Genomic DNA, 56,778 nt, shown 5'->3' on the forward strand with positions numbered 1-56,778 from the left:
CCGCCGACCCAACAACTTCACACACAAACACCCAAAGTACAACACCCACGTTGCACTTTGGGTGTTTTCACGTATACCCACATGATTGTTGTCGCCGACAACAGCAACATTGGTGCACACCCACCAGACCGCAATACAGAGTCAGAAACATTGCGTGCCTGACTATGCCACTGCATAGTTGGCGTACACCCATTAGTCCGCAATGCGGAGCACGGAGTCGATGCCAGCGGCGGCGCTCTTGGAAAAGTAGCCCAGCCGATACAAGGAAATAGTTGGTGTCTACCCACTTGTCCGCAATGCGGAGCGAAGCGACTTCACGCCACCGAAGACTCGACTAAAGCCACCAGCACACAGTCGTAAATGCAAAATGAAGCTTCACGGCCGCGGCGTTTTACACTCTGCCCAAGTCAGCGAAAGATATGACGTCGGGTTTTGCATACAGCACAGCCAGGAGAGGGACGTAACCGCAATGCGGAGAATGAATCCTTGATAGCCCATTACGGAGTCGAATGCTCGCCAAGTCCGCTCGGCTGAGGGGGATCAGCATAACTGTGTTGAGCATCCCTATAATGGCTTGGATACGAATTGGAGGGATTCCATGGCAGAGGCCGGCAACGGAGATAACCAGGGACGTCAACGTTCTTATGGTGGTGGCGGAGACCGTCGCGGTAGGAATAACCGCGGGCAGTCTCGTGGTCGTCGTGAATTTGGCGACGGAGAGCGCGGACGTCGCGAGGATCGCTACGGTGGAGCACGCGGCGACAATAAACGCGGCGGTCACGGTGGTGGCCGCGGCCGTGGCAAGCCCCACGGTAAGGGCGGCCACCCGGGCCACGGCGGGCAGGACAACCGTGTCCGCCACGATCGCTCGAACCCATATCGTGAGGGATACCGCGAGGAACGGATGGCGCAGAAGGAGCGCGAACCTGACTTGCCGTCGGGCCTGGATATTAACGACCTTGACCCGTCTGTGCTGCAGGACCTCAAGGTGCTTTCCAAGGACAATGCGGAACGCGTTGCACAGCACATGCTGATGGCTACTGATCTCCTGGAAGACGATCCGAAGCTCGCACTTGAGCACGCCCGCGCCGCGAAGAACCGTGCTGGTCGTGTCGGCGTTGTCCGTGAGACTGCTGGCGTAGTTGCATATCGCGCTGGTGAGTGGAAGGAAGCGCTTTCAGAACTTCGTGCGGCGCGGCGGATGTCTGGTGGCCCGGGGCTGCTAGCTGTGATGGCTGATGCGGAGCGTGGCTTGGGCCGACCTCAGAAGGCGCTTGAACTTGGTCGTAGCCCTGAAGCTAATGAATTGGACGAAGCGGGGAAGATCGAATTGGCGATTGTGCTTGCCGGCGCACGCCATGATCTCGGTCAGCACGATTCTGCACTTGCGACGCTGCAGCGCATGAATCCTTCTTTGGATTCGCAGGGATTTGAGCAAGTGCGTCTTTCCTACGCATATGCTGATGCCCTTCTTGCGACTGGCCAGCGTGGTGAGGCCAAGACGTGGTTTGAACACGCTGCGAAGATTGATACGGATGGTTTCACGGATGCGGCGGAGCGCGCCGCAGAATTGGACTAGACAATGGCGCTGAAGGATAACTACGACGCTCTCCTGCTTGACCTCGACGGCACTGTGTGGAATGGCGGAGTGGCGATTCCAAACGCTGTAGAGGCCATTACGGCGTCGGGGATTCCGGCTATGTATGTGACGAACAATGCGTCGCGTAGCGCAGCGGATGTGGCTGCGATGCTGGGCAAGATTGGCCTCGATACGAAGACCGAAGACGTGATCACTTCAGCACAGGCTGCGTTGTCGATGGCTGAGGCGCACCTCGCCCCCGGAGATCCTGTTCTTGTGGTTGGCGCGCCGTCGTTTAAGCAGCTTGTCGACGATGCGGGTTACGTCGTCGTCGATAGTGCAGATGCGAATCCGAAGGCGGTGCTGCACGGCCACAACCCGGGGACCGGTTGGGTGCAGTTGTCGGAAGCTGCGTTGGCAATTCAGCGGGGCGCAATCTATCTTGCGTCAAACCTGGATACGTCTTTGCCAATGGAACGTGGGTTGATGATCGGCAATGGTTCGATGGTTGCTGCGGTGACATCGGCGACAGGTGTGACTCCGGAAAGCGCGGGCAAGCCGGGGCCGACGATGTTCATTCAGGCCGCTGAACGCATGAATGCGAAGCGTCCGCTTGCCGTGGGAGACAGGCTAGATACTGATATTGCAGGTGGCGTTGCGGCGGGGATTCCGTCGCTGCACGTGCTTACCGGTGTTTCTGGCCCGTTGGCGCTCATGGAGGCGCCCAAGGAGCAGCGACCGACGTTTATCGCGGAGGATATGCGCGGACTCAACGAGGACCCAGAGGTTTTGCGTCCGGGACCGCAGGGCGGTTTCGCTGCACGTATCGACGGCAACGACATCATTTTGAGCTACGGCAAGGATGGTGCGACACCGATTCAGGCCCTGCGCACGGTTTTGGAGGTCGCGTGGCATATGGAGACTCCACCGGAGTTTGTGCGGCCCAACTCAGAGGCTGCTGAAGCTGCTACAGCTCAGTGGTGGTGACATGAAGCCACCCATGCCCAGGGATCCGCGGGCGCCGCATACGACGCCTGAGGAGGTCACGTCACAGTTTGAAGCGATTCTCGCGGAAGATACTGAATCGCTTGCCGATGAGGTTGACGCACTGACGCGCGCGCATGCGGTACTGGGGCATGCGTTGCAAGAAAGGAACAGCTAATGCCGCCCAAACGGAGGCGTTTGGATGCAGAGCTTGTGCGCCGCAAGATTGCACGTTCGCGCGAGCAGGCTCAAACGTGGATCAAGGAGGGCCGTGTCGAGGTCGGTGGGTTTGTGGCGTCGAAGCCGGCGACAGTGGTAGAGCCAGAGGCGTCGATACGCGTCAATGTCGAGGACATTGATGACTGGGCGTCTCGTGGCGCGCACAAGTTACTTGGCGCACTGGAAGCCTTCGGGTCACGTGGCCTGAGCGTCGAAGGGCGTAGGGCGCTGGATGCTGGCGCGTCGACAGGTGGGTTTACAGACGTGTTGCTCAGAAACGGCGCACGTGAGGTTGTTGCCGTGGACGTTGGCTACGGTCAGCTCGTGTGGCGCTTGCAGAACGATCCGCGGGTGCGGGTGCTCGATCGGACGAATATCCGAAACCTGACGCCGGACATGATGGGTGGACTCGCGGACCTGATGGTCGGCGACCTGTCTTTCATCTCGTTGAAGCTGGTGTTGCCGGCACTGGTGGAATGTCTTGAGGATGGCGCTGACTTGTTGCCGATGGTCAAGCCTCAATTTGAGGTTGGCAAGGACCGTTTAGGCTCTGGTGGCGTTGTCCGTTCACAGGAGTTGCGCGAAGAAGTCACTGTGGATGTCGCCCAGTTCGCACAGGGGCTGGGGCTCAGCGTGCGTGGGGTGGCTGCGTCGCCTCTGCCAGGGCCGAGCGGTAACGTGGAGTACTTCCTGTGGCTTGTAAAGGATGGAGGCGAGGCAATGCTTGACGACGATTCCCTCGCCGCCGCAGTCCAAAAGGCCGTGAAGGAGGGGCCGCAATGACGGCTGAGCGTGAGATCTTGTTGGTTCCGCACTTGTTCCGCGAGTCGAATATCGCGTCCGCAGCGAGGGCTGCGGAGATGCTCCAGGAAGCCGGCATTACGGTGCGGTTGCTTGAACAGGAACAGATGGATGCGATTGAGACGCATCCGGTGCTCAGTGGGCTGACACGTGCCGCTGCTGACGACAATGCGGCGCTTGGCTGCGAGCTGGTGCTGGTGCTCGGCGGAGATGGAACATTTCTGCGCGCCGCAGAGCATGCCCGGGCGCAGGATATTCCGGTGTTGGGAGTCAACCTCGGACATGTCGGGTTCCTCGCAGAAGGTGACGCGGAGAGTCTTGAGGAGTCGGTGAGGCAGGTCGTCGATAAGACGTACCGCGTTGTCGACAGAATGACCATCGACGTGGCAGTCATCGACCAAGAGGGGCAGGTCGTCGGGACGGATTGGGCGCTGAATGAATGCAGCGTGGAGAATCTGGACCGTACCCGGGTGCTTGATGCCACGTTGGAGGTTGATTTTCGGCCTGTGTCGTCGTTTGGCTGCGATGGCGTACTGGTGGCCACGCCGACCGGATCCACAGCCTATGCGTTTTCTGCTGGCGGTCCGGTGATGTGGCCAGAACTCGATGCGCTGCTGGTGGTGCCGAATAACGCACATGCGTTGTTTGCAAAGCCACTTGTTGTCTCGCCGCGCTCGACGGTTGCTGTGGAGTCAGAACACACGACGTCGAGTGCCATGGCGGTAATGGATGGGTTCCGTCGCATCCCGGTGCCTCCTGGTTCGAGGGTTGAAGTAAGTAGGGGGTCGCGTCCGGTGCGGTGGGTACGCTTGGACGACAAACCGTTCACCGACAGGCTGGTGGATAAGTTCCGGCTGCCGGTGTCCGGCTGGCGCGGCCCGCGGACGGGTCGTGGTGTACGCGGCGTTGATGCGTAGGGAGGCAGAGTGCTCGCAGAGATCGCGATTTCGAACTTGGGCGTGATCCGTCATGCCTCGGCGGAGCTTGCTCCTGGGTTGACGGTGCTCACCGGTGAAACCGGTGCAGGTAAGACCATGGTTGTCACCGGCTTGCGGCTGCTGACAGGAGGCCGCGCTGATGCCTCCCGAGTTCGAACCGGGGCGCAGGAAGCTGTGGTGGAAGGCGCGCTCAGCATCGCAGATCTGCCGGAATCGACATTGTCCGCCGTGCATGCGATTGCAGAGGGCGCTGGTGCAGGGCCTGATGAAAACGGCGAATACGTCGTCTCACGTGCTGTGAAAGCGACGGGGCGATCGAGCGCTCACCTAGGAGGCCGAAAGGTTCCGGCCGCGACACTGGGTGATCTTGCTGGGCATCTGCTCACGATTCATGGCCAGAACGACCAGTTGAGGCTTCTCGCGCCGGAACAGCAGCTGGCGGCGTTGGACCGGTTCGACCCGGCGATCGCTCAGAAGCTTTCCTCCTATCGCGATGTTTATGTCCAGTGGCGGGAGGCAGCGAAAGATCTGAAGGACCGCACCGAGAAACGCCTTGAGTTGGCACAGGAGATGGACCGGCTGCGGTTTGCAATCGAGGAAATCGACGCAGTTGCACCCGTAGACGGCGAAGATGCCGATCTCGTTGCAACCATTAACCGTCTTCAGGATGTTGATGCGCTGCGTGAGGCCGCCCAGACCGCGCTGGTGGCAATTGATGGTGCTGAAGCCGTCGGCGGCTACAGCGCAGAGGCGGAAGAAGCTGCATCAGACCTTGTTGGCAGGGCGCAGGCGGCGTTGGTAGGAGCTAGTGACGAGGAGTTACGGGAGCTTGGTGTGCGCCTCGGGGAGGTCGCCGGTGTGCTTGCGGATGTGTCTGCGGAACTCGGTAGTTTCACCGCAGATCTTCCGACCGACCCGGATGAGCTAGAGCGCCTTCTGCAGCGCCAACAGGAACTCAAGGGGCTCACACGAAAATATGCTCCGGACATCGCGGGTGTGTTGGCGTGGCGAGAGAAGGCCGGGAAACGGCTGAGCAAGATTGATACGTCAGAAGAAGCTATCGACGAGCTGAAGCGCCGCGTTGCTGATCTTGAAGCCGAACTAAAAAAGCGAGCGGCAGCGTTGACCAAGGCACGCAACAAGGCTGCCAAAAACCTCGGGGAGGCGGTGACGGAAGAGCTTCACGGGCTTGCCATGCCGAAGGCGCAGCTGCGCGTCGAGCTGGCGGAGGCCAAGTTTGGCCGCGATGGTGCGGACGCTGTGGAGATCACGCTCGCACCGAACAGCGCGTTGGAGCCAAAGCCGTTGGCCACGAGCGCATCTGGTGGTGAGCTCTCACGAGTCATGCTGGCACTTGAGGTGATCCTTTCGGAGTCGTCTGCGGGCGGCACGCTGGTCTTTGATGAGGTGGACGCTGGTGTCGGTGGACGTGCTGCGGTGGAGATTGGGCGCCGTTTGGCGAGGTTGGCGTTGAGGCATCAGGTCATCGTCGTTACGCACTTGCCCCAGGTTGCGGCGTATGCGAACACGCACCTGCATGTGTCAAAGGACGTGGGCGACGAGGCGGTGACGTCGGGTGTGGGCAATCTGACTGACGAGCAGCGGATTGAGGAGCTCGCGCGCATGATGGCGGGCCTTGATGATTCGGATACAGGGCGTGCCCACGCGGCAGAATTGTTCAAGCGTGCGCAGCGCGAAGTGGAGGAAATGCGGGCGTAGCCCGCGCGCCTCCACAGTTCTGGCAGGTCAACGTTGCACAATGGTCGCTATGACTGTTGGAACTGGGGAAGCGCCCGCGCAGGAATTGCGCGGTACGCTGCGCGACTGCACACCGCGGGGCAAAGGCCTTGCTCGCCTGCATGAGGGCGATATTGCGATTGTGGATGCGCCGGACATGCAGCGTCGTTTAGCAGAGCAGCTCATTGCCCGCCGTCCTGCTGCGGTGATCAATCTTGCGCCGTACAGCACTGGATCCTTACCGACGTTCGGTCCGCATTTGCTTCTCGACGCCAACGTTCCGATCTTCGAAGTGGCCGACGCCGCTGTTCGCGAGAAGATCCGCGACGGCAAGAAGGTCACGGTCACGCCAGAGGGGACGATCACCGTCGGAAGGAAAGACGTCGGTGTTGCACAGCGTGTCACACGTGAGCAGGTGGACAACTCCTTCGCTGAGGCACAGCAAGGTCTCGTGGAGAACATGGAAGCCTATTTCGGCAACACCATTGAGTTCATCCACTCGGAAGCGCCGTTGCTTATCGACGGTGTCGGCGCACCCGAACTTGGCGACGCAATGGCGGACCGCAAGGTCGTTGTTGTCTCTCCAGGAGATGACACGCGGCGCCGTCTGACAGGCATCCGCAACTTTATGCGGGAGTACACCCCGGTCATCATTGGTGTGGGAAGCGCCGCGAACACGCTGGCAGAGATGGGTTATGCCGCTGATTTCATTGTCGGTGACCCCGCGGATGTCGCGTCGGAGAACTTGCGTTCTGAAGCACGGGTGATTCTGCCGGCTGACCCAGACGGTTATGCGCCTGGCTTGGAGCGTATCCAAGATTTGGGTGTGGGTGCGATGACGTTCCCAACAGCGACTGATTCGCCGACAGACCTCGCGATCTTGCTTGCTGCGTTCCATGATGCGGAGACGATTGTCACCGTAGGCGAGCCGGTGGAGTTGGACGGGATGCTCACGGACCCGGCGAATGCCGATCCGGCTGCGTTGCTTGCTCGCTTGAAGGCCGGCCGCAAGGTTGTTGATTCTACGGTTATTGAGAATCTTTACGCAGTCGAATCCACCAGCGGTGTCGCATGGGCCTGGGCGTTACTCGGCCTGCTGGTCGCTGCTGCCGCCGTCATTCTCGTCGTTGGGCTTGGCGGAAATGGGACGTTCGCCGACAACCTGGTCAATACCTGGGACACAGTTGCCAACACGGTGCGCGGCTGGATTCCGGCAGGGGAAGGGGAGTAAACCGTGGGAAAGCAAAAAGGGACGGGTGGGCTTGTCACTGCTGGTCTGTGTTGGGGGTTAGCTCTCGGCGTGGTGTTGGGGGCCTCGGTACTCGCGCCGGCTATTCCTGGCGGCCCGGATCTGTTCAATGGTGCGTTTCTCAGCGACATCGACCGGAACGCGAATGGTGATGGAGCCGAGGAACCGACAAAGGAGAGCAGCGAAGCGCAGCAGCGGCTTGATGCTGCCGATGCTCTTCTGGGCAGTGAGTCGGTGTCCATCGTCTCTGGAGCGCTCAAAGAGGTGCCGGTCGCTATCGTGCGTACGCATACGGCCGCCGATATCGATGTTGATTCCGTGCGGTGGCTGCTCAACGCGGCGGGCGCTTCCGATGCTGGTGAGTTGAAACTGACAGAGAAGTTTACGTCGCAAAACTCTGCCGACGAGTTGTCCACGGTGATTGCGTCGACGTTGCCGTCCGGTGCGCAGTTGAGCGTGGAGAACCGTTCACCGGGCACCCATGCGGGTGAGTCGTTGGCGTCGATTATGTTGATCGACCCTGAGACGAAGGAAGCGCCAGCACAGGCTTCGGATCGCAAAATCGTAATTGACACGCTGCAACAATCCGGTTTCGTCGAGACGAAAGGTGAGATCGTGCCCGCGGAGGCTGTCGTGATTGTGGATGGCGCCTCCGGTGACGCCGGCGGAGACTTCGGTGCGAAGCTGGTGCAGGACCTTGCGGAAGCACTTGGCCATGCAGGCAAAACCGTGCTGACTAGTCAAGACATCGCGCCAAAGGAACTGCGCGGCGTGACAACGGTAGGCAACGTGAGCTACGAGTCCGGCAGGATTTCTTCAGTGCTGGCGGTGGCAGAGTGAGCCACGAATTTACCGTCGAGTCCTCCGAGGTACTGATCGACGCCCCAATCATCGCTGTGCGCCGCGACAGTGTGGTCATGCCGGGTGGCAAGCCAGCTAACCGTGAGATCGTCGAGCATTTCGGCGCAGTGGCAGTAGTTGCACTTGACGACGACGGGCGCGTCGCGCTCGTCGAGCAGTACCGGCACAGCGTAGGCAAGCGGCTGCTTGAACTGCCTGCGGGGCTTCTGGACATGTACGAAGAAGACGAGTTGGTATGCGCGAAGCGCGAACTGGTTGAGGAAGCCGGTCTCGAGGCTGAGCAGTGGGGCGTGCTGGTGGATTTGGTGACGTCTCCGGGATTTGCGGAAGAGGCGGTGCGGGTATTCGTCGCAAAGCAACTGCGCGAGGTGGAACGCCCGGACGCCGAGGACGAAGAAGCCGACATGGACTTTCGGTGGGTGCCACTGAGCGAGGCCGCACAAATGGTGCTTCGAGGCGAGATTGTGAACTCAATCGCCGTGGGCGGCATTTTGGCTGCTTGCCGCGTCGCAGAGGGTAAAGCGCAGCCACGTGATGTGTCGGAGCCATTCGAGTTGCGCCCGCAATCGCTGCCGAAGCGGCGAGCCGAGCGTGGCATCGTGCCGGATATGAAGCGCATCTAGATGGCGGTAAAAGCCGACGAACTAGCTGCGCGCTGGTTGCAGCATCTCGCTGTTGAGCGGGGAGTCTCCCCTCACACGTTGAGTAACTACACCCGCGACGTCAACCGGTACACACGATGGTTGGCAGCCGCTGGGAAAAGCGACTTGGCAACAGTCAGTGCCACCGATGTAGAGGCGTACGTTGCTGACTTGCGCCGCGGGGTGGACGGCGCACGCCCCCTCGCGGCATCTTCGGCTGCGCGTGCGCTGACTGTCGCCCGAGGCTTGCACCGCTTTGGCGTAGAAGAAGGCGTATTGCCGGCAGATACCGCTGCCGAAGTTTCCCCACCGTCAGCTGGCGAGAAGCTACCCGACACTTTGAGCATTGGGGAGGTGGCGACGCTTCTCGATGCCTGCCCGACCGAACAGCCCCTCGGCCTACGCGACAAGGCGCTGTTGGAAACGCTATACGCCACAGGTGCGCGAGTTTCTGAGGTGCTTGATCTGAGCGTCGATGATGCGACAGCCGCAATAGATACTGAAGGCATTCTGACCGTGACTGGCAAGGGAAGTAAGCAGCGCCTCGTCCCGCTCGGCCGGCATGCACAAGATGCGATCGAGGCGTACCTCGTGCGAGGCAGACCCGTATTCGCCACCGGGAAGTCACACGCGTTGTTCTTGAATAGGCGCGGTGGAGCCTTAACTCGCCAGAGCGCCTGGACTGTAATCAAGCAGGCTGCGGAGCGTGCGGGGATAGACAAAGAGATCTCCCCGCACACGCTCCGGCACTCGTTTGCCACGCATCTGCTGGAAGGTGGCGCAGATGTGCGCTCCGTGCAGGAATTGTTGGGGCACGCTTCAGTGACGACTACGCAGATTTACACACATGTCACAGCAGATAGCCTGCGCGAGGTTTGGCGTAGTTCGCATCCACGTGCGTAAGCTTTTGCGCTTATGAGTGAGTACACATTTGCACGAGCACGTCGCGCAACACTTGCGGTGCCGGCAGCCCTGCTGCTTGCCGTGGGGCTTGGCGGAGGTGTGGGAGCACACCCTGCCTCGGCGCAGATCCCGGGCGGGTTAAGCCCGGATGCAGTGGCGAACATGATTCCCTCGGAGATCACCGTGCCTGCGGGGCAGACGACGACGGTTGATGTGGGCGTGCCGGTGGATGTGAATTACTCCGCAGGCGGCTGGGTGGTCACATCCAATGGCACGTCGGTGTCGGTGACCGCTCCAGCGGAAGAGGGCGCGACCGCAGCAGTGCCTGCGAGCGCCGGCGGTTACACGGCGACAGTTAACCTCGTCGCTGTGGGCGGCGGACAGGCAACTGATGCAGACGAAATTGCGGGCGGTGGCGCTGGAGAAAACACCGAGCACCACGGTGGTGGAGGCCACGCCGAAGACAACGGTGGCGGTGGCGCAAACGGCGGTGGCGACGCAAACGGTGAAGCCTCGAACGGCGGATCCGGTGCGGGTGCAGGCAGTGGCAGCGGCGCCGTCAATCGCCCTGAGCGTAAGCCAGCGGAAAAGGCGGACACCGCGGATGCGAAGCGCCTCGATTTCGAGGGAGAGATTCACGGCAACGAGATCGTCGTCAAAGTGCCCCTGAGCAAGGCGCGCGATTTGATGAAATACGCCAACTACGACTCGTCGAATGCGAAACTGCGTTACCTCGATGTCAACGGCAACATCATCGAAGGGGTCAAGCGTGACGTGAACGTCGCGGGGCGCACGTTGACGCTGACGTACCCGGAAGGCGAGACGCCTGACAACCCGTTCATTATGGAGGTCGTGGAGAACGGCGCGGCGACGTTTGTCGCGGTGATTACGTCGACGAATGCTCCGGTTGAGCAGGCTGCCGAAACGGATGAAGAAAACCCGTATGCGGGAGCAGACAACAAAGGTCAAGGCGATAGCGTTGACTCGGGTTCGTCGGTAGGTGATCTTGTCCCGCTCATCATTGGTGGTGGTGCGCTTATCGCGGCACTTGCGCTGCTGATTATCTTCCTTCGGAAGCGAAGCCGTGGGCAGGTCTAATCACAGCGTTGTAAGATGACTGCAGTCAAGGGTTTAGACGTGATCGAGGGAAGGATCGGCCATGGCGGACGAGGCGCTGTTTGACGCGGCTGACCAGAAGACGTTTTTGACGGGTCGGCCGTGGCGTGAGTTTGCCAAGCCGAAGGAGCTTGAGCGGCACGGTCCCGCAACCATCATCTCGATGGTGAACCAAAAGGGCGGCGTGGGTAAGACCACGTCCACTATCAATCTCGGTGCATGCTTGGCAGAGCAAGGGCGCAAGGTGCTACTGGTAGACCTCGACCCGCAGGGTGCACTCTCCGCTGGCCTTGGTGTGTCCTATGAGGAGGATCAGGTCACGGTCTACGACTTGCTGTTTGACAACACTGCCAGCATTCACGCGGCGATCAAGCGCTCAAACGTGTCCGGGCTTGATCTGGTACCCGCGAATATTGACCTGTCTGCGGCTGAAATCCAACTGGTCAACGAAGTCGGCCGCGAGCACACGCTAGCTCGTGCGCTGCGCCCGGTGCGCGGGGAGTACGACTTCATCATCCTGGACTGTGGCCCGTCGCTCGGTTTGCTCACTGTGAATGCGTTGGCGTGCTCGCAGGGCGTGATCATCCCCATGGAGTGTGAGTACTTCTCGCTCCGAGGTCTCGCGCTGCTCACCGATACCGTGGAAAAGGTGCGCGACCGCATCAACTTCGACCTGGACATCGTGGGCATCCTTGTCACTATGTTTGATCGTCGCACGACCCACGCCCGTGAGGTCATGGATCGTGTAGTTGAGGTGTTCGGCGACCGCGTCTTCGACACCGTGATTACCCGTACCGTGCGTTTCCCGGAGACATCGGTCGCGGGTGAGCCGATTATTACGTGGGCTCCCAACTCGCAAGGTGCGGAACAGTACCGCAATCTGGCCCTTGAGGTGTTGGAGCGCACTAGCTAGTGGCCCAGGCACCTGAGCAGTACCCCCAGCCGGAGATCACGGGCTTTACCCTCGCGCTGAATAACTTCGAGGGGCCGTTTGATCTGCTGCTCAGCTTGATTCAGGCGAAGAAACTCGACGTGACCGAGGTTGCGCTCGCCGAGGTGACCGACGAGTTCATTGCGTATACCCGTGCGTTGGGGCAGACGGAGTCGCTTGACGAGGTCACTGAGTTCCTCGTGGTCGCGGCCACCTTGTTGGACATGAAGACTGCGCGGCTGTTGCCACGTGGTGATCATGACCTGGAGGAAGACTACGACCTTCTGGAGGCCCGGGACCTCCTGTTCGCACGTCTTCTGCAGTACCGCGCATATCAGCAGGTTGCTGACCAGTTTGCTATGTGGCAAGCATCTGCTAATCGACGACACCCGCGTGCCGTATCCATGGAGCCCCGGTTCGTGGACCTTTTGCCTCCGGTGGAACTCGGCCATACAGCGGCGAGTTTCGCGGAACTTGCGGCCAGTGTTTTCCGGCCTAAGCCGCCGGAGGAAGTACGCACTGACCACCTGCACGCCGTTGCTGTGTCCGTGCCTGAGCAGGCGGGCAAGATCCTGGATACACTCAAGCTCGCCGGCTCAGGTACCTGGATGACGTTCGCCGCACTGACACGCGATTGCACGAGGTCCATGGAGGTGGTCGGCCGGTTCCTCGCCCTGCTGGAGTTGTACAAGGCCCGCGCGGTGGAAACAGAGCAGCCCGAAGCGCTTGGCCAACTTGACGTGTCCTGGACCGGGCTTGAGGTCGATCCGGCGGTCGTTGCGGCGTCGAACTGGAACTAGGCGCCGATTCAGTACCGGCAGCTACACTTCGGCGGTATGGAAGACATGCCGATGGTTGCGCAGTTGCGTTCGCGGATTGAGTCGGTGCTGTTGGTCGTCGATACGCCGGTGTCCGTGGAGGACCTCGCGGGTGCGCTCGGAGCAACGACTGCGGAAGTGTCGGATCACCTTCGCGCGTGGTCGCGAGAACTCGACACCCGTGGCAGTGGTATTGATTTGCGTGAGACCGCAGAGGGCTGGCGGCTGTATACCCGGCCCGAAAATGCCGATGCGGTCGAGGCGTTCTTGCTCGACGGCACGCAGAAGAAACTCTCGCGCGCGGCAATGGAGACGCTCGCAGTGGTTGCTTACCGCCAGCCGGTGACGCGCTCGCAGGTTGCCGGAGTGCGCGGGGTCAATGTTGATGGCGTCATGCGCACCCTTGCGCTGCGCGGCTTGATTGCGGAGGTTGATCCTGAGCAAGAATCTGGCGCACACCGCTATGTGACGACGGAGCTGTTCCTCGAACTTCTGGGCATTGACTCGCTTGAGCGCCTTCCTGACCTTGCGCCACTGCTTCCGGACATCGATGCAATCGAAGATGCCTGGTAGGATCGGCCCAAAAACCGCATACGACTGAAAAGGAATTGAGGAAACATGACTCCTCCCGCTCGCCGAGACGGCACACCGGACAAGCCCGAGAAGGACGAAACGTTCTACATCTCGTACGCGAAGCCGGCAAAGAAGCAGAATGTCCGTTTGGACAAGCGACGCGCAAATGCCGCGAAGAATGAGCTCCACCCGCTGGATGACAACTGGTGGGACGACAACCCGCAGGATAAGACCCGCAAAACTGAGGGGATCCGTCTGCAGAAGGTGTTGGCGCAGGCAGGTGTGGCGTCTCGTCGTCACGCAGAGGCCATGATCGACCAGGGCCGCATTGAGGTCAACGGCAAGATCGTCAACGTGCAAGGCATGCGTGTTAACCCGAACGTGGACATCATTCGCGTGGACGGGGAGCGCATCAACGTCAACGAGGAGCACGAATACTTCGTGTTTAACAAGCCGCGTGGCGTGCACTCGACGATGAAGGATGAGCTTGACCGCACCTCGGTCGGCTCCTACCTTTCGGAGCGCACCGCCGCGGGTCAGCGTCTGTTCCACGTGGGACGCCTCGACGCCAACACGGAGGGCCTGTTGCTGTTGACCAACGACGGTGAACTGGCGAATCGTCTGATGCACCCGAAGTACGAGGTGTCGAAGACCTACATGGCCACTGTCCTGGGTGAGGCGAACAATGCGCTGGTCAAGCAGCTCAAGGAGGGCATTGAGCTTGACGACGGCCCCGCGAAGGCCGACTACGCTCAGATCGTGGATGTCCACAATGGGCAGTCGATCATCCGAGTGGAGCTCCACGAAGGCCGTAAGCACATTGTGCGCCGCATGCTGAAGGAAGCTGGCTTCCCGGTGCAACGACTGGTTCGCACCAAGTTCCACACGGTCCAGCTCGGCGAGATGAAGCCAGGCATGATGCGTGCGCTCAATTCCTCCGAGCTTGCGTCGCTGTACAAGGCGGTGGGGATGTAATGGCAGACCAGAAGATTTCCAACTTGGCTGACGGCGGGCTGATTCTCGCAGTGGACGGCCCGTCCGGCACCGGTAAATCTACGATGTGTCGCGCGTTAGCGAAGAAGCTCGACGCGAAGTATGTGGATACGGGTGCGATGTACCGCGTTGCCACCCTGGCCGTCTTGCGCGCTGGTGTCGACCCGGTTGATACGGATGCGGTGATCGAAGCGACCGCTGATCTGCCGCTTGAGGTATCCGACGATCCGGATTCCACCGCAGTGTTGTTTGCAGGTGAGGATGTTGCCCGCGAGATCCGAGGACCGGAAGTCACCCAGCACGTTTCTGCGGTCTCTGCGATCCCGCAGGTCCGCGTGAACCTTGTGGAACTGCAGCGCAAGTTGGCCCGCGAGGCCGGCCGCGCGATCGTGGAGGGCCGCGATATCGGCACTGTCGTGTTGCCGGATGCTCCGGCAAAGGTCTACATGACGGCAAGCGCTGAAGTACGTGCGAAGCGTCGCTTCGATCAGGATGTAGCCGCTGGCCGTGACGTGGACTTTGATGCAGTGTTGGCGGATGTGAAGCGGCGCGACGAGGCGGACTCGTCACGCAAGACCAGCCCGCTGCGTCCCGCTGACGACGCCGAGATCGTGGATACGTCTGAAATGACCCCGGATGAGGTGCTCGCTGCGCTGACTGCCGTGGTGGAAAGGAGCGCACGATGAGCGACAAGAGGAACATTGAAGACGGTCTCGAGCCGGAGACTCAATTCATCCAACCCGGCATCGATGCCTCTGGCTACGACGACCTTGAAGCCTATGAGGTCGATGCGGACGACGCTGAGTACTACGACGACCTCGAGGACTTCGATGAGTCGGAGTTCAGCGAGGCCGACTTCGGCGACGATACCGATGCTGGCGACGAGACCGACGACTACACCGACGAAGAATGGGCCGAAATCGAAGCCGAATACGGCATCATCCGCCCGGACGTGGTCAAGGAAGCGTTGCCGACGGTGTCTATCGTAGGCCGCCCGAATGTGGGTAAGTCTTCGCTGGTAAACCGGTTCTTGGGTCGTCGTGAAGCAGTTGTGGAGGACCATCCCGGCGTGACCCGCGACCGTGTGAGCTACATGGCGGAGTGGAACGGACGTCGTTTCTGGGTGCAGGACACCGGTGGCTGGGACCCGGACGCAAAGGGCATCCACGCCTCGATCGCGCGCCAGTCCGAGGCAGCCATGGAGACCTCGGACGTCATCGTCATGGTTGTCGACGCAAAGACCACCGTGACCGAGACAGACATGGTGATGGCCCGCAACCTGCAGCGCGCTGAGGTGCCTGTCATCCTCGTTGCAAACAAGTTTGAGTCCGACAGTCAGTGGGGCGAGGTCGCCGAGTTCTATTCGCTGGGTCTTGGCGATCCGTGGCCGGTCTCTGCGCTGCACGGCCGCGGCGGTGCCGACGTGCTCGATGAGATCCTGCGCAACTTCCCCGAGGTTCCGCGTGCTGCCGCGTCGGTCACTCAGGGCCCGCGACGTGTTGCACTTGTGGGCCGCCCGAACGTGGGCAAGTCCAGCCTGCTGAACAAGCTGACCAAGTCCAATCGCTCTGTCGTGGACAACGTCGCCGGCACCACCGTCGACCCGGTCGACGAGTTGGTGCAGTTGGACGAGGACCTTTGGACGTTCATCGATACCGCCGGCCTGCGGAAGAAAGTTAAGAACGCCCAGGGCCACGAGTACTACGCATCACTGCGCACTCGCGGCACGATCGAGGCCGCTGAAGTGTGTGTGGTGCTCATCGACGCCTCCCAGGAGATCTCCGAGCAGGACCAGCGCGTGATCTCGATGGTGCTCGAAGCCGGTAAGGCCATGGTGATCTGCTTTAACAAGTGGGATCTGATGGACGAGGATCGTCGTTACGAGTTCGACCGCGAATTCGACCTGACCATGGGCCAGTTGAAGTGGGTAACCAAGCTCAACATTTCCGCGGACACCGGTCGTGGTCTGCACCGCCTGGAGCCAGCGATGAAGGAAGCGCTGGAGAACTGGGACAAGCGCATCTCTACCGGCCAGCTCAACAACTGGCTGCGTGAGGCGATTGCCGCGAACCCGCCTCCGATGAAGAACAACCGTCTGCCCAAGCTGCTCTTTGCCACCATGGCGACGACGCGCCCGCCGACAATCATTCTGTTCACCACGGGCTTCCTCGATGGCGGTTACCGCCGCTACCTTGAGCGCAAGTTCCGCGAGCAGTTCGGCTACCACGGCACTCCGGTGCGCATCGCGGTGCGTGTGCGTGAGCGTCGCGGAAAGAAGTAGGCAGGACTATGGACTCGACGGTCTATTCCGCGCCCTCAGATCCGAAGGGGCCGTTGCCCCTGATTGTTGCGCTGCACGGTCGTGGCGATAATGGGCGGAACTTCCTCGGCGGTACCGGCCTCGTGCAGGCCAACGCAGTGGTCGTTGCGCCGACGGGTGCCGGTCTGGCGTGGGCTCCTGCGCCGTATGCGCTGAACACGATTGAGCAGGACAAGGCGCGTATCGACGACATCATCGCCCAAACCAGCGAACACTTCGACATCGACCCCGAACGCATTTACGCCGTTGGTTTCTCCAATGGTGGCGGTCTCGCGGTCTACTTGTCTACGCTCAGCGATACCTTCGCGGGTGTTGCCTCTGTGTCTGCGGCTGTGCGCTGCACCGAGGCGCAGATCGAGGCAGCCGAGCCGGTGGACTACCTCAACATCCACGGCACCCACGACGACGTAGTGCCATATAACGGCGAGGTCCGGCCGGGATACGGAAGCCCCGCTGAGGACGGCATTCTCGGCGCTCCCGAAGTGGTTGCCGCGTTTGAGCGTCGCAACAGCGACAAGGCTCGTACCCTGCACCACCGAGTGGAGGGCATGGGCCACGAGTGGCCTACCGGACCGTGGGCTGCGCATCGTGGCATCGACGTGACCGAGGAGATCTTCGACTTCTTCGGGATTGAGAAGCGGACCGATTTGTTTTAGCAGCCCGCTCTATCGCCGGTACACAAACGCGTCCGTGCGGTAGGGCAGCGGGATGATTTGTCCCTCATCGAACCCGAGGCGCTCGTAGAGGTACCACGTCAGATTCGCCTCCATCTTTGCTCGGGTGCGCTTGGAGGCTTTCAGCCAGTACGAGCGTGTTGCCATGAGCTCGAAGCAGTGCTCGACCGGGATCTGGTCCACCCACTCGGTGCGAACCTCGCGCTCGAGTTGCCACGGGGCGTGCACGGTGGGGTAGAAGCCTTCGCGCTGCACATCACCCGAGTGCATGATGCGGCTGAGCCGCAGCACCCAAGGGTGATGTACCGCGAGCGTATTCCAACACAGGACAAGGCAACCGCCATCGCGGATGACGCGGTCTGTCTCAGCGCTGGCCTCTGCCGGGTCTACCCAGTGCCAGGTCTGTGCGCACGCGATCGCATCGACGGCATTGTCCGCGAGCCCCGTCGCTTCCGCCGTCGCCCGCCACACGGGCACCTCCGGCAACTGGTGATGGAGTACGCGTGTCATGTCGGGGGAGGGGTCGCAGGCGTAGACGGTGCGGTGGTCGTCGATAAGCAACTGCGTTAATTTCCCAGTGCCGGCGCCGACGTCGCACACGACATCGGCGCCGTCGAACAACTCGGCAACCTCACGAGGATACGACGGACGCGCGTCGTGGTAGCGATCCGCATCGCGCACAAACGCACTCGCCGCGGTGTGTTGGTGAGCGCGGTCACGAAAGGTCGGCTGCGACTTCTTGCTCGGACCTGGCTGTGTTCCGCTTATTGGCATGATGCACTAATCTACCTGTCGTGTTTTATCCGGAGCAGCAGACGTAATGGGCAAAGTTTCAACCGTCACCGCGGCGGCGTTGTCCACAGTCCTGCTCGTACTCACCGGCTGCTCCGGAGGGGACGGAAGCGTCAAGGAACCCGGGGTAACAACCAAAGCACTGCCCGCTGCGGACGACGTGCGAGAGGTCGAACCGTGGGGTCCAGCCGGGGTTGATCATCGCAACATCACCGCGGGTGGGTTGAAGCGCGACTACATCGTTTCCATGCCCGCGGGTGCCCGTCAGCGCGACCGACTGCCCGTCATCTTCGTGTTCCACGGCTACAAGGAAGACGCCGAAAGGATACGGAAGAACTCAGGGCTCGATGCTGCCGACGCCATCGTGGCGTACCTCGACGGCAAAGACTCCGCCTGGGCGCCTGCACCATACGCCTCAACCTCCGGGCAGCAAGACCTGGCGTTCGTCGACGCCGTCCTGGCTGAGATTGAAGGTGAGTTTTCAGTTGACCGCTCCCGTATTTTTGCGGCGGGGTTCTCGAACGGTGGGGGCTTCGCCGCGTTTGTGGGTTGCCAACGACCACAGGCATTCACAGGCATTGCCACGGTTGCAGGCGCATATTATCAACGCGTTTCTGCAGGCTGTTCCCAGATCCCGATGATGCACGTCGATTTGCACGGCACGGGCGACAATGTCATTGCCTACAACGGCGGGCAACGCCACGCCACGGCATACAACTCGGTGGAGGAAATGCTTCACGAGTCCGCGTCGCGCAACCACTGCGACGCCCGCCACGAAGACATTGAGGTAGCCCCTGGCGTTATCCGCGAGGCGTGGACAGGTTGCGACGCCGAACTTGCCCACTACCGCATCGAAAATGGCCCCCACGTGTGGCCAGGCGGCGCCGGTGACTCATCTGGGACGGTGCCGAAAGGCTTCGCCACCGACGCCATGCTGAAGTTCTTCCGGCTCGGCCGGGCGACGCAGCAGTAGCGCACTGCTTGACGACGACCACCCGAACAGGCGCGGTTACGCACGTTTCAGCGCCACGCGTTGGGCAATTCCGGCACACTGGAACGCATGATTTATAGCTTCGAGGGCAAAACCCCCAAGATTCATCCATCGGCGTACATTTCTGACGAGGCGACGATTATCGGCGACGTAGAGATCGGTGAGGACGCCAACATCTGGCCCGGCGTGGTCATCCGTGGCGATGTGGGGGCAATCCGTATCGGTGCACGTGTGAACGTGCAGGACGGCTCAGTCGTGCACGTGGACACGGATGGGGAGACAGTGCTGGAAGAGGACGTGACGATTGGCCACCTTGCGATGATCCACGGTTGCCATATCGAGCCAGGCTGCCTGATCGGGATGAATGCGACGGTGCTGTCGCGGTCGTGCATCGGCAAGGGCAGCATCATTGCCGGCGGGGCAGTGGTACTGGAGGGGCAGCAGTTGCCGGAGTTCTCTCTTGCAGCAGGTGTGCCGGCAAAGGTCAAGCGCGCACTCGAGTCGGACACCTTTGAGGCGCGGTTGAGGCACGCGGCGTATTACGTGGAGCTGGGCCGGCGGGCAGCGACAGGTCTCATGGCGGTGGACCGGGCGTCGCTTGCGTAAAACTTCACACTAGAACTGCTGTGAAAGTCACATCAACGGGAGTAACGTGACTGGCATGACATTCAATAACGTAACAGTACTTGGTGCAGGTGTCCTGGGCGCGCAGATCGCTTTTTGCTCTGCGTTCGCGGGCAAGAAGGTACTGTCCTACGACATTAACGACGAAGCACTCGCGGCCGGCAAACAGCGTTTCGACGCCATCGGTGAGCAAATGAAGGCGGAGCTCGAGTCCGCTAACGACGAAACCATCGCGGCGGCGCACGAAAACCTCACCCAGACCTCGGACCTAAAGGAAGCACTAGCGAACGCGGACCTGGTCATCGAGGCGATCCCGGAGAACCTCGAGCTCAAGCGCAAGGTGTGGGCCGAAGTGGGGCAGTACGCCCCGGCGACCACCGTCTTTGCCACCAACACGTCGACGCTCATGCCGAGCAAGTTCGCGGACGCGACGGGTGCGCCGGAGCGCTTCTTGGCACTGCACTTTGCCAACCACATCTGGATTCAGAACACCGCCGAGATCATGCCTCACGAGGGCACCGACCCGAAGTATGTGGACCAGCTTGTGGAGTTTGCGGAGCAGATCAACATGGTGCCGGTCCCGCTCAAGCGCGAGCAGCCCGGCTACGTGCTGAACACCCTGCTGGTGCCGCTGCTCAGTGCCGGCATGTACCTGCTGCACCACGACATCGCTGACCCCGTCGACATCGACCGTGACTGGTGCAACTCCACCGGCTCCCCGCGCGGGCCGATTGAGATCATGGACCTTATTGGCGTGCGCACCCTGGTCGCCGTGATCGAGTCCAACGACAACGCCCCGCAGTGGCAGAAGGACTTCGTTGAGACGACGCTGAAGCCGATGGTCGCAGAAGGTAGGACCGGCCTGGAAGCTGGGCAGGGGTTCTACACTTACGACGCGAACGGCAAGATCGTTTCTTAGAGCATCTGCTCAATCAAAGCGCGACCGCGGCCGTGCTCCATCGGAGCAACAGCGTCTTTCACCCGGTCGAGTAGCTGAAACGCACGGCATACCCGGAGAAAGTTCTCCAACGTTGCGCCGTGTCCCTGTTCCAAACGGCGCAACGTAGACACGCTCACGTCGGCGCGGTACGCGGCCTGTTCGATAGTGAGCCGGTTGAGGCGGCGCCAGCGTTGCAAGGCTTCGCCGATCTCGCTTAGCCCGCCTTTGACTGCGCGCGGGATTCTCCGGCTACTCATTTTTGACACATTTACAACCATATTCTGTCATTTTTGAGTAGTTGGGCGGAAGTTGCTAGAGCGCCAGCACGCGTACCATGGGAGACTCCAATTCAATTTGAAAGAAGAGGGTGCCCACATGAACCGCGAAATCGTTTTCATCGTTTACGTGACCGACATTGATAGATCGGTCGAGTTTTACTCAGACCTCCTGGACCTGGAGACTGACTTTGTTTCACCCCGCTACGTGACGTTCGCTTTGGCGGACGGTGTTGCCCTCGCACTGTGGACCGGAAACTCGGAGGCGCTTGCCGACGCCCCGGCACGCACCACCGAAGTGTGCCTCAACGTCAACGGGGAAGAAGTCATGGACGTGTTCCAGTCCTGGTCTGACAAGGGGGTCCATGTCATCAAAGAGCCGCACCAGGACGTGTTCGGAACGACGTTTGTCGTCGCCGACCCCGACGACAACCAGATCCGAGTCGCACCTATCGACTAGGAACGCCGCGCAAGAAGAACCACCGACCCCCAGAAGAACTTTGTCGACTGGCAGGATCTGCCCCCATTAACCGAGGTATTCCACAGAAGAAGAAAGGCCTGGCAGAGACGTTATGTTTCGTTTCTAACCCTGATTCGCACCTTGCACTGAGACGTTTGCCTCGCGAGCGCCTAGGCAACCTCCTATGATTCGCATCCGGAGGAGCGGCCTATCGAAACCGTGTTCTAGCGCTGGGAAGGTCTCACCGGTTGAAAACGGTGAGCATCCCTGAAGCCACCAGAAGGATCGGATTCACGATGGAGGAGTTCGTAGTTCTCATTGTTGCGGATGGACTCGTGGCGTTATGGATGAGGATCTCGATGTTGACCCAAAACAACGAATCGACCCCGAGGCTAGGATCTGTAGAACATGGCAAACCCGGTACTACGCGACGCGCTACCCGAGCTGGCTGCTCAGTGGAATGAATTCCGGAACGGGGATCTCGGACCAGCGGACGTGACCACGGGATCGGGCCGTAAGGTCTGGTGGAATGGGGCCTGTGGTCACGAGTGGGCGGCGACCGTGGCTAGCCGGGCCCGAGGGGCAGGGTGTCCCTACTGCTCTCCGGTGGGGAGGAAACGGTTGCTGGTGGGATTCAACGATCTTGCAACCATAAATCCTGATCTGGCAAGACAGTGGCACCCGACGAAAAACAAGGGGACCACTCCGGAGGACGTAACAGCTCGTTCCCACTCCCGGGCCTGGTGGGTCTGTAGCGAGGATCCGCGCCACGAGTGGGAGGCAACCGTTAAAGACCGGGCATTCGGTTACGGGTGTCCTTTTTGTTCGAACCAGCGGGTTCTAGCGGGGTACAACGACCTAGCGACCGTGCACCCGCACTTAGTGGATGAATGGCACCCTACAAAGAACGTAGGGCTGGCTCCATCGGAGGTCGCTCCGGCTGGAAAGACCCGTATTTGGTGGCTGTGCCATGCAGATCCACGACACGAGTGGCAGGCGACAAGCGGCGATCGGTTGAGGGGGTATGGTTGCCCCTACTGCTCTGGCAACGCTGTTCTGGCAGGGTACAACGATCTTGCGACTACGCATCCGGATATTGCCGCAGAGTGGCACCCGACGAAAAACGGCAAAAGGAAGCCAAGTGAGGTTTCCAAGGGCAGCATGACTAAGTACTGGTGGTTGTGTCCGCTTGGGCACGAGTACTCCCAGCTCCCCAACAGCCGCACCCACGGGCGGGGATGCCCGTACTGCTCGAATCGCCGTGTGCTTATGGGATTTAATGATCTCGCCACGGTAGCACCCGCAGTTGCCGCCGAGTGGCATCCCAAAAACAAGAACACCCCGGATCGGATCCTTTCCGGATCCCATTCCAAGGCGTGGTGGATTTGCAAGGAAGGGCACGAGTGGCGAGCGCAGATTAAGTCTCGAAGGGACGGCAGAAACTGTCCGTACTGTCGCAAACCCTGGTCGCTGGCAGAAAAAGAGGTTTATGCATTCGTCGTTGAACACGCCCCCGGTGTCGAAGTGCTGGAAAATGACTCCAGTCTGTTCACCCTTGGAATGGAATTGGACATCTTCGTCCCTGAACTAGCGCTTGGGATCGAGTTCAATGGCGAGTACTGGCACGACGAGTCCCGGGATCCTCGGATTCGGACCCGCCATGAGAGGAAACAGACTGTGTGCGAAAGCAACAGCATCCGGCTAGTCATTGTCTGGGAAAGCGATTGGCTGGAGCGCCCGGGCGAGGTCGAAGCGGAGCTCCGAAAGATCTTGAGAGGCGCCCCAGTACCCGGCTGGATGACTTACGCCAGAACCTAAGACCATCTTCAGATGAGTAGCGTGGAACACGCCCTGAAATGGGGAAACGACGAAAGCCAGTGATTGAAAATCAATCACTGGCTCGACTTTGTCGGACTGACAGGATTTGAACCTGCGACCCCCACACCCCCAGTGTGGTGCGCTACCAAACTGCGCCACAGCCCGATCCGCTACCTAAACGGTAACTGCGAAAATATTACAGCACTGTCACACGGACCCAAAACCGGCAGGTCACGGGTCAGCGGCCACGCCGTCGACGTAGACCCAGCGCCCGGCGCGGCGCTCGAAGCGGGAGCGTTCCCGCATCACGCCGCCGGGGTGGTGGGCGGCGAACTCGACTACGCCCTCGGCGTCGAAAGGTCCGCCGCCGGCGGTATCGAGCACCTGGAGCCGGGCAAACGGCTCCCCGGAGGGATCCACGGCCAAGTCCGCGGGCCGGGTCTCATCGGCCCAAGTCTCCGCGACATAGGCGCCCGCGCCGCGCACGTAGGCGGTGTATCGCGAGCGCATCAGCGCTTCAGCGGTGGGCGCGGCGGACGAACCGTCGATGTAGCGTCCGCAGCACGCCTCGTACGGCAGGCCCTGCCCGCAAGGGCACAACCCCCGCACGTCAGTCCAAAGCCCGGATGCGTCAGCCATTACTTGCCCAACCGTTCTGCGCGGTGCAGTTGGTTCTGGCGACGACGGCGCTCAAGCGAGGCAGTCTCCGCAGTTGTTTCGATCTCGCCCTTGGCCACGTAGCCGTCCACGGTGGATGAGGCACCGGCGGTGCGCAAGGTTTCCACCTGGTCGTCGGTCAGGTCGCCGTAGAGGGTGATCAGGCGGGTGAAGGTGCCGTCGCCGTTGTGGTTGACTTCCACGCGGACGTCGTCAAGCGACATGCCTTTGGCTGCCTCGCGCACTGCCTGAGAACAGGACACGGCGAGTGCAGACATGTACAGGCCTGTGGAGGTGACACCCTGGCCCTTGCCTCCGGTGTTCTTCGAGCGGTCCGTGGTGATGGCGCGGTTAGAGGTGCGCACCACGTCGCCGTACTTCGTGCCGCGGGCAGAGTAGGACACCGCGTTGTCGTCGGTGGTCTTTGCCGGTACGAATAGTGGCTGGAGGTACTGCACGGCCCAGGACCCGATGATGTCTGCAGCGCGTTGTGCAGTGCCTTCGCGGGTGAGTAGGTGGTCTGCCTTGTCCAGCGTCATAAGTGACTTGGGGTAGCGGGCCTTGGTGAAAATATTCTGCGCGTTGTCGATACCGACGGTGACGTCGATAGGCGAGTGCACGATGAGCAACGGCTTGCGCAACTTCGGCAGGTATTCTTCTGGGTTGGTCTCTGCGAGGTCTTCGAGGAATTCGCGCGAGATGATCAGTTCGCGCCCGCCGAGGGTGACAGGGACGGAGCCGTGCATGTCGGCGTCGCCGATGGAATGTGCGTAGTGCAGCACCGAGTGGGCGGGGTCGAACGGCGCGCCCACAGTGGCCACCGCCTTGAGCATCTTCTTCAGCTCAGGGCGGGTTGCTGCCTTCAGCGCAGCCGCGCCGCCGAGGGAGTGGCCCATCAGCAGCTGCGGGGCCTTGTAGTTCTCCTCCAGCCACTGCGCTGCGGCGACGATGTCGTCGACGTTCTGCGAAAACGACGTGTCTTTGAATTCGCCTTCAGACTGGCCGAGGCCCGGAAAGTCGAACCGAAGCGTGGCAATGCCGTGCTCGGTCAGGCGCTTGGAAATGCGCGATGCGCCCGGCGTGTGGCGGGACCCGGCGAAGCAGTGCGCGAAGATCGCGTATGCCTGGGCCGGCCCGTCCGGTCGGTCGATGGTGCCTGCCATCATTTTCCCCGTTGACGAGGGGACTTTCACGTTCATCGACAGCATGGTTTGGCTTCCCTCCTTAATTATGACCATCAGCGTAATCGTGTCACCATCAATTTCGCACGTTGGCGCACCCCTTCAGCGGAACGTTGCGTCAAACCGCATTATCCTTAAGCCTTATGGGCAAATTCGACTGGTTCTGGAAAGCCATGGGCTCCACGGCGGAGCGCAACAATAAGAAGTCCAAGGCTGTCGTCGCTGACGCACATGGGCTCATTGAGGAGCTTTCGCTTCTCGACGACACCGCGCTCGCCGAAACCGTCCGCGCCGCCGTCACAGATGGGGAGGTCAAGGACAAGTCTCGTTTCCTTGCCGGGTTGTCCGTTGCGTCGCAACGCACGCTCGGCATGACTCCGTTTAACGTGCAGAACCAAGCGGTGCTTCGCCTACTGGAAGGCGACGTGATCCAGATGGCCACCGGCGAGGGCAAGACCCTGGTCGGCGCGATGGCTGCCACGGGTTTCGCACTGCAGGGCAAGCGCGTCCACCTGATTACCGTGAACAACTACCTTGCGGCCCGTGACGCGGAGTGGATGCGCCCGCTCGTGGAGTTTTTTGGGTTGTCGGTGGCTGCGGTGACGGAGTCGTCGACACGCGAAGAGCGCATCGCGGCCTACCGCTGTGACGTCATTTACGCCCCAGTGACCGAGATCGGCTTCGATCACCTGCGCGACAACCAGATCACTTCCCGCGACCAGACGGTGCAGGCGCCGGCGGATGTTGCACTCGTCGACGAGGCGGACAGTGTGCTTGTCGACGAAGCCCTGGTTCCACTCGTCCTCGCCGGCTCCGAAGGCGCCCAGCAGGCCACCGGGCAGATCACCGAGGCTGTCGCGCACCTGGTGGAGGACAAGGACTACACCATCGATTCAGATGGGCGCAACGCGTTTCTTACCGACGAAGGTGCACAGAAGATCGAGCAGTTGCTGGGCATCGACTCGCTGTATTCCGACGAGAACATCGGCACCACACTGGTCCGCGTGAACTTGGCACTCCACGCTAAGGCGCTGCTGATCCGCGACGTCCACTACATCGTCGAGGATGGCAAGGTCGCACTTGTCGACGCCTCACGTGGCCGAGTCGCAGAACTCCAGCGCTGGCCAGATGGGCTGCAGGCTGCGGTTGAGGCAAAGGAAGGCCTCGACGTGTCCGAGGGCGGGCGCATCCTCGACTCGATCACGCTGCAGGCGCTCATGCGCCGCTACCCGCTCGTGTGCGGCATGACCGGCACCGCCGTCGAGGCGACCGACCAGCTGCGCAGTTTCTACGGCCTGCACGTCTCCGTTATCGACCGAGCCAACGAGCTCAAGCGTTTCGACGAGGCAGACCGGATCTACGCCACCATGGCGGATAAGAATGCGGCCATCGTCGACGAGATTGAGCACATCCACCACACTGGCCAGCCGGTGCTCGTGGGTACGCATGATGTGGCCGAATCTGAAGCGCTCGCGGCAGCACTCGAGGCGCGTGGCATCGACGTCAACGTGCTCAACGCGAAAAACGATGCAGAAGAGGCACGCATCATCGCAGAAGCCGGCGACATCGGACGTGTCACCGTCTCGACCCAGATGGCCGGTCGCGGCACCGACATCCGTCTCGGCGGCGCGAACGAAAACGATCATGCCGAAGTTGCCGCCCTCGGCGGTCTTGCGGTCATTGGCACCGCGCGGCACCGTACCGCGCGTTTGGACAACCAGCTTCGCGGCCGTGCAGGGCGCCAGGGCGATCCAGGCTTAAGCCTGTTCTTCGTCTCCCTTGACGACGACATCATCACCACCGGAGGTGCCGACGAATCCTTCTCTGCGCAGCCTGAACCGGATGGGCGCCTCACCGGCAATCGAGCCCAGCAGTTCGTTGAGCACTGCCAGCGCGTCACCGAAGGCCAACTGTTGGAGATCCACTCCCAGACGTGGAAGTACAACAAGCTTCTCGCAGACCACCGCGACATTCTCGACGAGCGTCGCGCCACCATTTTGGATACTGACACCGCGTGGCGAGAACTCTCTGAGCGCTCCCCGCAGCGCGCCGCCGAACTGTCGCAACTACCGCAGCCGGTTCTCGACCAAGCAGCGCGCGAAATCATGCTGTTCCACCTCGACGCAGAGTGGTCCGAACACCTCGCGCTGATGGACGATGTCCGTGAATCTATTCACCTTCGAGCTATCGCACGCGAGACCCCGATCGATGAGTACCACCGCATTGCTGTGCGCGAGTTCAAAGACCTCGCCAACCGTGCGGTTGACCAAGCGGTAGAAACCTTTAACACCGTGGATATCGATGAATCCGGGGCGCATCTTGCTGATGCAGGATGGAAGCGACCAAGCGCCACATGGACCTACATGGTTTCGGATAATCCGCTTGCCGGGTCAGGCAATTCGGTCATTAGTGGCATCGGCAATATTTTCCGTTAAGTCACTAAACACCACCCAATCCCGACTTGGGCGGTACTATTGCAGAAGTTCTCAATCTCGACTCGATAGTCAAGGAGTTAGTCATGAGCGACAACACGCCGCAGAACCAGGTCGAAACCACCTCGGTATTCCGAGCAGACCTGCTCAAGGAGATGGAATCTGGTGCCGCGGCATCTGTGGATTCCGCAGCAGGAACCGAAAACCTCCCCGAAGGTGCGGCGCTGCTCGTCGTCAAGCGTGGCCCGAACGCTGGTGCACGCTTCCTGCTCGACCAGGAGTCGACCACGGCAGGCCGCCACCCAGAGGCGGATATCTTCCTCGATGACGTGACCGTGTCTCGTCGTCACGCCGAGTTCCGTGCCAACGAGGATGGCTACGAGGTTGTCGACGTCGGATCGCTCAACGGCACCTACGTCAACCGCGAGCCGCGAAACACGCAGCAGCTGACCAATGGCGATGAAATCCAGATCGGCAAGTTCCGACTCGTATTCATCACCGCGGAAGCCTAAGCTTTCCGTTCATCCTTAGCCCGACGTCCCACGAGAAGAAGAGCACGATCACGTGAGCGCAATCCGCAAGACCGCACCGCAACAAACGGCCGCGAAGCAAGCCAAGCCCAACAAACCGGCAAAGACCATGTCGATTGGTGTTGTGCTTGAGCGTTTGCGGACTGAGTTTCCGGACGTGACCGTCTCCAAGATCCGTTTCCTCGAATCCGAGGGACTGATCACACCGCAGCGCACGGCGTCGGGCTATCGCCGTTTTACTGACCAGGACGTGGAGCGTCTGCGCTACATTCTGGTCACCCAACGTGACAACTACCTCCCGCTGAAGGTGATCCGCGAACAGCTTGAGGCCATGGATTCCGGCCAGGTCACCGCAATTCTGACTGCAAACGATGCTGAGCCGATGATCTCTCCGGAGAACTTCCGGGCCCCGGCACCGACGCGCCTGACCGACGTGGATGTTGCGGAACAGGCTCAGGCTTCGCAGTCCACGGTTGAGGAATACATCAAGGTCGGCCTCATCACCCCAGACGCGGCAGGCCTGTTCAATGTCGACGATGTTCGCACTGTCACTACCGCAATGTCCCTGGCTGAGTTCGGCTTGGACTCGCGTCATCTGAAGACGCTGCGTACTGCTGCCGCTCGTCAGGCTGACATGATCGGTCAGGTCACCGAACCGGTTGCAAAGTCCGGCAAGGTCAATGCACAGCAGCAAGCAGAAGAGATTGGCCAGCAGATGTCCGCGCTGGTGGTCTCGCTGCACGCTTCGCTGGTGAAGAACGAACTACGCAAGCAGTCCGGCAACTAGTCGTCATGGAAGCAGTCGAGCTGGTCGGGGTGTACCCCGTCGGTCCCGAGCAGTACCTTTGCGCATTGCTGCAGCGATCCTCTAACGGTCGCTGCATTCCTGTCTGGGTGCCAACGCATGAGGGTGGGGAATTGGCTGCCCGGCTTTCAGGGTGGTCGCCAATCCGCCCCCGCACCATAGATGCCGTTGTGGATCTGATTCGCAACACCGGAAAAGCAGTAGAAACCATTGAGCTGTCTTCGTACTTAGAGGGCATGTTTATGGCAACCGTGTCGTTTGCGGACGGCTCTGAACTGGACCTGCGGGCGAGTGACGCGCTTCTGCTTGCGCTTGAATTAGACCACGAAGTCAGCGTTGATGACCTCGTAGCAAGCCAGGCATCGATCTACCTTTCGCCGGAAGACGCGCAGCGTTTTCTTGGTGCTGAACTCAAGGTCATTGATCCGCAGGAATCTGTTTCAGCAAGCGGCGACGCCCAGGCTGACGCTGATTTTGAAGAGCTCATGCGCAATCTTGGTGTGGATGACCTCGACACCGGTGATACTCCTGATACTGATGGGGACGATGGGGCAGACGAGGCGAAATAAAGTCTCAGTGTAAAGTTGAGGTTGAGAGTTCGGCGTGTTGCGCGTGAAACTCTTGACCCAGGTCCTATGCTTGGCATTTAATAGTCAGCAGGCCCTCATATAACTTTCATGGGAGTAATTACGTGAGTATCAACGATCTCAACCAGGTAGGCGAGCAGGAGACCACCTCGGCTGCGGTGCAGGAATCGCTTTTCGACGTCGGTCCGTCCGACGAAGTCGGCTACCGCGTACCGATCGCATGCCAGGTTGCAGGCATCACCTACCGTCAGCTGGATTACTGGGCACGCACTGGGCTGGTTCGCCCGTCGATCCGTGGCGCAAAGGGTTCTGGTTCCCAGCGTCTGTACTCCTTCAAGGACATCTTGGTACTCAAGATCGTCAAGGGTCTTTTGGACACCGGCATTTCCCTGCAGAACATTCGCCTCGCGGTGGACAAGCTGCGTGACCGCGGTGTCTCCGACATTGCGGAAATCACCCTGGTCTCCGACGGAGTAACCGTCTACGAGTGCCGCTCCAACGAAGAGATCATCGACCTCCTTGGCGGTGGCCAAGGCGTGTTCGGCATCGCGGTGCCGCAGATTATGAAGGAACTCACCGGCACCATCTCCGCGTTCCCGTCCGAGCGTGTCGAAGAAGAGATCGACGCTCCAAACGTCATTGGTTTCGACGAGCTGGCTGATCGCCGTCGTCGCAAGACTTCCTAAACAGGCCACACAACAAAGGCCCGGGCTGGGTACTCCCTCCAGCCCGGGCCTTTATTGCTTGCCGATGTTAGTCGTCAGAACCCTGCGGCCTGCTTCACCGCATCCGCGATGTTCTCTGCAGTCTTAGCGTCGACCTGTTTTTGGGCAATCTGCTCCAATGCCGCATCCGGATCGCCGTCTCCGACACGTACCACGGTAAGGTCCAGGTTGTTGCCCGCTGCCTGCCGGAAGCCGTCAATAAATGCTGCGTCATCTCCGGCATCAGCGGTGCCGGTGGTAACGAGCACAATTCGCATTGGCGCATTTGCGTTGCCGTATGCAGCAGCCGCAGCCTGGAGTGCTTCGCGAGTCTGGGGGACTCCGCCGACGAGGAAGCGACGCACTGCCACGTTGACCGACTCCGCATCAGGGGAGACGGAGATGTTTTGGCGGAAACCATTCACCACACCAGGGGTCAGCGGTGAGGAGTAGTTCCACAGACCTACTTCCTTCCCTGCACCGCCAAGTTCAAGCGCGGTATTGCCAATCGCGTCCTTGGCTGGCTCGATAAACGGTGCCATTGCCTCAGAGGTGTCAAGCAGGAACAACGTGTTGACCGGCTCGATCACCTTTGTAGCCTCAGCTTGATCGCCGAGCTTCTCTCCACCAGAAGGCAGGGCAGCAGCCCAGACCAGATCCGAAATCACCGGCTGATCTTTCTCGGAGCCATCGAACTTCTCGGCTGCGGCACGTGCGAAGTCCTGGCCAGCGCGTGCTTGATCCTCGTTTACTGCGTCGTTCTGGTTCAACGGGATCGCCGCGTAAACAATGTCTGCGCCGACTGAGGTAAATGAAAGACCTTCCGGAACACTGTCCTCCGCAGTCGCCACAAGCTTGCCGTCTGCTCCTGCGAAGTCCGCCAGCTTACCCAGACGCTGATCGGTGAGAGCCTTCACAGCATCATTGTCGTTGCCGGCGACCTTTGCCGCCACCAACGCGGAAGCCTCAGGCTCTTCCTCAACAGGGAATAGCACAGACTCGGTCTTCACGTCCTCCAACTTCACCTGTTCGGTGCCAGCGACACCTACAGGTTCACTATGGACGGCTTGGGGATCAGCAACCGCTGCAGTGCGCTCAGCCGACTTCAACGCAGTATGCGTAATCGAGGTATTCGGAGCGATATAGACTGCTGCTTCCTTGATCGAGTCAACATACTGCGGCTTGATGCAGTAGTCCCGGACAACGGGGTTGGCGGCTGCGTAGTCGTCGATAAGTGCACGGCCCACTTTCTCATCGGAAGCGGCGACCGGCAGAACCAGATCACCGGATACGCAATCAGGAGCTGCAGCGCTCGAGTCGGCGCCGTCGCGCTGCCACAAGACCACTGCAAGCACTGCTGCTACAGCGAGAGCGACAAGCAGGGCGATAAGCCAACCCGCTAGCCTGAGATTGTTTTTACCGCTTGCGTGCCTAGCCATTGTGGTCGTAGCCCCTTCAACGTCGAACGATTGAGAAAACCTGCTCCGAGCTTAGCTGTCCAACGCAGCTTCTACGGTCGCGACAAGCCTGGCGCGCAGTGGAGCAGCGGCTTGAGTCAATGCCCGTTGACGCGCAACGTATTCCGCTTTACCTTCAGCGGTTTCTATCGCGACAACATCAAAGCCCAACTCTCGGCAGTCGTATGGCGACGCTTCCATATCCAAGCGCCGAGCCCGTGCCGCAAGCTCAAAGCAATCCAGGAAAAGCTCGCCAGGTACCAGCGATCCTAACTTCAACGCCCACTTGTACAGATCCATGCTGACATGTACACAGCCAGCTTGGTCGTGATCAGGCTGAGACTCGCGAGTAAGAACAGTCAGATTCAGCGGACGCGCTGCAGGGGTGAAGAAACGAAACGCGTCATAATGTGAGCACTTGATGTGGTGAGACTCAACCACGTCGTTGGTGCCCTCTGCTCCAAGGCGAAGTGGCAAATCGTGACGCGGACGGTCGGTCTTATACACCATCGCCCACTCGTGCATGCCGAAGCAATCAAAGTGAGCAGGACGCGTATCGACGGCACGCAGCAGCCGGCCAACCATCTCCACATCATTGCGTCGATGCTGGAGGAAAAGGCCTAGATTCAAGGACACGGTTCCGTCAGGTGCTGTGACGTAGTCGCGCCAAGACGCTTGCGGTGTATCCGCAGCCTGCGCGAGAGCGACCCCAACCCCTGGATGCCAGTGCTTCAAATGCGACGGGCGAACGGGGTAGTACTCAAAGAGGAAGTCCCATACTGGGTGGTACTCGCCATGCGCACGCCGAGCCGCGCGGGCGTCCGCCCAAGGAGCTGCACGCTGCTCGTGCTCGCGTATACGTACGAGATATTCCTCCGGTTGCAGGGTTGTGGTCATACGCACGCTGACTATTCGTTTTCGTGTGTCCAGTCCGACACCGTACCCACGTATTCCTCGATGAGGTCTTCGAGGGCGACGATCCCGACGAGGCGGCCGTTCTCATGCACTGCCGCCATGTGCGCTGAACGTCGGTGCAGCAAAGTAAGAGCGTCGTCCATTGACTCGTGGCCGTCGACTGTGATGAGCGGTCGAATGCGCGATAGCGGCACGCGAGGATCCTTCTCATCTGTTTCCATCAAGTCCAGAATGTCCTTCACATGCAGGTAGCCCGCCAGGGATCCAGTGCTGATCAGTACCGGGAAGCGTGAAAAACCGGTGTCTTGCACTGCCTGCTCGATGATGGAAAGACGGATGCCGCGCGGGTCGTAGGGGATCGTCTTTACCTCTACAAGCGGGATGAGCACCTCGTTGAGGCTGCGGGAATCCTGACGCAACGCCTTTGCCAAACGGACAGTTTCCTCGGCATCCAGGAGCCCCTCTTTGCGAGACTCCTGAATCATTGTGGCTAACTGCTCCTGGTCGACAGTGGAATCCAACTCGTCGCGCTGTTGGATACCGAACGCAGCTAATGTCTGACGAGCCACCCAGTTAAGTGCTTCCAGCACGGGGCGGGGTTAGCTTCATCCAAACCGTCATCGGTCTGGTCAGCCACATTGCGGATTGCTCAGGCCCCGCGATGGCAATATTCTTCGGCACCATCTCGCCGAACAAAATGTGCAGGAAAGAAATGAATGCAAGCGCAATAACGAACGAAATTGGATGCAGAATATCTGCCGGTACACCCAGCGCGAGGAACGGCTCCTCCAGATATTTTGCAATCGCCGGCTCGGCAACCTTGCCCAATATCAGCGAGGCCACAGTAATGCCGAACTGCGCACCAGCCAAGTAGATGGAAAGGTGCTCGGTTGCGTACATCACGTCCTGGGCTTTGGTTTTGCCTTGGGCCTGGAGTGACTCGAGACGGTCGCGGCGCGAGGATACGAGAGCGAACTCGGCTCCAACAAAGAATGCGTTAGCAGCGAGGAGGGCGACAATCAGGACAACAGCGAGCCAGATACTCATCGGTCGGCCTCCTCAGGGGTAATCGGGCGCAGCATCGCTTTATCCACACGGCGGCCGTCCATTGCGGTGACCTGGGCAAGCCATGATCCGGCGCCTGCCGATTGGAACTCCTCCTGCAGCGAACCGAACGTTTCGCGCAGGACGACCTCGTCGCCAACCTTCGGGATGCGACCGAGTGTTGCCATGATCAGACCGCCCAACGTCTCGTAGGGGCCGTCGGGTGCTGTGTAGGCGAGGCGCTCTTCGAGCTCGTCGAGACGCACGAGCCCGGAGACCTCCCATGAGGTGCCGTAACGGACAAAGTCCTTTTCGCTTTCGCGGTCATCGTATTCGTCGTACACCTCGCCAAGAATCTCCTCAACGAGGTCTTCGATGGTAACCAGGCCCATGGTGCCACCGTATTCATCGGCAACAAGCACGACCTGCGAACCAGCAGAGCGCACCCGGTTCAGCACGGAATCGCCGTCCAGCGTGCCCGGGACGATTGGGACACGCCGGGCAAGCGTGGCAAGTTGTGTGGTCGCACGCTCGTCGGGTGGCACGGAGAATGCGTCCTTGATGTGGACGACTCCGAGGGTGTCGTCGAGATCGCCACGCCGCACTGGGAAACGCGAACGCCCAGTTTCGCGAGCAAGTGCGATCAGGTCGACAACAGTATCCTCCGCGTCGAGGGAGTCGATGGTGGAACGCGGCGTCATCACCTCTTCAGCTGTGGTCTCGCCGAAGCGCAGTGATCGGTCGATCACTGCAGCGGTCTCAGCATCCAAACCACCAGCCTCTGCCGACGAACGCACCATGGCGCCAAGCTCCTGAGAAGAGCGGGCCGAGGCAAGCTCGTCGGCAGGCTCGATACCCATCTTGCGCACAATCCAGTTAGCGGAGGTATTGAGAAGGTTGATAAACGGCTTCATCGCCGTGTTAAACCAGTGCACCGGTGGCACGACCACGCGAGCTGTCGCCAGCGGGTCCGTAATAGCCATGTTTTTCGGTACAAGCTCGCCGAAAACCATCGACAAAAACGTTGCGATGACAAGGGCCAAAATAAGTGCGACAGTGGTTGAGGCCGACGCACTAAGTCCGACGGCCTCCAACGCAGGGGTGAAGAACTTACCGAGTACAGGCTCGGCAAGGAAACCTGCCGCCAGCGTCGTCACCGTAATGCCGAGCTGGGCGCCTGAGAGGACGAACGAAAGATTCGCGTGATCACGCGCGATAGCGCGGGCTGTAGCATCCCCGCGTTGTTTAACGTGGGCATCGATTGTGGAGCGCTCGAGCCCCGTCATGGCGAACTCGATTGCGACGAACAACCCGGTAGAGGCTGTCAGCAATACGAACGCCAGAAGAGAAAGTATGGATATGAATATGTCCATGTGTGTTGATCTGCGCCTTAGCGGCCGTTACTCCTTCGTTTGTTCTCTCCACGACGACCCTGCGAGTTGCTGCGTTGCCCACGTGTAGAACGGGAACGTCCAGCGCGGCTCGATCGTTGCGACGACCGACGCCCAGCGCGGGAACCTTGCCCGCCACCACCACGGGGAGCCTGCTTCGGAGCCCCCGGCGGAGGCAATGGCTTTCCATCTGCGACACGTGCTCCTGTAATCGTAACCAACGACTCCGACATTGGAGCCACTCTGACCTCCGGAGCCTTCACGCCTGCCTTGCGCATCAGTTGCGCGACTTCCTTAGCTTGCTCGTCCATGACGAGCGTGACCACTGTGCCGGACGTGCCAGCACGGGCGGTGCGCCCTGCGCGGTGCAAATACGCCTTGTGCTCGGCTGGCGGATCGACGTGGACGACAAGCGAGACGTCGTCAACATCGATACCGCGTGCGGCAATATCAGTAGCGACGAGCACCGGGGTGGTGCCGTCGCTGAAGCCGTCCAAGGCACGCGTACGCGCCCCTTGGGTTTTATCGCCGTGCAACCCTTGGGCATTGATGCCGACACGTCGCAGCTTCTTCACCTGACGGTCAACACCGTGTTTCGTGCGCATAAACATGATGGTCTTGCCGTCACGTGCGGCGATCTGCATCGCGATCTCATTGCGTTGCTCACGGCCACCGACCAAAAGTCGAAAATGCTCCATGGTGTCCACAGCCGCTTCCACCGGCGCAGTGGAGTGCGTCACTGGGTTGTGCATGTAGCGGTCGATGAGCTTTTGTACGTCGCCATCCAGTGTGGCGGAAAACAGCAAACGCTGACCGTTTTTGGGAGTGCGGTCGAGCAGCTTGCGTACCTGTGGCAAAAAGCCCATGTCGGCCATCTGGTCGGCTTCGTCCAGAGCAGTGACCTCCACCTGATCCAGGAAGAGTTTCTTCTGGTTGATGAGATCCTCGGCGCGCCCTGGGGTAGCCACAAGGAGATCGACTGGGGAGGCCAACGCACGAATGTGGTTATTGATGTTCACGCCACCGACAACATCGAGGACGCGTAGGCCGAGGGCGGCAGCGGGGTCGTCGAGACGCTCGCGAATCTGCGTTGCAAGTTCACGCGTCGGCGCAAGCACGAGCGCTCGCGGGTGACCCGGGCGTGATGGGGCTCCAACGAGACGGGTAAGCATAGGCAAACCGAACGTAAACGTTTTGCCCGAGCCTGTTGGACCCCGCCCGAGAACATCACGGCCCGCAAGGGCATCGGGGATAGCCGCCTCTTGGATAGGGAAGGGCTCCGTGATGCCCTGCTTTTTCAGCGTGGCGACGATTTCACGGGATAGGCCGAGGTCGGCGAATGTAGTCATTCAGATCAGTGTACGCGCGTCGTTGTTTTAGTAGCTCAACTCTTCCCGCTCGCCGGACCAGGTGGTGTGGAACGTGCCTTCCATGTCCACGCGGCGGTAGGTGTGTGCACCAAAGAAGTCGCGCTGTCCCTGGATCAGTGCTGCTGGCAGCCGCTTGGCACGCAGCGAGTCGTAGTAGGACAACGAGGAAGCGAACACCGGCACTGGGAGTCCAAGCTGCGTAGCGACGACAACCACACGGCGCCATGCGTCTACCAGGCCCTTTTGCAGTTCTCCGGTGAAGTACGGATCGAGCAACAACGACGGGAGATTCGGATCGTTTTCGTAGGCCTCGGTAATGCGGTCGAGGAACTTCGCACGAATGATGCAGCCACCGCGCCAAATACGTGCGAGATCGCCCGGTTTGATATCCCAGTTGTGCTCGGCGGACCCGGCGTTAATCTCGTCGAAACCTTGCGCGTAGGCGACCAACTTGGAGGCGTACAGGGCTCGGCGGACATCGTCGATAAACGCAGTCTTCTCCACGCCGAGTGCTTCGAGGGTACTCAACTCGCCCGCCGGAAGTTCGGCTTCCGTCGTGGCCTCGCGCTGTGCAAGTGCCGACGACAGCGCGCGGGCAAACACTGCCTCGCCAATAGCAGTGGTCGGTACACCGAGATCCAGTGCCTCCTTGACGGTCCACCGTCCGGTGCCTTTTTGGCCGGCAGCGTCCACGATGATGTCGATAAACGGTTTTCCGGTGCGGGCGTCGACCTGGCGAAGCACCTCCGCGGTGATTTCGATGAGGTAGGAATCCAGATCGCCCTTGTTCCATTCAGTGAAAATGTCGGCGATCTCCGCAGGTTCCAGGCCTGCTGCGTAACGCAGCAGGTGGTACGCCTCGCCGATCACCTGCATGTCGGCGTACTCGATGCCGTTGTGCACCATCTTGACAAAGTGGCCAGCGCCGTCCGGGCCAATGTGGGTCACGCACGGGGTGCCATCGACCTTTGCAGCAATGTCTTCGAGGAGTGGTCCAAGTGTCTCCCAGGATTCGACTGGGCCACCCGGCATAATCGACGGGCCACGCAGCGCACCTTCTTCACCGCCGGAAATACCCGCGCCGACAAAATGGCGATTGCGCTTGGCCATCTCACGTTCACGGCGAATCGTGTCGGTGAACAGGGCATTGCCACCGTCGATGATGATGTCACCGTCTTCCATCGCATCAGCGAGCTGTTCGATGACCGCATCAGTTGCTGCACCGGCCTGCACCATGATCACTGCCTTGCGGGGGCGCTGCAGAGATGCGACAAAGTCCTCGATGGTTTCGGCGGCGATGAAGTTACCCTCGTGGCCATACTCGTTGATAACCGCCCGCGTCTTCTCTGGTGAGCGGTTGTAAATAGCGATGGTATGGCCTTTCGACGCAAAATTACGGGCAAGGTTTGAGCCCATTACTGCCATACCGACGACACCGATTTGAGCAAGAGGTTCTGAAGCATCTGCAGTCATAGTGCGAATTCTACGTGGCTGAGGACAGATCATCCGTATCATCGACGAGCATGAACCTAGAATTCGATTTTCGCCTGTACAACGAAGTGCTCGACACGCCGTTGAGCGAAGAAGAACTCGCTGTGATCAACAATCTCAACGTTGATTTCGCCCAACGACTCGGGCTAGTGCTGGATTACTGCTCAAAAGACCGGATGGATGCACACCTCGTTGCAACTGCGGAGCATCTGCAGCCAACCGGCATCGTCAACGGCGGTGTCTACTGCGCAATCGGTGAAACCATGGGGTCAATTGCGGCGGTGGCAGCTAGCGCACAGCCTGCAGTGGGGATGAGCAACTCCACCGACCTTCTGGGCAGCGTGCGCGCGGGGCAGCGTATCGACGCCACCGCGGAGCCGGTCCACATCGGTGCCCGCACCCACCTGTGGCGCGTGAACATGTACTGCGAGGAGAAGTTGGTCGCTGTGACCAACCTCAAACTGATGATCCTGAGCAAATAGTGGCTGATTAAAGCCAGTGGTTCTTGCGGAACCACCACCACATCACCGAGATAGCAATGAACATTGCGAGAAGTGCAGCGGGGTAGCCGTAACGCCAGCCAAGCTCTGGCATGACTTCGAAGTTCATGCCGTAGATTCCGGCAACCAACGTCGGCACCGCCGCCATGCCCACAACGGCCGAAATCGTACGCATGTCAGAGTTCTGCTGCATCGTAATCTTCGCTACCGACGCGTCCAGCAGGGACGTGAGACGTTCGTCGAAGCCTGAAAGACGGTCGCTGACGATCGTGGAGTTATCTTGGACGTCGCGGAAGTAGGTACGCAGAGCCTTACGCATAAAGTCCTTGTTGTTCGTCAACCCGTTGCGAAGCGCTGGCGACAGTGGGTCGATCGCGTGACGCATCTCCAAAATCTCGCGCTTGTAGGTGTAGATCTTGTCAATGTTGATCGTGCGACGTGGCGTAAACACTTCGTTTTCCAGCTCGTCGACGTCGCTTTCGAGGAAATCCGCGACCTTCAGGTAGTTGTCTACCAGATAGTCAGATACCGCCCACGCCACAGCGGAAGGCCCGAGCAGCGCTAGCTCTTCTTCGTCCTCGAGCTTGTTGGTGAGGTCAGGGAGACGGACATTATGGCGAATCGTGATGGCAAACTTCTCGCCGATAATCATCTGTACTTCGCCGGTGGAAATGATCTCACGGGCGTCCGACACCTCTTCGTCGTCACGATACGACACTGAACGCACAACCAGGAACAACTGCTCGTCGTGGCGTTCAACCTTCGGTCGCTGATGTGCTGCGACAACATCGTCCACAACCAGGTCCTCAATATCGAAGATCTCAGCGACGCGCTCCATTTGCTCCGTAGTCGGCTCTTTCAGCGACAACCAAACAAAGGCGTTCTCGTAGCGTTCTGCCACCTCAAGTGCGTGAGTCATGCGCACATTTCCCGGCTGGCGTTTGCCGTCGACAAAAACGCGGCAAAAGTCGATCTGACGCTCGACAGGCACCGGGATTTGGTTCACAGACGGGGGCTGCACCTTCTTAGGACGCTGTCCTGGAATTGAAATACGTGGCGGCATAGCTTTAGCCCCCTTTCACGTCGTAGGGCAGGCCGAACACGGCAAAGCCCAGGATGAATGAGCACACAAAAATGGGTGCGCACGGATATCAAAGGTGATATTACGCGTGCGCACCCCAATGTCTAACGGGGGTGATCCTAGGGTTAAAACACCGTCAACCCCCGCGAGCGGAAGACCTCTCGCACATGCTCGACAGATTCGGCAGATGGGGGAGTAACGTCCTGCAACTCGTAATCGAGGCCGATTTTGTCCCACTTGTCCGCGCCCATGTTGTGGAAGGGGAGTACTTCCACACGCTCTACGGTGCCCTTCCAACGCGCGACGATATCGGCGACTCGCTGCACGTTTTCCTCAGCGTCGGTCAGACCTGGGACTACAACGAACCGGATCCAGACCGGTTTGCCCTTCTCGTGCAGTCGATCACCAAAATCGATGGTTGGCTGCAATTGGCGCGCGGTGACATTTTCGTATGTGTCAGGATCACCGGACTTGACGTCGAGGAGGAACAAATCAATATTGTCCAGGTCCTCGTCGGTCAAGCGTGCACCAAGGTAACCAGAAGTGTCGATTGTGGTGTGCACACCAGCGTCATGCACTGCCTTGAGCAGTCGTCGTGTAAACGCGATCTGAAACAGTGGTTCGCCGCCTGAAAGGGTCAGCCCGCCACCGGAAGCGTTAAAGACAGGCTTGTATCGCAGTACGCGGCGCACGACGTCGTCGATACGCTCGAGTGTGCCTTCCTTCATTTCCATCGTGTCCGGATTGTGGCAGTACTTGCACCGCAGTGGGCAGCCCGACAAGAAAATCGTCATACGGGTGCCCGGTCCGTCGACGGCAGTGACCAGTTCCCAAGAGTGGATGAGGCCGATCTCGCCAGTACGGCGAGCCTCAAACAACTCTGGGCGAGTGATCTCAAGGTCGTCGGTGGAAAGTCCGCCTAAACCGGCAGCGACGCCGCGCACGCGCTCGCCTGCTTCAGGCGATAGCGTGACGACGCCGCTCGTTCCGTCTTGGGCCATAAACTACGCGCCCTGGTGGAAGGTACGAGAGATGACGTCGCGCTGCTGCTCCTTGGTCAGCTTCACGAAGTTCACGGCGTAGCCAGAGACACGAACAGTGAGGTTCGGGTAGTTCTCTGGGTGCTCCATTGCATCCTCAAGCGTGGACTCGTCAAGCACGTTGATGTTGGCGTGGTACAGGCCAGAGTCCATGTTGTTCGCGGAACGGGAAGCCTTCATGGAAGCGAGGCGCTCGTCGAAAGTAGGGGTGGTCATGATGTCGTCTCCTTCGGAGTGAATAGGTGAGTGGGAAAGTCTGATTAGGCGGGGTTAACTACCGCATCGGCGTTGTCCATGATGAAGCCGGCGTCGAGAACACCAACCAGGTTGGTGATCTGCTCTTCCTTGTTACGGCCCAGGCCCGACGGGGTGATCGTGTTGGTCAGCGAAATGCCGTCCAATGCGTCGTTGTAGTCGAGCTTGCCCACGGACAGCATCGAAGCGACCATGCCGTGATTGTCTGCGCCGTTCTCCGGGTTCGCACCTGGGGCGAACGGAGTGCCGGCCTTGTGCCCGGACGGGAACGAACCAGTTGCCTTGCCGTAGACCACGTTAGAGGTAATGGTCAGTACCGACTGGGTCGGAATAGCGTCGCGGTACATCGGGATCGCTTTGATCTTCTGCATCACGGTGTGGACCACGGTTGCGGCAATGTCGTCCGCGCGGTCATCGTCGTTGCCGTAGAACGGGAAGTCGCCCTCGGTGATGTAGTCGACGATCAAGCCTGTCTCGTCGCGCACCGGTGTGACCTTCGCGTACTTAATCGCGGACAGAGAGTCAGCAACGATTGAAAGGCCAGCGATGCCACAGCCCATGGTGCGAACGATGTCAGAGTCGTGCAGCGCCATTTCGATGGACTCGTAGGCGTAGCGGTCGTGGCAGTAGTGGATGATGTTCAGAGCCTCGACGTAGGTACCGATAACCCAGTCGAGCATCTCCTCGTACTTCTGCCAGACCTCGTCGAAGTCGAGTGGGCCATCGCCCTCGATCGGCTTGTGGTCACCGTCAGTAATCTGCTTGCCGGTAACTTCGTCACGACCACCGTTCATGGCGTAGAGCAGTGCCTTCGCAGCGTTAACGCGTGCGCCGAAGAACTGCATCTGCTTGCCAACCTGCATCGGAGAGACACAGCACGCAATAGCGGCGTCGTCGCCCCACTGGTCACGGATCTGCTTGTCAGACTCGTATTGCAACGAAGAGGTCTCGATGGAGATCGCGGCGCAGAACTCCTTGTAGCCCTCCGGCAGCGCCGGATCCCAGAAGATGGTGATGTTCGGCTCCGGAGCAGGACCCAGGTTGCGCAGCGTCTGCAGCAGACGGAACGCGGTCTTGGTGACCTGGTGGCGGCCGTCCTCAGAGAAACCAGCGTCGGTCCAGGTTGCCCAGTACGGGTCACCAGAGAAGATCTGGTCGTAGTCCTCTGTACGGAGGAAGCGCACGATGCGCAGCTTGATGACGAGCGCGTCGATGATCTCCTGCGCCTCAACCTCGGTCAAGGTGCCGTTGGCTAGGTCACGCTCGAAGTATGCGTCCAAGAACGGGGAGAGGCGACCAATGGACATTGCGGCGCCGTCCTGGCTCTTTACGGAGGCAAGGTAGCCGAAGTAGGTCCACTGCACGGCTTCCTTGGCGTTGGTTGCCGGGCCGGAGATGTCGAAGCCGTAGTCTTCAGCCATCTTCTTGAGCTTCTTGAGCGCCTTGATCTGCTCGGCGTGTTCCTCGCGGTAGCGGGCCCAGTGCTCGGAGAAGCCCTTCTCCAAAGACGCATCCTTGGCCAGCTGCTTTTGCTCGATGAGGTAGTCAACGCCGTAAAGCGCCACACGACGGTAATCACCGATGATGCGTCCACGGCCGTAGGCGTCCGGCAGGCCCGTGACGATGTGGGACGAGCGTGCTGCGCGGATACGAGGGGTGTAGATGTCGAAGACGGCATCGTTGTGGGTCTTGCGGTAGTGGGTGAAGATCTTCTTCACCTCCGGGTTGACCTCTTTGCCGGCCTCCTTGATGGCCTGCTCAACCATGCGCCAGCCACCGTTAGGCATCATGGCACGCTTGGTCGGGGTATCAGTCTGCAGACCGACGATCACGTCATCATCCTCGGAGATGTATCCGGGCTTGAAGGCGTCGATATCGGCCGGAGTGTCAGTGTCAACGTCATAGACGCGACGCTCGCGCTCAACGGCGAGGTAATTCTTATCCAGGTAGTCCCAGAGGCGCAGTGTCTTGTCGGTTGCGCCTTCGAGGAAGGATGCGTCCCCGTCGTACGGGGTGTAATTGCGCTGAACAAAGTCGCGGACGTCGATGTGCTCGGTCCACGGTCCTGGCGTGAAACCTTCCCACGCCTTGTTCTGGATTTGCGGCTCTGTAGAAACAGTCACAGTTGCACGATCTTTCACATAGATAACTAGTGGTCTTCATGCGGCTGCGCTTACCCATTCCCAAACACAGTCTCTTTAAAGCGCTTGCCGCTTACCTATGAGTATAAAGAAGTTCTCCGACTATAGGTAATACGTTTGGCGTGGTGTTGGTCACACAAAGTCTTCGGGGGGTGGAGAGTAGCAAAAACCCCGGTCCTGCGCTCGTTGAGAGCGAAGAACCGGGGAAGTTGGGGGCGCTACGAACGCTTACTTCTCACCGTTTTCCAGGTGGATGTTCTCCAGCTGGCCTTCGGTGACAGCCAGGTTGTGGCGGGTGCGGGAGAACGCGTTAATCGTCCACTCGTTGGCAGCCACAATGCGGTTACGGCGGCCGGTGAGGAAGGACATGTGGACGCCAAGCCACATCAGCCAGCCGATGAAGCCGGTGATCTCGACCTTGCCCATCTTCACCACAGCATTGAAGCGGTTGATGATCGCCATGGAGCCCTTGTCGAAGTACTCGAACGGAGCGCGATCCTCCGGAGCGATATCGTGCTCGACTTGGTTCTTGATGACCTTGCCCACATAAGCGCCGGACTGGATTGCAACCTGGGCCACACCTGGCAGACGGTCGCGATTCATCATGTCGCCAACGATGAAGACGTTGGACTCGTCGCCGACGGAAAGATCCGCGTTAACAGCAACCTTGCCGGCACGGTCTGCTTCCACGCCGATTTGGTCTGCAACCTGCTTGCCCAGCGGGGAAGCCGCAACACCCGCGGACCAGATCTTGGTCGGAGTCTGGATCGTGGTTTCCTGCTCGGTCTTCATGTCCTTGTAGGTGACAGAGTCCGCATCAACGTTGGTCACCATGGCGTTGAGGATCACGGTGACGCCGGCCTTTTCAAGCTCACGCTGTGCCTTTTTGCCCAGGCGCTTGCCAAATGGAGGCAGCACCTGCGGTGCGCCATCAAGCAGGTAAATCTTCGACTGCTCGGTGCTGAAGGAGTATCGGCCCGAGGTGAAGGCACGGTGCGCCATCTCCGCAACCTGGCCAGCAAGCTCGACGCCGGTCGGGCCAGCACCAACGATGACGAAGGTCAGAGCGCGATCGCGCTCTTCTGCGGTTTCCGCGAGTTCTGCACGCTCGAATGCTGCAATGAGGCGTGCGCGGATCTCAAACGCGTGATCCAAGGTCTTCAGGCCCGGCGCGAACTCGGCGAAGTGGTCGTTGCCAAAGTAGGACTGGCCAGCACCAGCGGCGACGATGAGGGAGTCGTAGCCGAAGGTGTATTCCTTGCCACTTTCAACAGAGGTGACGGTCTTGCCCTTGACGTCGATGGTCTCAACAGTGCCACGAACGACGCGGACGTTCTGCTGGTTAGCAAACATCTGGCGGATGTCACCGGTGATCTCGCCCGAGGACATCAGGCCGGTTGCCACCTGGTAGAGCAGTGGCGGGAAAAGGTGGGGGTTGGTGCTGTTGATCAGGGTCACATCGACATCAGCATCCGCAAGTTCCTTGGCTGCGTTGACGCCACCGAAGCCAGCGCCGATGATGACAACATGATGGCGGTTTCCGTCTGGGCGAATGACCGTAGAGGCCATAAATATCTCTCCTCGGTTGAATTTTTATATGTGCAACGCCTATATAGTACGCGCCGCATTTTATCTGAGCCGTGGCGTACCGCAGAAGCAGGTTCTTGGCCACTAGCATTTGTGAAATGGCCGATATCTCCCGCGCACGCAAAAGTTCCATCGACGCCGCGGCCTGGCCGGCTGTTGCTGCGGTACCCAGGGCCCGTGGAGGAGCGCTGCGCACGAAGATCGCTGAGGCGACATTTGCTCGTGCCTGTGCGAAAGCAGAACTTGCTCTAGAAGGAGACGATGCAGCGCTCACTGTGGAATCCGCGGACATGTTTGAGCGTATCGCTGCGCGCGGGTGGACTGGCCTTGCTGAAAGTTATATGGCAGGCGAGTGGGTGACCTCGACGTCCGAAGGGCTTGTAGATGCACTCCAGGCGCTGATCGGTGCGGGGTACAGGCCGGGGCCAGCACGCGTGTCTGCTCCGAAGCACGGTCGCACACCCCTTGGGGTGATCGGGGAGCTACCTCCGGATCTGGTGCAGCATTTTGCTGGTGGCACCGCAACGCATGCGCAGGGACACTTTGGCACGGGTGTGCCGACGACTCAGCGCACGCGGATGAAGTCCCACACTCCGGGGGCAGGGCGAGGAAACGAGCCAGGGCACCACTTCGTCGACGTCACCGAAATCGGCGCTCCACTTGACGCTCATCGCGATGACCTATCTGATGCACAACGCAGGAGCATTTCGATGCTTCTCGACGCCGCCGCTGCCGGTCCCAGCACACATTTGCTTGAGATGCCGTGCAGTGGAGGAGCGGTGGCTGCGGAAGCACTTGCTCGACGCTGCACCCTGGATGTGGTTACCTTTGACGCCCGCGTGAGGAAAAGCCTTGAAGAACAGTTGATCCTCAGTGGTGCTGAAGGTGCTGCACGCATTGACGTGTTGGATTGCCCAGCCGAAATCGAAGCGTTGGCACGGCAGCGTCGCGGGGTGTACGACGCAGTAGTGAGCATGCAGGCGTTTGAGAACATGCCGCACCAGGAACAGATCGCGTATCTCGTATCCGCGGAACAGATGCTCGCACAGGGCGGCAAGGTAGTGCTGCAAACAATTGTCCGCACGAACAACTATTCCCGGAGTGCAGCGGCAGCCTTGGCCTCAACCACCGGTTATGCGTGGCCACGGATGAACGTTGTGAGTTGCGATGACGTTGCCCGGATCGTCGATAAGCACACTGCATTGCGCGTGACTGCGGTGACAACCGCACCTGAACACCTCGCAGCATCGCTGAGGCTGCAGCGAATGGCCTTCGACGCCCACTTACGCGACGCCGCAGCGGATGGCTACGACGTTGTATTTCGCAGGATGTGGACTTGGCAGCTAGCCCTGCGCGAAGCCCTTGCACGATTGGAAATGCTGGACCTCGCGCAGGTCACGATGGTGCAGCGCCATCGCGGAGGCCGTCGCTAGGCTAACGTGACCTCCGGTCGGGATGCACGCTCGACCAGTACTGCAATCGACTCAAATGGCTTTCCGGCCACCATCTGTAGGCCCATCTCGCAGGTGCGGTTTGCTGACACGAAGCGTGCATAATCGCCACGATTGAGCCCCTCGCGTTCCTCGCGAGTCGCCGACTCAACCAGCTCAGGGTGCAACATCACACGATCGCCAGCTGTGCCACAGCAGGCCGCCCCAGCGGGCACTTCCGCATCGCCACACGCAGCTGCGACACGCATGAGCGCTTCCGTGGTACCAAGGTGCTGACCGGAGCATGGCGGGTGGACAGCAATACGCCCCTGGTCCTGAGTGATGGGCAGGTGCTCCATGATCTCTTCGTCGAGCCACTGCACCAGGTCGAGAACGCGAATCGCCTCGAAACGTTCAAGATCAGCAGGGGAGAGTACCTCCGGCATGGAATCCACCACGGTATGGGTGCACGAGGCTGCATCGATGATCACAGGCAGTGCGCCTTGCTCTGACCACTGCCACATGCGCTCCAGCAGGTCGAGTGCTTTCGCACGGTATGCATCGTCGAATCCCTTCGAAGAAAACGGCATGCCACAGCAACCGCCGTCAACGTTTTCCGGGATCCACACAGGTGCTCCGCTTCGTCGGCCGAGTTCAACAACCGCCTGCGGCACAGCAATCTGATCAGCAGAACCAGCAGGTTGGCCGAAGATACGGTTTACACAGGCAGGGAAGTAGACAGCTGCGGCACCGTTGCGCGAGGTTTCCGGCATCTGTGGTGCCTTGTGCGGCATGGGCCCCGGCACAGAGGGGAGGCGCTCGGGCGAGATGAGTGCACGTCCAACCTGGGTGACAGCATTGGCTAGCGCAGGCCCGAGAATATTGACGCCAGATACCGCAGTGCGGCCCAACGCCTCGACCGCGCCGTATCCCTTCGCGATCCCAGTTGCGACACGCTTCTCTGCAGGTGTTGCCTGAGCTGCGCGCAGTTGCTTCATTACCTTGCCGGTATCAATGCCAACAGGGCAGGGGATAGCGCAGGTTCCGTCGGCAGCGCACATGTCGATCGCGTCGTACTGGTATTGCTCGCGCAGCGCCCCCAAGACCTCCGAGCCTTCCGGCTGACGCGCCATCTCACGGCGCAGCACAATACGTTGACGTGGAGTCACAGTGACGTGGCGTGACGGGCATACCGGCTCGCAGAAGCCGCACTCGACGCACATATTGATCTCCTGCTCGACCTTGGGAAAGGACTTGAAGCGCTGCAGGTGGATGTCCGACTGGCGAGTCAACTTCACGTCCGGCGCGAGGATGGTGTCCGGGTCAAGCATCTCCTTGACCTCCCAGAACAGGTTCCAGATTTCGTCGCCCCATTCATGGCGCACGAACGGCGCCATGTTGATACCGGTACCGTGCTCAGCCTTCATCGAGCCGTCGTGCTTGTCGACGACCAACTCAACCAGCTCGTCAAGGAAGCGCGAGTACTTCTCGAGCTCCTCAGGGTTGGAGAAGTCCGGGGTGATAAAGAAGTGCAGGTTCCCGTAGGGTGCGTGTCCCATCACGCCTTCGGGGTAGCCGTAGCGCCGGAGCAACTCCATGAGTTCAGCAGCGCCTTCGCCGACCTGCGCAGGTGGGAAGCATACGTCCTCAGTAATCAGCGCGGCGCCTTGCGGGCGGTTTTGCCCGATCAGGCCAAACAGGCCGTTACGCAGCTGCCACATGGCGTTTTGCTTCTTTGGGTCGGTCTCAAAGTGCAGCGGTGCCAGCAGCTCCGCGCCCTCGAGCACGGCCTCGGCGGCGGCAATGGCCTGCTGAAGCTCGTCTTCGGTGGTGCCACCGACCTCGAGGAGCAGGGCAGCGGTGGACTGGTCAATATCTGCCCATTCAGCAGGAGCAGCACTAAATTGGCCAACTGAACCGCGCATGACATCGGAGACGAGCAGTTCGCAGGCTTCAGCCCCGGCGTCGACAAGCTGTGCAACATAGTTGGCAGCATCAGTGATGTCGGGTACAACCACCCAGGTCACAGCCTTTTTCTTTGGCAACTCGATGGTGCGAATCTCAGCCTCGGTAAACACGCCGAGGATGCCTTCGGAGCCGACGAGCAAGCGCATGAGGATACGGACCGGCTCGTCCTCGTCCAAGAATGCATCGATGCGCAAGCCGTTGGTGTTGCGGATGGAGAACTTTGCGCGTAGGCGAGCGACTAGCGTCTCGTTAGCACGCAATCGATCACGGAAATCAGAGAGTTGTTTGTGCAGTTCAGGGCACTGTTTGCGGAAGGCGTCGTCGCCTTTGCGCGTATCGACGATCTCGCCAGACGTTAATACAAACTCAGCCTGATCGATGGTGTGGAAGGAATCACGCTCAATCTTGCAGCGCATGCCGCCGGCATTGTCAGCGAGGACGCCACCGATACAAGCAGATGCGGTCGAGCCGGGATCGGGTCCAAGCATGTAGCCGTGGCGTCGCAGGACCGCTTGAGCGTCGCCAAGCACAACGCCCGGCAACGTACGAAGGCGTTTGCCGCCGTCGAGGACCTCCATGCCGGCGAAGTGGGTCTTCACATCGACGAGGATGTCGTTCGTCATCGCCTGGCCGTTAAGCGACGTCCCGGCGGCGCGGAACGTCAGCGTCCGACCTGCGCGGCGGGCATATCGCATCAGCGCGGAAAGGTCTTGCGCGTTGCGTGGCTGAACGACCACGGACGGGATGTCGCGGTACGGAGAGGCGTCTGAGGCGTAACGCACGAGATCTGAGACGCGTGATTGAACATTGTCCGCGCCGACGATTGCTGCGAGCGCCGCGACGAGTTCCGGGTCGGAGCCGCCAGTGAATTGCTCACTGACAGCGTCCGGGTAGGAATCGTCGTAAACCGGCTTGGGGATCCTGCGGGGATCGGGAGAGAGGAGCTTTGCCATGGGGACAGATTACGCCGTGGTGTCACCAAATGTTACTTGACATAATGTACATTATCGGACAAATATCCTTTATATAACGTCAGGTGACGTTATATAGGGTTACTTCCGCATATCCAGACGGACGTTAATTTCGCCGTCCTCGGCGATCTTTGCGGCCACCAGCTCCGGAGTCTTCACTCCGTAGTCCTCTCGGTTGATCGGAATGTCTGCTGCGACGAGCAGCTGATCGCCCGAGCGCGCGACATTGAATGTCTGCGTGATCGTGTTCGTCTCGCCGTGGATGGTCATGTTGCCCGTCAGGTCTACGGTGCCCATCGTCCCGTCCTCTGGCACGCTGCTAAGGTCCACTGGCTCGGTGACAACGAACTTTGCCTCCGGGAAATCGTCCGTATGGAAAATTTTGCGTCGCACGCTTTCATCGCGGACATCAGAGTCGGTGCGAATGTTTGTCATATCGACGACAATCTCGCCAGCCTTCAGCGTGCCCGCCTCGATAGTCACGCTACCGCGAACGCCTTGTGTCGAGCCTGACGTAGTCCGGCGATCACCTGGCAGCACCTCGGCGAATGTGAAGCCTGCAGACGTTTGGTTGGGTCCAGGCTTGTTTGTTACCTCCCAGACGCCGTCAATTTCCGTTGTGGCGGATTTCAGGCTGGACTCGTCGATACCCTCAGTTTTGACACCGTGACTAAAAAACAGCGTCCTTCCCAACGGGATGAACGCCACTGCAAGCGCCAGAATGGCAAAGGCTAAAACTGCGATCATAAGCAGCTTCGTATTACGGGAGCTGGTCTTCACGTACCTCACCTCAGTTTTTCGAGTTTCTGGACCAAGCCTACTAATTCGTCACACAACGAATGCAACTCGTCCGCCGTCGCGCCTTCGGCCGCTGCAGTTTGGATATCCTCAGCGGCACAGCGCAACTCGTAAAGTCGATCGCGGATCTCTGCGACGCGCTGACGGCTCAGAATCACAGCGTCAGGGTCCACGGTCGTACCTGCAAGGAGTGTGCGCTGCTCATACGCACGCTGCTTGCACGAAGAACTGCAATATTTCCGCTTGCGGCCACGCCCCTGGTTGATTTCAATCTCTTTACCGCACCACGCGCAAACGTTTGTAGTCTCGTTTATTCTCCGCTTCCTGATCTTCACGGCGGCAAGTCTATTACAGGTGTCAAGCCTGGGTGAGGTCAGGGAACAAAACGAATTAGTGGACCGTTATACTTGAGCGATTGCTGGGCAACCGGGCAATAACGACGACAAGGATGGAGACAACATGGCTGATCGAGTGCTACGCGGTAGCCGCATGGGTGCCGTGAGCTACGAAACTGACCGCGACCATGATCTCGCGCCGCGTCGCATGGCGAAGTACCAAACACCCAATGGTGAGGTGTTTGAGGTTCCGTTCGCCGATGAGGCTGAGATCCCCGAAGAGTGGATGTGCAAGAACGGCCAGACCGGCACGCTCATGGAGGGCGAAGGCGTCGAGTCGAAGCCGACGAAGCCGCCGCGTACCCACTGGGACATGCTGCTGGAACGTCGCAGCATTGAGGAGCTCGACGTGCTGCTTGAGGAGCGCTTAGAGCAGCTCCGGAAGCGCCGTCGCACCGCGGCCCGCCTCGCTAAGGAGCAGGCCGCGCAGAAGGAAGGCTAATTCCTTACTTCGAACCGGAATTGAATACGTGAAGGACCTGACGCACGGTTTCCGTCGTCAGGTCTTTTGCCGTCTGTGCACCTTCTGCAACGCGACGGCCGACCTTATCCAGGTTCTTGCCGGAAAGCTCGTACTTGGTCAAGGAAGCAACCTCGTTAGCCAAGTCAGCTACCTGCGACGGAGCCTTGGCCGCACGATTTGGAAGATCTGCAAGCTTTGAGTTGGCGGCAGCGTACTCAATCTGTCGCCAGGTTTCGCTCGCCAGGTTGCCCACGAAGGAAGCCTTTTCCTTCGCTCCCCACTTGGTTACCTCCGCAAACGATGCGGCAGCGAAGCTTGCATCCAGCTTCGACTCGCCAAGCTTGCGGTCTTCAAAGGTGATGGGGACTTCAACAACCCCGAATCCAGCGTCTGCGACCTTGTGGGCAATCTCCACCTGGAAGATGTAGCCCTTGTTGGACAGTGCATCCAGGTCGAGTTCTTCCAAGATTTCGCGGCGGAACGCGCGGTAGCCAGCGGTCATGTCCTTGACATCGTCGCCAAGCGCGATCGAGATGTACTCATTGCCCAGCTTGGACAGCAGGTAGCGGCTGCGCGGCCAGTTCTTTACTTCCCCACCGTCGACGTAGCGCGAACCGATTGCCAGATCTGCGCCGTTGGCTACTGCGTCGAGCAAACGCACGAGTTCCTCAGGGGCATGCGAGCCGTCTGCATCCATTTGAACGATGACCTCGTACTCGCGCTCAAGGGCCCATTCGAAGCCGGCACGGTACGCAGCCAGCAGGCCGTCTTTGCCGGTGCGGTGGAGCACGTGAACTTCATCATGAGTAGCTGCGAGCTCGTCAGCCTTTGCTCCGGTGCCGTCAGGCGAGTTGTCATCGACCACAAGGACGTCCACATCCTTGTTGGCATCCAGCACGCGTCCAACGATAAGCGGGATGTTTTCCACTTCGTTGTAGGTCGGGATAATCACCAGGGTTGTATTCGCCACGGTGCTACGTCTCCTCGTTGTCACACTTATTTATTCCTTGGTGCAGCATACCCGTGCGCCCGGGTACGTGCGGAAACGCCTGCCACAGCCATCAGCATGATCCCTGCCGCGACAAGCAACCACTCCAGAATCTTTCCAAATCGCACAGCCGGGGTGACAGAATCGCGCAGCGGCAGCTTTTCGACGAGATGATCTGCCGTGAAGATTTCCGTCTGCTGCGATACTGAGCCGTCGGGATGGACGATGGCGGAGACACCCGAGGTGGCTACAACAACCACTGCGCGATCGGTCTCCAGTGCTCGCATGCGGCTCATCGCCAATTGTTGATACGTCATGCCGGTGAATCCAAACGTGGCGTTGTTCGTCGGTGTGCTGAGCAACTGGGCGCCGTTGCGAATCGCCATCCGGTAGGCCTCGTCCTCCGCCACCTCGTAGCAGGTCGCCACACCGACCGCGATGTTGCCGAGGTGCACCACACCGTTGCCGTCACCAGGTTTGAAGTTGCCAGCCAGGTCGACCATGTCGGAGAACTTCCGGAAGAAGTCACGCATGGGCATGTACTCGCCGAACGGCTGGAGGAACCGCTTGTGGTGGTACTCCCCTGGCCCATCTTTTGGGTCGAAGACGACCATGGTGTTGCGGGACCCAACGTCGTCACGTGTGAGTGTGCCAACGAGCAACGGTGCGTCGATGCCGCGCACGGCGACGTCGATAAGCGCTCGTGCTTCCGAGTCGGTGAACGGATTGACGTCAGAGGAATTCTCTGGCCAGAAAACGGCGTCGACATCCATGTTTTGCGCGCGGAGGTCGTCGCGAAGCGCAAGCGTTTCGTTGACGTGGTTGGCCAGCACCGCGCGGCGCTGTGCGTTGAAATCAAGCCCCATGCGAGGGACGTTGCCCTGTACCGCGGCAACGGTTGCTTCGCCCACTGTCGAGGCAGGGTTATTGACCCCGATCTGCGCCACGGTGCCGAGACCGAGGGGCAGTACTGCGGCTACAAGGCCGGCCCAGCGTTGCGTCCCACGCTGCAGGATGGCCACGATGAGACCTGCCCCTGCCAGCGCCACAACAATTGAGATTAGCGCCGGACCACCCCAAGGTGCGAGAGCGGCTAGTGGACCATTGATTTGCCCCCACGCCAGGCGTACCCAGCTAAACCCGCCGAAAGGAAACGACGAGCGGCAAAACTCAACCGCAAGGTAGATCAGCGCAAACGCGAGGAAGCCAAAGCGCCAACGCGCGACGATCACACCAAACACACCTGTAGCGATGCCGTAGAGCGCGAGGAAGATCGACAAAGCGACATACGGCATTGCGCCGACAAACTCCCCGATCCACGGCAGCAGGTAGAGGTAGCAAAACGCAGCCTGCGTAAAGCCCAGTAGGCCGCCGAAGGCTGCGGAAGGACGATCAGTACCCGGCCAGCGTTGCCATGGCATGAGCGCAAGATAAAACACGGATATGCCGACGATGGCGGAGAACCAGTGTCCGTGCGGTTCGTACGAGAAGAACACCAGCCAGCCAGAGCAGGCCGCGAGTACGAACCGGAGGAAGCGGGTAAGGGCCGTCACCTACTTCTCCCCCGGCTCATTGCCGCTGTTGCGGAACCATTCCTCCAACTCGTCGGCATCAATAACGACGTCGTCAGCATCCGCTCCTTTCTGCGGATAGGGCTGATTGGGATTGGTAAACGAACCGTAGGAGGTAGTGAACTGCGACATCGGGGTGGCCTCGTAGAGGCGCGCGCCGAGGTCTTCCATGCTGCGACGGGCGCGTTTGGTCATCGAACGACGCGCGATTGCTCGTGTCGGACCGAACACTAATAGCAGGCCGATGACCGAGCTCACGAAGCCAGGGACGAGGCTTAGCGCCCAACCCGCCATCAACAGTGCGGAGTCGCCAGCCAACTTGCCAAGGCTGGTTCGCCCGCGAGCCATCTGCGTAAGTTCACTGCGAAGCGACATGCTGGCGGCAAAGCCACCGAAGATCATCAGTGCAAAAATTGCCAACAGCGCCCAGCCGACACCAATCCACTTGGCGACGAGAAAGAACGCGATCGCTTCAACAACGAAGTAGGACAACAGGAGCACAGGCATGGGGCAGAGACTACCCGTTGAGCCGATCGAGCAACCAACCCACGTCAGTTGCAGCGTAGAGAAAATACGGGCCGAAGTGGTTCGTGCCAGTCCTGCCACGGATACGCCTGGCCGTACGTGAGAGGAACTCCACTCCCCAACTCTCTGCCAAGGCTGCGACATCTGAGTGCGGGACAAGGTCGTCGTATGGCGAACTCCACAGACGAATCGGAATGCCTAGCGGGCGTTTGGTGCCTAGGCGTGTTGCGTCGAGGTGGCTGCTGGTCAACGGGAGGTCGTCAAGAAGAGATGCCATGCTCACTCCTGTCCTCGTCCAAGAGCGAGTATGCGACCACGGGCGATGCAGCACCGCCCCTAAAGCACACGTGCGCGCCCCGTTCGCAATGGCCGCAACACCCCTTGGGCTTAAGTGCGGAGCGATTTCTGCCGCGATCGCATCGTCGCTGGCCATGAGACCCGCGACCGCGTAGAGGATCACTACGGAGGCAAGCGCGCCATCGACGTGATGGAGCATGCTGACCATGTCCACTGGCGGAGCTGCGACCACAGCTGCCAGCAGTTGGAGATCGGGTGCGTACTCAGGTTCCTCGAGCCACGACGCGGCGGCTCCCCCGCCCTGGGAGAAACCCCACAGGCCGAGTTTGGACGTACCGACACCCAGGTGGGTGCTTGCGCGAACCGCGTCGGCGAGCGAGCGTGCTGCTGCAACATGGTCGCAATAGAGCTCCACATCGTCCCCGGGGTCGCGTGGGTAATCGGTGATGACTACGTCGGCGCCGGCTGCAAGGAACAAGTTGATTACGGGTTGTTCATACGCGGCGATCAAGTCTATGGGCTTGATACGTGGTCCGATGCCCACGGTGCAGGAATATGAGGGGTCGCAACGCCGTGCAACGCCCTGCGTCGATGGCGCAAACGCGATCGTGGGCCGTTCACCTTTCCCCGTCCACGGCGTACGAGAGCGAAACACTGCGCCTGTCGCGGATAAGATCCGGCCCTGGGTATCACTCGTGGCATATTCGATACGCCAGGAGTCAGAGGGGTTCAGCAGCCCGCTTGCCCCTACCGGTCGGATCGGTACGGCCTCGAGAAGGGAACCTGGCGTCACGCCCATAAGCCAGGTAGCTCGGCCGAAATCGGGCCCGGTTCGTTGAGCAGGACGAACTAAGTCAAGGCCGAGCCCGACGAGTGAGCGCACACGAGGAAGGAGCAACGACGCCATGGCTACCTCGGCATGTGACGCCAGATTGGACGGGGAACCAAGCGCATAATCGTGGCCAAAACGGCGAGGCGACGCGGAATCCACACTGTCGTGCTCCGTCCCTTGACTGCGGCCTCAACGACAGCATCTGCGACGACATCCGGGGTCACCGACATGACGGCAGGCTTCATCCCCTCAGTCATCGCACCGATGACAAAGCCCGGGCGAGCCAGGATCAGGTTCAGACCCGTACCGTGGAGTCTGTCGGAGAGCCCTTGGCAAAACGCGTCAAGGCCTGCCTTCGTCGATCCGTAGACGTAGTTGGCGCGACGTGCCCGCCAACCAGCGATAGAAGAAAAGGCGAAGATCTCGCCGCGTGCCATTTCGTCGGCAAGGACGGTGAGCATGTTGACCTGTGCCACGTAGTCCACCGTGGCAATGCGAGCGGCCTCGCGTTCATCGCGCTCTGCCAGTTCCTGATCGCCCAAAATGCCGAAGGCGACGATGGCGGACGTGACCTCCCCCACCTCGCGGACGATGCGGCGATGTGAGTCGAGGTCGGTAGCGTCAAAATTAACGGCTCGGACAGCAGTCGCGCCCGCTGCAAGCAAGCGACGTTTCACGTCATCGAGGCCGTCGCTGCCACGCGCTGCGAGTACGACTTCACGACCACTGCAGATGCGCACAGCGATCTCGCCGCCGATGTCGCTGCGAGCACCGAGTAGGAGCACTGTTCCGGGGTTATCCACGCGCTGCATCCAGGTCGCGGCGAGTGGTGTTGAAGGTCTTCATGCCGGAAGCAGTCAGCGTCACGATGTCTTCGATGCGCATGCCCCACTCACCTGGCTTATAGATGCCTGGCTCGATGGAAAAGGCCATTCCCTCGCGCAAGATGACGTCGCTACCTGCGATGATGAACGGCTGCTCATGGCCCGACAATCCGATACCGTGTCCAAGACGGTGGGTAAACCACTCGCCGTAGCCGGCCTCCTCCAGTACGCCTCGTGCGACGGCGTCGAGCTCCCCTGCGGTAATGCCGGGTCGGGCTGCGTCGCAGGCCGCCTGGAACGCACGCTCCAGCGCGTCGTACGCCTCCAGGAAGTCTGGCTTCGCCTTGTTCCTGCCACCCACGACGTGAGTACGGGTGCAGTCCGATTGGTAGCCAGATGGCAGCGCACCGCCGAGGTCCACGACCACCGGGTCGCCCTCCTCGAGCACACGGTCTGAGAAGTCGTGGTGCGGGTTCGAGCCGTTTGGTCCCGAACCGACGATGACGAACGCGACCGTTTCGTGCTCTTCGAGGATCAGCGCGTTCAGTTCTGCGGCGATCTCGCGCTCCGTACGGCCCGGCTGAAGCAGCTCCGCAGCACGTTCGTGCACACGGTCGATTGCCCTGCCTGCGGCCTCGAGTTGTTCAAGCTCTGCAGCGTCTTTCACCATGAACAATTCCGCGACCTCAGTCTCAGCCAGATCTGTACGTGGCAGCAGGGCCTGCAGTGCGAACACGTGGTCGGCGGTCAAAGAGGAGCCGAGACCGACCGGGCCATCCGGAAGCGAGTCAGCAACGAGACGGTACGGGTTCTCACCATCGCGCCAGCCAATCACCTCGACGTCGTCCGCGCCGTCGAGCCCCAACGAAAGCAGGTCTGTCATCGGTGCGACGACACGCGCGCCATCGGTCGAGATGACGAGGGCGGTGAGGCGTTCATGAGATGACGCCCAGGAGCCGGTGAGGTAGGCAAACTCTGCACCAGTCCCGATCACCAATCCGCTCAAGCCACGTTGCTTTACCAAGTCGGCAGCCATTTGTCGGCGCTTCGCGTACACACTTGCATCAAACGTCATGCTGGCCATGGTAGATCGATACCATCGCTGCTGTGTCTGAATCCCTCGCACGATCAATCGCCCGCATCAGTATGCCTGGACGTAGTTACTGTTCAGGCGCGCTGATCACGCCCGATACGGTGCTCACGTGTGCGCATTTCTTTCGCGGTGTGGATGAATCGAAGGTGCGTGTGCGTATCGACGACACCACGTACCGTCTCAAATCCGCCGCACCGATTCCCGGTACCGATATTGCA

The 56,778-nt window shown here is 60.1% G+C and carries 55 protein-coding genes, 1 tRNA gene and 1 pseudogene (1 of these 57 only partly in view); 32 read left to right on the forward strand and 25 right to left on the reverse strand.

What is annotated here, in order from left to right; translation table 11 throughout:
• The first annotated feature begins 598 nt into the window (after positions 1–598).
• The 18 genes from HMPREF2690_RS06880 (at position 599) to HMPREF2690_RS06960 (ending at position 17,319) form a co-directional block, all read left to right on the forward strand.
• A complete protein-coding gene (locus HMPREF2690_RS06880; protein ID WP_083292055.1) occupies positions 599–1,579 on the forward strand; it encodes a hypothetical protein in 981 nt (326 codons plus the stop codon).
• 3 nt (positions 1,580–1,582) lie between these two features.
• A complete protein-coding gene (locus HMPREF2690_RS06885) occupies positions 1,583–2,566 on the forward strand; it encodes an HAD-IIA family hydrolase (RefSeq protein WP_070820494.1) in 984 nt (327 codons plus the stop codon).
• Between the two features lies 1 nt (position 2,567).
• The gene (locus HMPREF2690_RS12180; RefSeq protein WP_167594521.1) at positions 2,568–2,741 is read left to right on the forward strand and encodes a hypothetical protein; all 174 of its coding nucleotides are present in this window, start codon (positions 2,568–2,570) and stop codon (positions 2,739–2,741) included.
• A complete protein-coding gene (locus HMPREF2690_RS06890) occupies positions 2,741–3,565 on the forward strand; it encodes a TlyA family RNA methyltransferase (RefSeq protein WP_070820495.1) in 825 nt (274 codons plus the stop codon). Before HMPREF2690_RS12180 ends, HMPREF2690_RS06890 begins: the two co-directional genes overlap by 1 nt.
• Positions 3,562–4,500 carry an NAD kinase gene (locus HMPREF2690_RS06895; protein ID WP_070451574.1) on the forward strand — a complete coding sequence of 313 codons (939 nt, stop codon included), beginning with the start codon at positions 3,562–3,564 and terminating at the stop codon, positions 4,498–4,500. Before HMPREF2690_RS06890 ends, HMPREF2690_RS06895 begins: the two co-directional genes overlap by 4 nt.
• A 9-nt stretch (positions 4,501–4,509) precedes the next feature.
• Positions 4,510–6,240 (forward strand): DNA repair protein RecN, encoded by a 1,731-nt coding sequence (recN, locus tag HMPREF2690_RS06900; protein ID WP_070820496.1) that lies wholly within the window; start codon positions 4,510–4,512, stop codon positions 6,238–6,240.
• A 40-nt stretch (positions 6,241–6,280) separates the two neighbouring features.
• Positions 6,281–7,489, forward strand: a complete 1,209-nt coding sequence (steA, locus tag HMPREF2690_RS06905) for a putative cytokinetic ring protein SteA (RefSeq protein ID WP_092102479.1) — start codon at positions 6,281–6,283, stop codon at positions 7,487–7,489.
• Positions 7,490–7,492: 3 nt separating this feature from the next.
• Complete coding sequence (locus HMPREF2690_RS06910) at positions 7,493–8,347, forward strand: copper transporter (protein ID WP_083279531.1); 855 nt, start codon at positions 7,493–7,495, stop codon at positions 8,345–8,347.
• Positions 8,344–8,991 carry an NUDIX domain-containing protein gene (locus tag HMPREF2690_RS06915; RefSeq protein WP_070820497.1) on the forward strand — a complete coding sequence of 216 codons (648 nt, stop codon included), beginning with the start codon at positions 8,344–8,346 and terminating at the stop codon, positions 8,989–8,991. Before HMPREF2690_RS06910 ends, HMPREF2690_RS06915 begins: the two co-directional genes overlap by 4 nt.
• The gene (gene xerD, locus HMPREF2690_RS06920) at positions 8,992–9,912 is read left to right on the forward strand and encodes a site-specific tyrosine recombinase XerD (RefSeq protein ID WP_070423223.1); all 921 of its coding nucleotides are present in this window, start codon (positions 8,992–8,994) and stop codon (positions 9,910–9,912) included.
• A gap of 12 nt (positions 9,913–9,924) precedes the next feature.
• A complete protein-coding gene (locus HMPREF2690_RS06925) occupies positions 9,925–11,010 on the forward strand; it encodes a hypothetical protein (protein WP_246815362.1) in 1,086 nt (361 codons plus the stop codon).
• A 61-nt stretch (positions 11,011–11,071) separates the two neighbouring features.
• Positions 11,072–11,941, forward strand: coding sequence for a ParA family protein (locus HMPREF2690_RS06930; protein ID WP_070423222.1), 870 nt, complete (start codon positions 11,072–11,074; stop codon positions 11,939–11,941).
• Complete coding sequence (locus HMPREF2690_RS06935; RefSeq protein WP_070820498.1) at positions 11,941–12,759, forward strand: segregation and condensation protein A; 819 nt, start codon at positions 11,941–11,943, stop codon at positions 12,757–12,759. The genes HMPREF2690_RS06930 and HMPREF2690_RS06935 overlap by 1 nt, the downstream gene beginning before the upstream one ends.
• A gap of 36 nt (positions 12,760–12,795) precedes the next feature.
• Positions 12,796–13,350: an SMC-Scp complex subunit ScpB gene (gene scpB, locus HMPREF2690_RS06940; RefSeq protein ID WP_070423220.1), complete on the forward strand. Its 555-nt coding sequence runs from the start codon at positions 12,796–12,798 to the stop codon at positions 13,348–13,350.
• A 45-nt stretch (positions 13,351–13,395) separates the two neighbouring features.
• Complete coding sequence (locus HMPREF2690_RS06945; protein ID WP_070820499.1) at positions 13,396–14,325, forward strand: pseudouridine synthase; 930 nt, start codon at positions 13,396–13,398, stop codon at positions 14,323–14,325.
• On the forward strand, positions 14,325–15,029 hold the full coding sequence (cmk, locus tag HMPREF2690_RS06950; protein ID WP_070484761.1) for a (d)CMP kinase: 705 nt from the start codon (positions 14,325–14,327) through the stop codon (positions 15,027–15,029). The genes HMPREF2690_RS06945 and cmk overlap by 1 nt, the downstream gene beginning before the upstream one ends.
• A complete protein-coding gene (gene der / locus HMPREF2690_RS06955) occupies positions 15,026–16,624 on the forward strand; it encodes a ribosome biogenesis GTPase Der (protein ID WP_070816166.1) in 1,599 nt (532 codons plus the stop codon). Before cmk ends, der begins: the two co-directional genes overlap by 4 nt.
• Before the next feature lie 8 nt (positions 16,625–16,632).
• Entirely contained in the window at positions 16,633–17,319 is a 687-nt protein-coding gene (locus HMPREF2690_RS06960; protein WP_070451561.1) for a CE1 family esterase, read from the forward strand.
• A gap of 9 nt (positions 17,320–17,328) precedes the next feature.
• On the opposite strand, the gene HMPREF2690_RS06965 is transcribed toward HMPREF2690_RS06960, so the two are convergent.
• Positions 17,329–18,111: a class I SAM-dependent methyltransferase gene (locus tag HMPREF2690_RS06965; RefSeq protein WP_070820500.1), complete on the reverse strand. Its 783-nt coding sequence runs from the start codon at positions 18,109–18,111 to the stop codon at positions 17,329–17,331.
• Between the two features lie 46 nt (positions 18,112–18,157).
• Here HMPREF2690_RS06965 and HMPREF2690_RS06970 point away from each other — a divergent pair, with 46 nt between their 5' ends.
• The 3 genes from HMPREF2690_RS06970 (at position 18,158) to HMPREF2690_RS06980 (ending at position 20,663) form a co-directional block, all read left to right on the forward strand.
• Complete coding sequence (locus HMPREF2690_RS06970) at positions 18,158–19,102, forward strand: CE1 family esterase (protein WP_083320334.1); 945 nt, start codon at positions 18,158–18,160, stop codon at positions 19,100–19,102.
• Positions 19,103–19,189: 87 nt separating this feature from the next.
• Complete coding sequence (locus tag HMPREF2690_RS06975) at positions 19,190–19,726, forward strand: gamma carbonic anhydrase family protein (RefSeq protein ID WP_070615189.1); 537 nt, start codon at positions 19,190–19,192, stop codon at positions 19,724–19,726.
• A gap of 46 nt (positions 19,727–19,772) precedes the next feature.
• Positions 19,773–20,663, forward strand: coding sequence for a 3-hydroxyacyl-CoA dehydrogenase (locus HMPREF2690_RS06980; RefSeq protein ID WP_371326017.1), 891 nt, complete (start codon positions 19,773–19,775; stop codon positions 20,661–20,663).
• Here the strand turns inward: HMPREF2690_RS06980 and HMPREF2690_RS06985 are convergent.
• Complete coding sequence (locus HMPREF2690_RS06985; RefSeq protein WP_070615137.1) at positions 20,660–20,941, reverse strand: helix-turn-helix domain-containing protein; 282 nt, start codon at positions 20,939–20,941, stop codon at positions 20,660–20,662. The two genes, HMPREF2690_RS06980 and HMPREF2690_RS06985, sit on opposite strands and share 4 nt — an antisense overlap.
• Positions 20,942–21,059: 118 nt before the next feature.
• Between HMPREF2690_RS06985 and HMPREF2690_RS06990 the strand changes: the two genes are divergently transcribed.
• Both HMPREF2690_RS06990 and HMPREF2690_RS11695 read left to right on the forward strand, forming a co-directional pair.
• Positions 21,060–21,419, forward strand: a complete 360-nt coding sequence (locus HMPREF2690_RS06990) for a VOC family protein (protein WP_070615134.1) — start codon at positions 21,060–21,062, stop codon at positions 21,417–21,419.
• Positions 21,420–21,827: 408 nt separating this feature from the next.
• Entirely contained in the window at positions 21,828–23,237 is a 1,410-nt protein-coding gene (locus HMPREF2690_RS11695; RefSeq protein ID WP_083308957.1) for a zinc-ribbon domain-containing protein, read from the forward strand.
• 91 nt (positions 23,238–23,328) lie between these two features.
• Here the strand turns inward: HMPREF2690_RS11695 and HMPREF2690_RS07000 are convergent.
• The 3 genes from HMPREF2690_RS07000 to HMPREF2690_RS07010 form a co-directional block, all read right to left on the reverse strand.
• Positions 23,329–23,402: transfer RNA gene (locus tag HMPREF2690_RS07000), tRNA-Pro, on the reverse strand.
• Between the two features lie 66 nt (positions 23,403–23,468).
• Positions 23,469–23,837 (reverse strand): YchJ family protein, encoded by a 369-nt coding sequence (locus HMPREF2690_RS07005; protein WP_246819519.1) that lies wholly within the window; start codon positions 23,835–23,837, stop codon positions 23,469–23,471.
• A 38-nt stretch (positions 23,838–23,875) separates the two neighbouring features.
• On the reverse strand, positions 23,876–25,102 hold the full coding sequence (locus tag HMPREF2690_RS07010) for a bifunctional alpha/beta hydrolase/OsmC family protein (protein ID WP_083320335.1): 1,227 nt from the start codon (positions 25,100–25,102) through the stop codon (positions 23,876–23,878).
• Positions 25,103–25,218: 116 nt separating this feature from the next.
• On the opposite strand from HMPREF2690_RS07010, the gene secA2 reads away from it, so the two are divergent.
• From secA2 to HMPREF2690_RS07035, 5 genes are all read left to right on the forward strand, one after another.
• The gene (secA2, locus tag HMPREF2690_RS07015) at positions 25,219–27,510 is read left to right on the forward strand and encodes an accessory Sec system translocase SecA2 (RefSeq protein ID WP_070820502.1); all 2,292 of its coding nucleotides are present in this window, start codon (positions 25,219–25,221) and stop codon (positions 27,508–27,510) included.
• A gap of 83 nt (positions 27,511–27,593) precedes the next feature.
• Positions 27,594–28,019 carry an oxoglutarate dehydrogenase inhibitor Odhl gene (gene odhI / locus HMPREF2690_RS07020; RefSeq protein ID WP_070423210.1) on the forward strand — a complete coding sequence of 142 codons (426 nt, stop codon included), beginning with the start codon at positions 27,594–27,596 and terminating at the stop codon, positions 28,017–28,019.
• Between the two features lie 52 nt (positions 28,020–28,071).
• The gene (locus tag HMPREF2690_RS07025) at positions 28,072–28,824 is read left to right on the forward strand and encodes a transcriptional regulator FtsR (protein WP_070423209.1); all 753 of its coding nucleotides are present in this window, start codon (positions 28,072–28,074) and stop codon (positions 28,822–28,824) included.
• Between the two features lie 5 nt (positions 28,825–28,829).
• Positions 28,830–29,411, forward strand: coding sequence for a bifunctional nuclease domain-containing protein (locus tag HMPREF2690_RS07030; protein WP_070820503.1), 582 nt, complete (start codon positions 28,830–28,832; stop codon positions 29,409–29,411).
• A gap of 128 nt (positions 29,412–29,539) precedes the next feature.
• Entirely contained in the window at positions 29,540–30,115 is a 576-nt protein-coding gene (locus HMPREF2690_RS07035; protein WP_070423253.1) for a MerR family transcriptional regulator, read from the forward strand.
• Positions 30,116–30,189: 74 nt separating this feature from the next.
• Here the strand turns inward: HMPREF2690_RS07035 and HMPREF2690_RS07040 are convergent, their stop codons facing one another.
• From HMPREF2690_RS07040 to gndA, 6 genes and pseudogenes are all read right to left on the reverse strand, one after another.
• Positions 30,190–31,572 carry a vWA domain-containing protein gene (locus HMPREF2690_RS07040; protein WP_070820504.1) on the reverse strand — a complete coding sequence of 461 codons (1,383 nt, stop codon included), beginning with the start codon at positions 31,570–31,572 and terminating at the stop codon, positions 30,190–30,192.
• Between the two features lie 51 nt (positions 31,573–31,623).
• A complete protein-coding gene (locus HMPREF2690_RS07045) occupies positions 31,624–32,487 on the reverse strand; it encodes a 3-methyladenine DNA glycosylase (protein WP_070820505.1) in 864 nt (287 codons plus the stop codon).
• Between the two features lie 11 nt (positions 32,488–32,498).
• A pseudogene (locus HMPREF2690_RS07050) lies at positions 32,499–33,552 on the reverse strand (hemolysin family protein).
• Positions 33,549–34,922, reverse strand: a complete 1,374-nt coding sequence (locus tag HMPREF2690_RS07055; protein WP_070423204.1) for a hemolysin family protein — start codon at positions 34,920–34,922, stop codon at positions 33,549–33,551. The pseudogene HMPREF2690_RS07050 and the gene HMPREF2690_RS07055 overlap by 4 nt, the downstream one beginning before the upstream one ends.
• Before the next feature lie 17 nt (positions 34,923–34,939).
• Complete coding sequence (locus HMPREF2690_RS07060; protein WP_070820506.1) at positions 34,940–36,289, reverse strand: DEAD/DEAH box helicase; 1,350 nt, start codon at positions 36,287–36,289, stop codon at positions 34,940–34,942.
• Positions 36,290–36,316: 27 nt separating this feature from the next.
• A complete protein-coding gene (gene gndA, locus HMPREF2690_RS07065) occupies positions 36,317–37,783 on the reverse strand; it encodes an NADP-dependent phosphogluconate dehydrogenase (RefSeq protein WP_070820507.1) in 1,467 nt (488 codons plus the stop codon).
• Between the two features lie 50 nt (positions 37,784–37,833).
• Here gndA and HMPREF2690_RS07070 point away from each other — a divergent pair, with 50 nt between their 5' ends.
• The gene (locus HMPREF2690_RS07070; RefSeq protein ID WP_070484770.1) at positions 37,834–38,283 is read left to right on the forward strand and encodes a PaaI family thioesterase; all 450 of its coding nucleotides are present in this window, start codon (positions 37,834–37,836) and stop codon (positions 38,281–38,283) included.
• A 7-nt stretch (positions 38,284–38,290) separates the two neighbouring features.
• Here the strand turns inward: HMPREF2690_RS07070 and HMPREF2690_RS07075 are convergent, their stop codons facing one another.
• The 5 genes from HMPREF2690_RS07075 to HMPREF2690_RS07095 form a co-directional block, all read right to left on the reverse strand.
• Positions 38,291–39,364, reverse strand: a complete 1,074-nt coding sequence (locus tag HMPREF2690_RS07075; protein WP_070451536.1) for a magnesium and cobalt transport protein CorA — start codon at positions 39,362–39,364, stop codon at positions 38,291–38,293.
• Between the two features lie 143 nt (positions 39,365–39,507).
• A complete protein-coding gene (gene pflA, locus HMPREF2690_RS07080; protein ID WP_070570280.1) occupies positions 39,508–40,383 on the reverse strand; it encodes a pyruvate formate-lyase-activating protein in 876 nt (291 codons plus the stop codon).
• 3 nt (positions 40,384–40,386) lie between these two features.
• Complete coding sequence (gene grcA2 / locus HMPREF2690_RS12475) at positions 40,387–40,638, reverse strand: autonomous glycyl radical cofactor GrcA2 (RefSeq protein WP_034999039.1); 252 nt, start codon at positions 40,636–40,638, stop codon at positions 40,387–40,389.
• Positions 40,639–40,682: 44 nt separating this feature from the next.
• Positions 40,683–42,800 carry a pyruvate formate lyase family protein gene (locus HMPREF2690_RS07090; protein ID WP_070615108.1) on the reverse strand — a complete coding sequence of 706 codons (2,118 nt, stop codon included), beginning with the start codon at positions 42,798–42,800 and terminating at the stop codon, positions 40,683–40,685.
• A gap of 246 nt (positions 42,801–43,046) precedes the next feature.
• The gene (locus HMPREF2690_RS07095; protein WP_070820508.1) at positions 43,047–44,387 is read right to left on the reverse strand and encodes an NAD(P)/FAD-dependent oxidoreductase; all 1,341 of its coding nucleotides are present in this window, start codon (positions 44,385–44,387) and stop codon (positions 43,047–43,049) included.
• 116 nt (positions 44,388–44,503) lie between these two features.
• Between HMPREF2690_RS07095 and HMPREF2690_RS07100 the strand changes: the two genes are divergently transcribed.
• Positions 44,504–45,838: a class I SAM-dependent methyltransferase gene (locus HMPREF2690_RS07100; RefSeq protein ID WP_070820509.1), complete on the forward strand. Its 1,335-nt coding sequence runs from the start codon at positions 44,504–44,506 to the stop codon at positions 45,836–45,838.
• On the opposite strand, the gene HMPREF2690_RS07105 is transcribed toward HMPREF2690_RS07100, so the two are convergent.
• The 3 genes from HMPREF2690_RS07105 to HMPREF2690_RS07115 form a co-directional block, all read right to left on the reverse strand.
• Entirely contained in the window at positions 45,835–48,756 is a 2,922-nt protein-coding gene (locus HMPREF2690_RS07105; protein WP_070820510.1) for an FAD-binding and (Fe-S)-binding domain-containing protein, read from the reverse strand. The genes HMPREF2690_RS07100 and HMPREF2690_RS07105 overlap by 4 nt on opposite strands.
• A gap of 99 nt (positions 48,757–48,855) precedes the next feature.
• Positions 48,856–49,521: a YceI family protein gene (locus HMPREF2690_RS07110; protein ID WP_083292066.1), complete on the reverse strand. Its 666-nt coding sequence runs from the start codon at positions 49,519–49,521 to the stop codon at positions 48,856–48,858.
• Between the two features lie 38 nt (positions 49,522–49,559).
• On the reverse strand, positions 49,560–49,907 hold the full coding sequence (locus HMPREF2690_RS07115) for a hypothetical protein (RefSeq protein WP_224212718.1): 348 nt from the start codon (positions 49,905–49,907) through the stop codon (positions 49,560–49,562).
• 124 nt (positions 49,908–50,031) lie between these two features.
• Between HMPREF2690_RS07115 and HMPREF2690_RS07120 the strand changes: the two genes are divergently transcribed.
• Positions 50,032–50,409, forward strand: a complete 378-nt coding sequence (locus HMPREF2690_RS07120; protein ID WP_070423193.1) for an RNA polymerase-binding protein RbpA — start codon at positions 50,032–50,034, stop codon at positions 50,407–50,409.
• Between the two features lie 4 nt (positions 50,410–50,413).
• Here HMPREF2690_RS07120 and HMPREF2690_RS07125 read toward each other — a convergent pair whose 3' ends face one another.
• The 6 genes from HMPREF2690_RS07125 to HMPREF2690_RS07150 all read right to left on the reverse strand — a co-directional run bounded on the left by HMPREF2690_RS07125 (position 50,414) and on the right by HMPREF2690_RS07150 (position 56,551).
• Complete coding sequence (locus HMPREF2690_RS07125; protein WP_070820511.1) at positions 50,414–51,400, reverse strand: polyprenol monophosphomannose synthase; 987 nt, start codon at positions 51,398–51,400, stop codon at positions 50,414–50,416.
• Between the two features lie 26 nt (positions 51,401–51,426).
• Entirely contained in the window at positions 51,427–52,971 is a 1,545-nt protein-coding gene (gene lnt / locus HMPREF2690_RS07130) for an apolipoprotein N-acyltransferase (RefSeq protein WP_070820512.1), read from the reverse strand.
• Positions 52,972–53,496: an FxsA family protein gene (locus HMPREF2690_RS07135; RefSeq protein ID WP_070484779.1), complete on the reverse strand. Its 525-nt coding sequence runs from the start codon at positions 53,494–53,496 to the stop codon at positions 52,972–52,974.
• Between the two features lie 10 nt (positions 53,497–53,506).
• On the reverse strand, positions 53,507–54,355 hold the full coding sequence (locus HMPREF2690_RS07140; RefSeq protein WP_246819520.1) for a lipase family protein: 849 nt from the start codon (positions 54,353–54,355) through the stop codon (positions 53,507–53,509).
• Between the two features lie 365 nt (positions 54,356–54,720).
• The gene (locus tag HMPREF2690_RS07145; RefSeq protein WP_371326018.1) at positions 54,721–55,446 is read right to left on the reverse strand and encodes an SDR family oxidoreductase; all 726 of its coding nucleotides are present in this window, start codon (positions 55,444–55,446) and stop codon (positions 54,721–54,723) included.
• Complete coding sequence (locus HMPREF2690_RS07150) at positions 55,439–56,551, reverse strand: M24 family metallopeptidase (RefSeq protein WP_070820515.1); 1,113 nt, start codon at positions 56,549–56,551, stop codon at positions 55,439–55,441. The genes HMPREF2690_RS07145 and HMPREF2690_RS07150 overlap by 8 nt, the downstream gene beginning before the upstream one ends.
• 23 nt (positions 56,552–56,574) lie before the next feature.
• Between HMPREF2690_RS07150 and HMPREF2690_RS07155 the strand changes: the two genes are divergently transcribed.
• Positions 56,575–56,778, forward strand: partial view of a S1 family peptidase gene (locus HMPREF2690_RS07155; protein ID WP_246819522.1) — the beginning only. Its footprint extends 348 nt past the window's final position; the window shows 204 of its 552 coding nt (coding positions 1–204); the start codon lies at positions 56,575–56,577; its stop codon lies off the right edge, out of view.

Source organism: Corynebacterium sp. HMSC034E11 (assembly GCF_001835905.1).
Lineage (GTDB): Bacteria > Actinomycetota > Actinomycetes > Mycobacteriales > Mycobacteriaceae > Corynebacterium > Corynebacterium coyleae.

Excerpts from the sequence above, each read along its gene's own strand:
- HMPREF2690_RS11695 (WP_083308957.1), top strand. The coding sequence starts at position 21,828 with ATGGCAAACCCGGTACTACGCGACGCGCTACCCGAGCTGGCTGCTCAG.
- HMPREF2690_RS06960 (WP_070451561.1), top strand. The coding sequence starts at position 16,633 with ATGGACTCGACGGTCTATTCCGCGCCCTCAGATCCGAAGGGGCCGTTG.
- HMPREF2690_RS06930 (WP_070423222.1), top strand. The coding sequence starts at position 11,072 with ATGGCGGACGAGGCGCTGTTTGACGCGGCTGACCAGAAGACGTTTTTG.
- HMPREF2690_RS07010 (WP_083320335.1), bottom strand. The coding sequence starts at position 25,102 with ATGCTGTCGATGAACGTGAAAGTCCCCTCGTCAACGGGGAAAATGATG.
- HMPREF2690_RS07120 (WP_070423193.1), top strand. The coding sequence starts at position 50,032 with ATGGCTGATCGAGTGCTACGCGGTAGCCGCATGGGTGCCGTGAGCTAC.
- cmk (WP_070484761.1), top strand. The coding sequence starts at position 14,325 with ATGGCAGACCAGAAGATTTCCAACTTGGCTGACGGCGGGCTGATTCTC.
- pflA (WP_070570280.1), bottom strand. The coding sequence starts at position 40,383 with ATGGCCCAAGACGGAACGAGCGGCGTCGTCACGCTATCGCCTGAAGCA.
- grcA2 (WP_034999039.1), bottom strand. The coding sequence starts at position 40,638 with ATGACCACCCCTACTTTCGACGAGCGCCTCGCTTCCATGAAGGCTTCC.
- HMPREF2690_RS12180 (WP_167594521.1), top strand. The coding sequence starts at position 2,568 with ATGAAGCCACCCATGCCCAGGGATCCGCGGGCGCCGCATACGACGCCT.
- HMPREF2690_RS06965 (WP_070820500.1), bottom strand. The coding sequence starts at position 18,111 with ATGCCAATAAGCGGAACACAGCCAGGTCCGAGCAAGAAGTCGCAGCCG.
- HMPREF2690_RS07070 (WP_070484770.1), top strand. The coding sequence starts at position 37,834 with ATGAACCTAGAATTCGATTTTCGCCTGTACAACGAAGTGCTCGACACG.
- HMPREF2690_RS07100 (WP_070820509.1), top strand. The coding sequence starts at position 44,504 with ATGGCCGATATCTCCCGCGCACGCAAAAGTTCCATCGACGCCGCGGCC.
- HMPREF2690_RS06925 (WP_246815362.1), top strand. The coding sequence starts at position 9,925 with ATGAGTGAGTACACATTTGCACGAGCACGTCGCGCAACACTTGCGGTG.
- HMPREF2690_RS07075 (WP_070451536.1), bottom strand. The coding sequence starts at position 39,364 with ATGCCGCCACGTATTTCAATTCCAGGACAGCGTCCTAAGAAGGTGCAG.
- scpB (WP_070423220.1), top strand. The coding sequence starts at position 12,796 with ATGGAAGACATGCCGATGGTTGCGCAGTTGCGTTCGCGGATTGAGTCG.
- HMPREF2690_RS06990 (WP_070615134.1), top strand. The coding sequence starts at position 21,060 with ATGAACCGCGAAATCGTTTTCATCGTTTACGTGACCGACATTGATAGA.
- HMPREF2690_RS06885 (WP_070820494.1), top strand. The coding sequence starts at position 1,583 with ATGGCGCTGAAGGATAACTACGACGCTCTCCTGCTTGACCTCGACGGC.
- odhI (WP_070423210.1), top strand. The coding sequence starts at position 27,594 with ATGAGCGACAACACGCCGCAGAACCAGGTCGAAACCACCTCGGTATTC.
- der (WP_070816166.1), top strand. The coding sequence starts at position 15,026 with ATGAGCGACAAGAGGAACATTGAAGACGGTCTCGAGCCGGAGACTCAA.
- HMPREF2690_RS06890 (WP_070820495.1), top strand. The coding sequence starts at position 2,741 with ATGCCGCCCAAACGGAGGCGTTTGGATGCAGAGCTTGTGCGCCGCAAG.
- HMPREF2690_RS06880 (WP_083292055.1), top strand. The coding sequence starts at position 599 with ATGGCAGAGGCCGGCAACGGAGATAACCAGGGACGTCAACGTTCTTAT.
- HMPREF2690_RS06945 (WP_070820499.1), top strand. The coding sequence starts at position 13,396 with ATGACTCCTCCCGCTCGCCGAGACGGCACACCGGACAAGCCCGAGAAG.
- HMPREF2690_RS07135 (WP_070484779.1), bottom strand. The coding sequence starts at position 53,496 with ATGCCTGTGCTCCTGTTGTCCTACTTCGTTGTTGAAGCGATCGCGTTC.
- HMPREF2690_RS07040 (WP_070820504.1), bottom strand. The coding sequence starts at position 31,572 with ATGGCTAGGCACGCAAGCGGTAAAAACAATCTCAGGCTAGCGGGTTGG.
- HMPREF2690_RS07110 (WP_083292066.1), bottom strand. The coding sequence starts at position 49,521 with ATGATCGCAGTTTTAGCCTTTGCCATTCTGGCGCTTGCAGTGGCGTTC.
- HMPREF2690_RS06975 (WP_070615189.1), top strand. The coding sequence starts at position 19,190 with ATGATTTATAGCTTCGAGGGCAAAACCCCCAAGATTCATCCATCGGCG.
- HMPREF2690_RS07105 (WP_070820510.1), bottom strand. The coding sequence starts at position 48,756 with ATGGCAAAGCTCCTCTCTCCCGATCCCCGCAGGATCCCCAAGCCGGTT.
- secA2 (WP_070820502.1), top strand. The coding sequence starts at position 25,219 with ATGGGCAAATTCGACTGGTTCTGGAAAGCCATGGGCTCCACGGCGGAG.
- HMPREF2690_RS07060 (WP_070820506.1), bottom strand. The coding sequence starts at position 36,289 with ATGACTACATTCGCCGACCTCGGCCTATCCCGTGAAATCGTCGCCACG.
- HMPREF2690_RS07095 (WP_070820508.1), bottom strand. The coding sequence starts at position 44,387 with ATGGCCTCTACGGTCATTCGCCCAGACGGAAACCGCCATCATGTTGTC.
- HMPREF2690_RS06895 (WP_070451574.1), top strand. The coding sequence starts at position 3,562 with ATGACGGCTGAGCGTGAGATCTTGTTGGTTCCGCACTTGTTCCGCGAG.
- HMPREF2690_RS07045 (WP_070820505.1), bottom strand. The coding sequence starts at position 32,487 with ATGACCACAACCCTGCAACCGGAGGAATATCTCGTACGTATACGCGAG.
- HMPREF2690_RS07030 (WP_070820503.1), top strand. The coding sequence starts at position 28,830 with ATGGAAGCAGTCGAGCTGGTCGGGGTGTACCCCGTCGGTCCCGAGCAG.
- HMPREF2690_RS07055 (WP_070423204.1), bottom strand. The coding sequence starts at position 34,922 with ATGGACATATTCATATCCATACTTTCTCTTCTGGCGTTCGTATTGCTG.
- xerD (WP_070423223.1), top strand. The coding sequence starts at position 8,992 with ATGGCGGTAAAAGCCGACGAACTAGCTGCGCGCTGGTTGCAGCATCTC.
- HMPREF2690_RS06970 (WP_083320334.1), top strand. The coding sequence starts at position 18,158 with ATGGGCAAAGTTTCAACCGTCACCGCGGCGGCGTTGTCCACAGTCCTG.
- gndA (WP_070820507.1), bottom strand. The coding sequence starts at position 37,783 with ATGACTGCAGATGCTTCAGAACCTCTTGCTCAAATCGGTGTCGTCGGT.
- HMPREF2690_RS06985 (WP_070615137.1), bottom strand. The coding sequence starts at position 20,941 with ATGAGTAGCCGGAGAATCCCGCGCGCAGTCAAAGGCGGGCTAAGCGAG.
- HMPREF2690_RS07150 (WP_070820515.1), bottom strand. The coding sequence starts at position 56,551 with ATGGCCAGCATGACGTTTGATGCAAGTGTGTACGCGAAGCGCCGACAA.
- steA (WP_092102479.1), top strand. The coding sequence starts at position 6,281 with ATGGTCGCTATGACTGTTGGAACTGGGGAAGCGCCCGCGCAGGAATTG.